Origin of the sequence: Microcoleus sp. B4-D4, assembly GCF_036705185.1 — a bacterium.
GTDB lineage: Bacteria > Cyanobacteriota > Cyanobacteriia > Cyanobacteriales > Microcoleaceae > Microcoleus.
On sequence record NZ_JAUBTX010000023.1, the window covers coordinates 22227 to 78157 of the forward strand.

The following is a 55931-nucleotide window of genomic DNA, read 5'->3' on the forward strand; positions in this document are numbered from 1 at the left end:
TCCGGCGACAACTCCGACTCCGGCGACAACTCCGACTCCGGCGACAACTCCGACTCCGGCGACAACTCCGACTCCGGCGACAACTCCGACTCCGGTGACGACTCCGACTCCGGTGACGACTCCGACTGCTTCGAGGATTCCGACTGCGCCGACTATTACGGCGCCTGATTCGATGGTGTCAATTAGTTCGATCGCCCCGACTCCTACTCCCGGGCTGTTGCCAATGCCTGGCCAGACGCAGATTTTTCCTTCGATGCTGCCGAGTCCGACACCCGTACCTCCTACACCTTTCGGGTTCTAGGGGCGCGAGGGCAGCTTAGTTATGAGTTTTGAGTTAATGTCAAACTCACCAACTCAAAACTCATAACTCATAACTGATCGCTCAGGCTATTTAAGGTCTTGCTCAGTCTCGGCCGAGTCGTTTTCATGCTCGGCGGGATCGTATTCTAGGGGAGATAATTGTTTGCTGTACCCCAAGAGCGATCGAAGTTTCATGCGCTGGATGTAAGGCCAGCCGCCATTGGCTTCAATATTCCTGATCAGTTTGTACATTGCTTGGCGGTTGTCGGGAAAAGACGCTTGAAACAAACCGTCCCGAATTTCCTGGTGCGAAGCTTCTAAAGCTCGCAGCAAAGCCAAAAGCAGTACGCTGTCTCCCTGACAACTTTCGGCTAAAGTCCGAATCGCCTGTGTCAACGATTGCAGTTGAGACTGCAACTTTTCTGACTCTAAATTTTTGCCGTTGTCCATACTGCTGCTTCCTTTGAAATCTACAAGGCGTTTTTCCGGGGCCACTGGTGTCAACCGACTAATCGAGCTAGTGGCGATCGGCATTCGGGGCTAGGAGCAACGTAACTTAAGTAGGTTGACCTAAGCAATATTAATTTGCAACTCAAGTCAGGAAAAGAGCACAACCCGTCGTACCATGTGTATTGGGCGACGATCCGAAAATTTTGAGAAATCCTAAGTCAAGGCTTAATTTCACCGCAGTAGCTAGCTCGACTGTTTGAGTCCAACTCGGTGATGGCTTTCGGATGGTTGCACGGGCAGGGCCTGCCCGTGAGCAATTGTATTTTGCTCGAAATAGGGCTTTTTCTTAATATAATCCGATGTTGGAGATTGAGGTTGGCAATGAAATATCGTGCTTTAATTGTTGCACTTTTAGCATTTTGCATGAGTGCGCTGGTTGCTTGTTCTTCGGCTCCTGATACAACGGTGGCGACTACCGAGTTACTCACCTACGACCAGATCAGAGGTACTGGATTGGCAAATAACTGCCCTAGTTTGGCAGAAACTTCTCGCGGATCTATCCCTATTGAAGCGGGCGCAACCTATAAACTGACTGGTATGTGTTTGCAGCCCACAACTTATTTTGTGAAGGAAGAACCAGCAAACAAACGCCAAGAGGCAGAATTTGTGCCTGGTAAAGTGCTGACTCGGTTCACGTCGAGCATTGACCAAGTTCAAGGTACGCTAGATGTTGGTAAGGATGGGACTCTGACTTTTACAGAAGAAGATGGCTTGGACTTTCAAGCAATTACGATTCTGTTACCGGGCGGAGAGCAAGTACCTTTCTTGTTCACTATTAAAGAACTGGTAGCCAGTTCCGAGCCTGGAGTGGTTGCTATCAATACTTCCACCGATTTGCGAGGAAATTTTAACGTTCCTTCTTACCGCAGCGGTACCTTTTTAGACCCTAAAGCTCGCGGGGTAGCCTCTGGTTACGACCATGCTGTAGCGCTTCCGGCTACTGACAACTCCAAACTCAAACGCTCTAATGTGAAGTTGGCTGACACCAACACAAAGGCGGGCAAAATTTCTCTCCAAGTTGCAAAAGTCAACAGCGCCACTGGCGAAATAGGCGGGATTTTTGAAAGCTTGCAGACTTCTGATACTGATTTGGGAGCTAGACCTGCTTTGGATGTGAAAATTCGCGGTTTATTTTACGCTCGCATCGAGCCTTCTGTTTCGTAAAATTGGCTTTTTGGATCGATCCTCTGCGAGGGCTTCGCCAACGAACTAGAGCAGTTTTTTGGCCTCAAGCTACTGCTCGCTCTTCATTAGCCAACAGTCTTTAGCAAGATCACTGAAGACTGTTGACTAATGAATAAATTTATGATTAAACTATAATTGAGTTGCAATTTATTAAGAGAAGATTTTTTATTATTTAAAGTATTGCTTTTAAACCGTTTTTAGCTTATAATGCGGTGTGAAAAAATCCCCGTTAAATTTGAATTCCTACCTTGGGATAATCAGTTCAAATCCCTGCGCCTTCCCAAAATTAAACTCGCGTGTTCGCTGTCACAACGATTAGGTGCTAGGATTACACCACCTATAAATATTTTTTGTTAAGCTAGATTGGAAACTAGATATAAAGCAACATCAGTCCTCTGCTCTACCAACCCTTATGCCGCCATGTCTACCACAGCCCCGAACGAGCTAAAAAACGAAAATTTTCAATTGTTGCGCGAGTACCAAGATTCTGGCTCGAATGAAGTCCGCAATCAGTTAGTTCAACTGAATATTGGACTGGTGAGAAAAGAAGTTTACCACTGGCTAAACCAGTGCGGTGAAAGCTACGACGATTTGCAGCAAGTCGGGTGTATAGGGTTGATTAGGGCGATCGAGCGATTCGATCTGTCGAGGGGACACGCTTTTAGTTCCTTTGCAATTCCCTACATTCGGGGCGAAATTCAACACTACTTGCGAGACAAAAGCCCTTCGGTGCGATTTCCCCGCCACTGGCAGTCCCTGGAACGCAAGTCTGTCGCAGCAATCAAGGATTTGCAGGTGCAGTTCAACCGCAAACCTACGGATGCAGAAGTAGCCGCAGTGCTTGAGGTTTCTGTTGAAGAATGGCGAGAAATTAAGTTAGCCCACCTCAACCGATCGCCTCTCAGTTTGGACGCGCCGATGCAGGATGAAGATGAGGGTGCGACAAGTCTGGGCGAATTGATGCCCGATAGCAAGTATCGGAGTTTTCAGTTGGCCCAAGAGGATCGAATTCGCGTACAGCAAGCTTTGGCGATGTTGGAACAACGGACTCGCGAGATATTGGAGTTTGTTTTTCTCTACGATTTGACTCAGAAGGAAACCGCCGAACGCTTGGGTATCAGTGCGGTAACAGTTTCTCGGCGAGTTAAGAAAGGACTCGATTTGCTCAAGGAAATTATGACGAAGCAGCTTTAGTCAGTAGTCAGTAGTCAGTAGTCAGTAGTCAGTAGTCAGTTGTCAGTTGTCAGTTGTCAGTAGTCAGTTGTCAGTAGTCAGTAGTCAGTTCTCAGTAGTCAGTTGTCAGTTCTCAGTTCTCAGTTCTCAGTTGTCATTAGTTATTGGTTATTAGTTATTGGTTATTAGTTATTGGTTATTAGTTATTGGTTATTGGTTATTAGTTATTGGTTATTAGTTATTGGTTACTTGCTACGAATTCCCAATTTTCAATTCTCAATTCCCAATAACAACTAACAACTAACAACTAACAACTAACAACTAACAGCTAACAGCTAACAGTCAACAGTCAACAGTCAACAGTCATTAGTAGCAAATGACTAATGACTAATGACTAATGACTAATTTTTAGATGCTTCCGACAAATTTATCGAGCCTTTCTACAGCTTTTTTAATTGTGTCTAAATCGGTGGCGTAAGATAAACGAATGTGGTCGTCTGCACCAAATGCAATCCCAGGAATAACTGCTACTTGTTGCTGTTCTAGGAAAGCGTCGGAAAATTCTAGAGAAGTCATTCCCGTTTTGCTGATGTTGACAAACATATAGAAAGCACCGTCTGGTTTGATGCAGCTAATTCCGGGGATGGCATCGAGCAATTCAAATATTACTTTACGCCGATCGGCAAAAGCTAGTCGCATTTTTTCGACAGACTCTTGGCTGCTTTCCAAAGCTGCGATCGCGCCGTACTGTGCAAAGGTACACACGTTTGAGGTACTGTGACCTTGAATGGTACTCGCGGCCTTGATTAGTTGGACCGGCCCGGCTAAATAGCCAATGCGCCAGCCTGTCATCGAGTAAGCTTTGGCAAAGCCGCTGCTAATCAGGGTGCGATCGAAGATTTCTTTGCCCAGGGAACCGATGCTGACGTGTTGAGCGCCGTCATATATAATTTTTTCGTAAATCTCGTCAGAAACGACTAAAATATCTCGATCGACTATCACCTCGGCCAGCGCTTGGATTTCGGCTCGGGTGTACACCATTCCTGTCGGGTTAGAAGGCGAATTGAGGACAAATAACTTGGTTTTGGGAGTAATCGCTTGGCTGAGTTGTTCCGGTGTAATTTTATATCCTGTAGAAGCATCAGTCCGTACAATTACTGGCTTGCCGCTGGCTAGTTTCACCATTTCTGGGTAGCTCAGCCAGTAGGGAGCCGGAATAATTACCTCATCTCCGGGCTCGATCAAAGCCATCATCAGATTGTAGAGGGAATGCTTGCCGCCGTTGGTGACAATGATATTTTCCGGTTGATAGTTGAGATTGTTGTCGGATTGGAGCTTGCGGGCGATCGCAGCTTTTAACTGCGGTTCCCCAGCCACAGGGCCGTACTTAGTCTTCCCCGCGTCTAAAGCTTGTTTTGCCGCTGCTTTAATGTGTTCGGGGGTATCAAAGTCTGGTTCTCCCGTACTCAAACTACAGACATCAATCCCTTCGGCCTTCATGGCTTTAGCCTTAGCTGCGATCGCCAAGGTTATAGAAGGAGAAACCTCACCCACTCGTGCTGCCAACTTAATCATTGGATTTTAGATATTAGATTTTTGACTTTAGATCATAGGGCGACAAATCGTGATATTCAACCCTGTTGTTAGGGAATTATGACATTTGTTTACATAGTACGCAAAGGATTAAGCAATTTAAAAATAAAAATTAAAGAAGCTCTTAGTTTTAATTTTTATTTTTAAATTTTTAAATTTTCACGTTATTATTGTACCATTTTTGATGCCTCGTTACCTTCAACCCGGATCTGCAAGCTTATGGATCTCAAATCTCTGATTCGCGACATTCCTGATTTCCCGAAGCCGGGAATTCTGTTTCGAGACATTACAACTTTGCTGTCCAACCCGCAAGGCCTCAGCTACACCATTGACAGCTTAGCCGAAAAATGCTCTGCAATGTCTGCTGACTATGTGGTGGGCATGGAATCGCGGGGCTTCATCTTTGGCGCGCCCTTGGCTTATAAAATGGGAATAGGCTTTATTCCTGTCCGCAAGCCGGGGAAACTGCCAGGAGAAGTTTATTCTGCTGAGTACGAGTTGGAGTATGGTGTCGATCGACTGGAGATGCACCGAAACGCGATGAAATCCGGCAGCCGGGTGCTGGTTGTGGACGATTTAATCGCCACTGGCGGAACGGCGGTAGCAACGGCTCAGTTGTTGCAGCAAGCAAGCTGCGAGCTTATCGGTTTTGCTTTTGTCATTGAATTGCAGGCTTTGGGTGGCAGGCAGAAATTGCCTGATGTGCCAATTGTTACCTTAGTTGAGTATTAGTCAGTTAACTGTTAACTGTTGACTGTTGACTGTTGACTGTTGACCAATAATATCCTTGACCTTTGCATCGGAATCATTCATCTCTCTCTTTTCTTTCTCTGCGATCTCTGCGATCTCTGCGGTTAAATCATTCCGATGCAACTGGAATTAATATCATTCACAAATCTAAAATCTAAAATCTAAAATCTAAAATCCTATGACTTCTATTAAATCTAATCGAAAGTTGCGAATGTTGAATTCTGTGTTGGGTAGCGAGACATTTACTTATGTAATCAAGCGACTGTTGCAGGCACTTTTAACCTTATTTTTAGCATCGGCTCTTTGTTTTGCAATTATTGAGTTGGCACCAGGAAATTACTTAGATACTTTGAGCCAAAATCCCAAGATTTCGCCGGAGACACTCAAGCAACTCGAACAGCAGTTCGGCTTGGATAAACCAGCGATTGTGCAGTATTGGCTGTGGTTGCAACAAATTGTAACGCGGGGGAATTTTGGCACGAGTTTTGTGTATCAGCGATCCGTAGCGTCGCTGCTGTGGGAACGGGTGCCGGCGACGCTGTTGATGGCGATCGCCTCTTTGATTGTAACTTGGGCGATCGCGCTTCCTTTGGGAATAGTCGCCGCCGTCAATCAAAACCGCACAGTCGATCGAGTTTTGCAAGTAGTCAGCTACACCGGCCAGGGATTTCCCAGCTTTATCACAGCCTTGCTGCTGCTATTTTTTGCTCAAAATACTTCCCCTCTTTTCCCCGTCGGAGGAATGACCAGCATCGACCATGCAGACTTACCTTGGTGGGGTCAAATCCTCGATTACTGCTGGCACTTAATTTTGCCAACAGTCGCCCTCAGCGTTACTGGTTTTGCAGGCTTACAAAGATTGATGCGCGGACAATTATTGGACGTACTGCGTCAAGATTACATCCGCACCGCAAAGGCCAAAGGTTTGCCCGACAATCGAGTAATTTACGTTCACGCTTTACGGAATGCGATTAATCCGTTAGTCACGCTATTGGGTTTTGAGTTTGCTAGTTTGTTAAGCGGTGCATTTATTGCTGAATTTTTCTTTAATTGGCCTGGTTTGGGAAAGCTGACTTTGGAATCTGTGACTAATCAAGATTTGTACTTAGTCATGGCAAGTTTGATGATGGGCGCGACCATGTTGATTGTGGGGAATTTGTTGGCGGATTTACTACTCAAAGCAGTTGACCCTAGAATTAAACTGGAAAATCTTAAATAGAAGACTTAATTCAGTAACAAAAAGTACACAATGGCGATTTGTAACAGTCAACAGTCAAAAGTTAACAGTCAACAGTCAACAGTATTCCCATTACCCATCTCGGAGTGTTTTATGTCAGAAAAACAACCAAACGAACCAATGAGTTTTAGCCGCTTTGCCGACTGGTGCAGGCATATTGACAGCCTTTCAGAAGGGGCAAGGCACACAGTTAAAGAGTTGTTAGAAATGGCTGGCACTGATGACCCTGAAGCAGCGGAGCAGATACTTTCAAGGATGACAACACTGTATCTCTACGGCCATTATGAAGATATTACCGACATCAGCCCCCTCGGCTCGCTCACCAATCTGACAACACTCGATCTCGGCTACAATCAAATTACCGACATCAGCGCCTTGCGATCGCTCACCAATCTGACAACACTCGATCTCAGTACCAATGAAATTACCGATGTCAGCGCCTTGCGATCGCTCACCAATCTGACAGAACTCAATCTCTACGAGAATAGAATTACCGATATCAGCGCCTTGCGATCGCTCACCAATCTGACACAACTGAATCTCGTGGATAATCAAATTACCGATCTGTGCGTGTCAGGCGAAGTCGCACAGAAATGTCTTACTCTCTCGACTAGACCAATTGATGCTCAAAAAGCCACAGAAGCCATCAAAGTTGTCTATGCCGCTATTGGCCTAGAAGAACCCTCCGTTATTATTTGCAGCAGTCCCCGCGACGTTTGTCCCCAAATCTTCAACAGGCTCAAACGCGAGCATTCACAAAACTGCTCAGACGAATACAGCAATAGATTGGGGGAAAATTTAAACCAGATATGGATATCCCCTATGGAAGAATTGGCAATTTCGTGCCTGTGGGACGATGAGATCTGTGACATCACGATCGAGCCCGAAGCAGACAGCACACTGAGTTCGTTAATGAACGAATTGGTTGACAGCTATGTGCGATCGGAACGAACGATATGGAAGGTTTTTTTCAAAGATTTGTTCTACCTTTATTACCCTCAAACCTCCACGACTTTGTTTAAAGAAATCTATTTAACCCAATTGTATATATCTTCAGGCGCCAATCTTTCCCAAAAGGCACAAGAAATACATCACTACCAAAAGCTGCTTTTCGAGCATTGCGGTTGGATATTTCCCTTTGAAAAGATTTGCGCGGTGTGCGATCGCCCCCGCCACCTGCGCTTTGACAGTCAAAACCGCCTGCACGCGGAAGGAGAACCTGCGATCGAGTTTGCGGATGGATGGAATTTTTACTATTATCACGGTGTCAGATTGCCTGAAGAATATGGCAAATTTCACCCAAATAAATGGGAAGCCCAATGGCTTTTAACAGAAGAGAATGCCGAACTTCGGCGAGTGTTAATTCAAGGAATTGGTTACGATCGCCTTTGTCAAGAATTAGAAGCAAAACAAATAGATAGTTGGCAGGAATATGCACTATTACAAATAGATAATGCCGATGTCGAGCCGATTTGTTTGTTAAAAATGACTTGTCCGAGTACGGGATTCATTCACGCTTTGAGAGTCCCACCTAACCTGAGATCAGCTAGGAAGGCAATTCGCTGGGTAAATTGGGATATCGATCCAAAGAAATTTTCCGTGCAGACTTGATCGAGTTGCGGCGATCGAGTTCTGCAAGTAGTCAGCTACAGGGGACAAGGATTTCCGATCTCGATCGCACCGTTGCTGCTGCTATCAAGCTAGGAATACTTCGCCTCTGTTTCCCGTCGGAGTAATGACTTGTATCGATCGCGCACACTTACCGAATGTGGGGTCAAATCCTCGATTACGGCTGGCACTTAATTTTGCCAACAGTCGCTTTGAGCCTTACTGGTTTTGCTTTCCGGCAAAGATTGAGGCGCCGACAATTGTGGGACGTGCTGCGTCAAGATTAGATCCGAACAGCACGGGAAAGCCGGTTTGCGGGACGATCGAGTAATTTACATTCATGCTTTGCGGAATGCTGTTAATCCGTTGGTTACGCTATTGGGTTTTGAGGCAAGCTAGTTTGTTGAGCGGTGGGTTTATTGCCGAATATTTCTTTAATTGGTCGGGTTTGGGAAAGCTGACGAGGCGAGGCCGTGACAAATTTTAATTTGTATTTAGTAATGGCGAGTTTGATGATGGGTGCTACCATGTTGATTGTTGGGAATTTGTGGGCGGATTTGCTGCTGAAAGCTGTCGATCCGAGGATTAAGCTGGAAGATTTAAGATAGTAGACTTAACTAAGTAATATGAGGTACGCAAGGGCGATTTGTAATAGTCAACAGTCAACAGTCAACAGTCAACATTATTCCCATTATCCATGCCCCATGCCCCATGCCCAATTACCCATCTCGGAGTGTTTTATGTCAAAAAAAAAACGAAACGAGTTAATGCGTTTTAGCAGCTTTGCCGGCTGGTGCAGGCATATTGACACTCTTTCAGAATCGGCAAGGCACACAGTTAAAGTGCTGTTAAAAAAGGCTGGCACTGATCACGTGCAAGCAGCCCAGCAGATACTTTCAAGCATGACAGAACTGGATCTCTGGGGCGCTCAAATTACCGACTTCAGCATCCTCGGCTCGCTTACCAATCTGACAAGACTGAATCTGTGTCAAAATGGACTTACCGATATCAGCTTCCTCGGCTCGCTCACCAATCTGACAACACTGAATCTTTACCGCAATGGAATTACCGATATCAGCTTCCTCGGCTCGCTCACCAATCTGACAAAACTGTATCTCTACGAAAATCAAATTACCGACTTCAGCATCCTCGGCTCGCTCACCAATCTGACAACACTGAATCTGGGCAACAATAGAATTACCGATATCAGCTTCCTCGGCTCGCTCACCAATCTGACAACACTCGATCTCAACAGCAATCAAATTACCGACATCAGCTTCCTCGGCTCGCTCACCAATCTGACCACACTGGATCTCGACAGCAATCAAATTACCGACATCAGCTTCCTCGGCTCGCTCACCAATCTGACAGAACTGATTCTCTACAACAATGAAATTACCGATATCAGCTTCCTCGGCTCGCTCACCAATCTGACAGAACTGATTCTCTACAACAATGAAATTACCGATATCAGCGCCTTGCGATCACTCACCAATCTGACAACACTGTATCTCGACAACAATCAAATTACTGCTCTGTGCGTGTTAGGCGAACTCGCAGAGCAACGTCTTACTCTCTCGACTAAGCCAATTGATGCTCAAAAAGCTACAGAAGCCATCAAAGTTGCCTATGCTGCTATTGGGCTAGAACAACCCGAAGTTATTATTTGCAGCAGTCCCCGCGACGCTTTTCTCCAAATCTTCAACCCCAAAGGCGACCATTCACCAAACTGGTCAAACGAAGGGCCTTGGAATAGATTGGGGAAAAAGCTAGACGGGAAATGGGTGCCCATGTCCCCATCGATTGTGAGAGAATTTACAAGTCCGGCGGTGTGGGGGTATGAGCTCGATTGCATGACGATCGATCCCGAAGCAGACAGCACACTGAGTTCGCTAATGTACGAAGTGCTTGACGAATATGAGCGATCGGAACGAATGATGGGGAATGTTTTTCCCGATCATTTGTTCGACCTCCCATCCCATGAAAACCCCACGACTTTGTTTAAAGAAATCTATTTGACTGAATGGTATATCTCTTCATTAGGCGTCAATATTTCCCAAAAGGCACAAGAAATACTTCGCTGCCAAAAGCTGCTTTTCGAGCATTGCGGTTTTATATTTCCCTTTGAAAAGATTTGCGCGGTGTGCGATCGCCCCCGCCATCTGCGCTTTGACAGTCAAAACCGCTTGCACGCTGAAGCAGAACCTGCGATCGAGTTTGCGGATGGATGGAATTTTTACTATTATCACGGCGTCAGATTGCCTGAAGAATACGGCAAAGTCCACCCAAATCAATGGCAATCACAATGGCTTTTAACAGAAGAGAATGCCGAACTTCGGCGAGTGTTAATTGAAGGAATTGGTTACGAGCGCATTTGTCAAGAGTTGTCAGCAGAACAAATAGATAGTTGGCAGGAATATGCACTATTAAAAATAGATAACGCCGATGTCGAGCCGATTTGTTTGTTAAAAATGACTTGTCCGAGTACGGGATTCATTCACGCTTTGAGAGTGCCGCCTAACCTGACATCAGCGAGGGAGGCAATTCGCTGGGTAAATTGGGATATTGATGCAGAGGAATTTTCCGTGCAGACTTGATCTAGTTGCGGCGGCAGTATATAATTAAATCAAATTTGATTAGCAGTCGCAATGTGTGCTTGCGTAAGTCCTGAGCAAGAAGGAAGAAAGAAGAAGCGAAAAAACTGCTTTTTTGCGTTTGCAGGCAAAACTCTTTGGTGTCAACTTAATGTGAAACCCCGATTGCGGTATGGGGTTTAAACCCTTGCAGGAAACCTTAACTCCTCTTCAGACGACTGTTCCACTTATTATGCCAATTCCGCATTTATAATTCACTTTATATTGAGCGATGGTTGTCGCCACTACACACAAAAAGCCCGCCTTCGGAGGCTTTAAGATTAAAGTTGCAAAATAATTTCTGACTGTACAGATCCAAAATTATAGAGTCAGCGTATATTACTAATGAACGCAGTACAAAATTTCATAGGTTCGCATCGCTAAAAAGTTGAGCTTGCCTGTTTGCAGTTGAGCTGCGATCGCGCGCCAGCTACACAGCCAACTATAAAATACGGCTAAGTGATCTGTATTTAGGAGTGAGTTTATTTGAATCTGGGGGCGGGTTTATATATCATTTTACCTGCGTGTAATACTTTTATGGCAGCCCACACAGCCGAAAATAAGAAAAACTATCCTAAAAGTGCGAATTTGTGATATGTTAAAATGAAAAAACCGCCGCTTTTAGGCAACGGAAGTATCAAAATTAGAGGGTGATTACAGCATGGCAGAAATAAGAGACACCGCACAAGCAAACTTGCTAGCCGGAACTCCAGAAGATGACCTAATTTTTGGTTTAATGGGAAATGACACCATTGCGGGAAACTCGGGAAATGACAGCATTTTTGGAGGAAAGCAAAGCGATTCCATTGAGGGAAATTCTGGCAATGATTCGATTTTTGGAGATTTAGATAACGATACTATTAACGGCGGTGAAGGTAGCGATTTTTTAGTTGGCGGAAAAGGTAGCGATTTCATCTCAGGAAACTCCGGCAATGATATTTTGTCGGGCGATCGCGGTACTGATATCCTAAGCGGCGGCGAGGGGGCAGACGTATTTGTTTTGAGGCGCTACGCTGATGCCGATCCTTTTCGTACCAGCGGCGGTGTAAGTTTGGGCGATGCTGACGCGATCGCAGATTTTGCACCGGGTACAGATTTAATCGGTTTGGGAGAAGGTGTCAGTTTTAGCGACTTGAATATTCTGGAAGCTGGAAACAATACTGTTATTCAAGACCGGGTGACTGGAGAATTTTTTGCGGTTCTCCAAGGTGTTAATCGAAACTCGATCGGCCCGGCAAATTTCACTAATAATATTAGCAGCATTGTTCCCACTCTCCCGCCTCCACCGCGGACAACCGCTTATGCTTTAACTTCTACTAATCGGATTGTGGGTTTTAGTCTTTCCAATCCGGGAAGTGTCATCTCAGATTTGCCCGTGACTGGATTGCCAGCGGGAGAAAGTTTGCTGGGAATTGATTATCGACCCGCTAACGGCGTACTTTACGGTGTAAGTTCTACCAATCGCTTGTATACTGTCAATCCCAGAACGGGAGAAGCAAGTCAAGTCGGTAGCGGGCAATTTCCTGTTAGTTTGACTCCGGGGGCTGCGGGTTTTGATTTCAATCCGACGGTGGATCGCATTCGGTTTCTCAATCAAGCCAGTCAAAACGCCCGCCTCAATCCGAATACGGCGGGAATTGTGGATTTTGACACGCAGGCGGGGGGACTTCAACTCGACGGGAATTTGGCTTATGCTGCGGGCGATCGCAATTTCGGAAGTTCTCCGGGGGTGGCTGGGGCTGCCTATACTAACAATTTGGCCGGGGTAACTTCGACAACTTTGTTTGCAATCGACAGCAATTTAGACGTTTTGGTGCGACAAGATCCGCCGAATAATGGAGTGTTGAATACGATCGGATCTTTGGGAGTTGATGCTACTAGCATTCTCGGCTTTGATATCAGAACTATCGGCGGCCGCGATGTCGCGGTGGCTGCGCTGCAAGTTGGGGGCGTTTCCGGTTTGTACAATATCAATTTGACAACCGGTCAAGCTTCCTTCGCGGGCCAAATTGCCGACGGAAGACAGATTAACGGTTTGGCTTTGCCTTTGCCTACAGCTTACGCTTTGACTGTCAGAAATGGCGCTGAAGCAATTGTCGGTTTTAACGAGGCGGCACCGCAGGCAATTCTGGGCGACGCAACAGTTACGGGTTTGCAGCCTGGAGAAAGTTTGCTGGGAATTGATTTTCGCCCCGCTAACGGCCAACTTTTCGGTGTGGGTTCTAGCAATCGCTTGTACGCCATCGATCCTGTGACTGGGGCTGCAAGTCAAGTCGGGACTGGGCAATTTCCTGTTGGTGTGACTCCGGGGGCTGCGGGTTTTGATTTCAATCCGACGGTGGATCGCATTCGGTTTGTCAATCAAGCTGGTCAAAATGCCCGCCTCAACCCGGATACGGGGGCAGTTGTGGATACTGACACGCTGACGGGGGGAATTCAACTCGACGGGAATTTGGCTTATGCTGCGGGCGATCGCAATTTTGGAAATTCTCCGGGGGTGGCGTCTGCTGCTTATGTGAATAACTTGCCGGGGGTAAATTCGACAACTTTGTTTGCCATCGACAGCAATTTAGACGTTTTGGTGCGGCAAGATCCGCCGAATAATGGAGTGTTGAATACGATCGGCTCTTTGGGAGTTGATGCTGGTACCGTCCTCGGCTTTGATGTCAGGAGTGTTGGCGGTAACGAAACGGCTTTGGCTGCGATCGAGGTTGGGGGAGTTTCGAGCCTGTACAATATTAATTTGACGACCGGTCAAGCTTCGATCGTCGGTCCAATTGGCGACGGCAGGGGATTTAAAGGTTTGGCGCTGACTTTGATTTAAATAGGGGAAGGAAGAAGGAAGAAGGAAGAAGGAAGAAGGAAAAAGGAAGAGAATTCCTGATTCCCAATTCCCGATTCCCGATTCCCAATTTGAGTTAATCTATTATTTTGACAACAAAGATAAGATGTTATCTCAAGTTTTTTACCTGCTACGTTCCCGCAGTGACGGCAAATATCTATCCGCCAATCCTAATCCTGATTCGGTAGTTAGTTACTTGTTAATGTTTCGCGAAGACTATGACGCTTTGAGCTATCTCAACACCCATGCTGCTGATGTTGCCGATCGATTCGGAGTAGAATCAATTTCTGGTTCTCAGGTAAAAAAGCTGCTGGAACGTTGGAGCTTTAAGGGTGTGGGGATTGTTCAAGACCCGCTGTTACCGAATATTGAGTTTTTATTGACAAATAATTGACAATTGACAACTTTTGCGCTTCGCCCGGTTTCTGGCAGAAATCGGGTTTTTTGATTGAGTTTTGGGGCACTCTTAGTTTGCCGGCGCACGGATGAGCAGGAACCGGGTTTCTTTGACACTGCGTAAGTCTTGGATCTGACAAAGCCCAAAACACCCTATTTAGTGCAATTCGTCCAATATATTAACGTTTAACTCTCAATCTGAATCCTATTGTATATTCATAGTCTGTTGATATATTCCGCGTCAGTACATAAATTATGGTTCCAAAATTAGAGCGATCGAGTGTCAGCGAAAAACGCAACCAGTCCGATTTTCCCGAAACAGTACCCACAGCAAATCCAATATTTTTCAGGACGTACAGCCGCCGTACCGAGACAGGGCGGGAGACTTGGGCCCAAGTGTGCGATCGAACCGTCAAGGGCTTAGAATCGCTAGGAAACCTCACTGCTGAAGAAACAGAGCTCCTACACCGGATGCAAAACCAGCTCAAAACCCTCGCTTCCGGGCGCTGGCTGTGGGTAGGCGGCAGCAAATGGATAGAACAACCCGAAAACTTTTCCGGCGCCTATAATTGTTCCTCAACCAATATTATCGACTGGCGCGCCTTTGGCTTGTTAATGGATTTGGCAATGATGGGCTGCGGCACCGGTGCAGTTTTGGAACCCAAATATATCAACCAATTGCCGCCAATCCGCAACCGCTTAACCGTGACAATGCAAGGCGAAATCGGCTCTACACCCGCCCAGTCGCGCCGCCAAGCAACCGAAGTAAAAATAGACAAAAAAACCGCCACTATCCATGTCGGAGATTCTCGCCAAGGTTGGGTGCAATCCTATCAAACTTTACTGGAATTATCCACAGATGAAAGATTTGCAGGCGAAGTTCAAGTTTACATCGATTTGAGCGACGTTCGCCCGGTAGGAGAACCTTTAAAAGGTTTTGGCGGAGTCGCAAATCCGGTGAAATTGCCCGACCTTTATCAGCGCTGCGCGGCAATTTTGAATAAAGCTCAAGGGCGGCAATTAAATTCAGTTGAATGCTGCGTATTGATTGATGAAGCAGCGGTCACAATTGTTGCTGGAAATATTAGGCGCAGCGCGGGAATTCGTCAGTTTTCTTTTGACGACGAACTGGGGGCAAATGCTAAAAATAACCTGTGGCAACAAGATGATAAAGGCAACTGGAGAATAGATCCAGAACGCGATGCTTTGAGAATGGCAAATCATACCCGCGTTTTCCATTCCAAGCCTACATTAGAAGAATGTATTGATGCTGTCAGAAAACAGTATTATTCTGGTGAAGGTGCAATTCAATGGGCTGGTGAAGCTGTAGCTAGAGCTAACGTCGATTTACTTTCAACACCGAGTCTTAAAAATCAGTTCTTGAAAGCTTACGACGAAGGAAAAGCTAAACAGTGGTTGCAGGAACGCTATCCTGACATGACTGCGGAAGAATTAGAGCATCGATCAGTTCGTTTGGGCTTAAACCCGTGTGGTAAGTAATTTTGCCTCACGTTAAAAACCTCGCAAATTCGGAGAAGACTGAGATGTTAATTCCGAGGTAAGTAAGGGAATTAAAAATCCTTTACCACCGTAGAGCGTACCGGGTGAACCTTCTTGATTGAAGAATATAATCCTGGCAAGAGTGCGGGGCATTTATAACTAAAGTAAATGAAAAAGTACGCCGAGCTACAGGTAAAATGGAATCTGTAGAACTAGAGGATAAAAAGCCTTTAGGATAACAAAACTGGAAATCATTGGATCTAACTTCCACTGTAATCTGGGGGAGGTTCACCTCAATCAAATCGATCCTTACAACTTCAAAGAACAAGAGGAAGCTTTCAGGGCAGCAGGTTTATCTGTAGCGGTACTTCTCAATCACAAATTTCTCGAACCTCGCTATCAATACAGCCGCGAATTAGACCCGATTGTCGGCGTATCTTTCACGGGATTGTTCGATTTCTTCGTTCATGCTTTTGGCGTTGAGTGGCTGCGCTGGTGGGTGGAAGGCCGCCCGCAAACTCCGCAAGGAATTGCTTTTAAACAGCGGGAAGAAGAGTATTTGACTGGTTGGCGGGAGATTGTCGATCGCGTAGTATGGGATTATTGCGATCGCCATTCCTTGAAACGCCCAAATCGCTGCACAACGGTTCAACCATCGGGGACAAAATCTCTGCTGACAGGTGCTTCTCCCGGCTGGCATCCACCGAAAGCCCAGCGTTTTATTCGCCGAATCACTTTCGGCAAAAACGACCCCGTAGCCCTCGCCTGCATAGACTACGGATACAACGTGATTCCGTCTCAATCTGACAAAGATGAAAACGGCAATTTGCTGAACAATCCCTTCGACGAACGCTGCACGGAATGGCTGGTAGAAATACCCGTTGCGGTAAGTTGGGCTGATTTACCCGGTGCCGATCAAATTGACATTAACAAATTCTCAGCGGCGGCACAAATGGACTTTTATATGCAGGTACAAAAGTTCTATGTTAGACATAACACTTCGGCCACCATTGAATTGCGGGAAAATGAAGTTGAAAGTTTGGGCACTCGGATTTACGAAGCCATTCGCGACGACGAAGGCTACATTTCCGCAGCGCTTTTAGCTCGGTTTGATGCTCTTGAAACTTTCCCACGTTTGCCATTTGAACCGATAAACAAGGAAACTTACACCAAAATGGTGGAAGAGAGTTTAGCGCGCCGCGAAATTGATGTTTTTCACGCGGCTTTGAGCCGTTATGACTTAGGTGAAATGATGGATTCGGGGCCGGCGGGCTGCGATTCAGATAAGTGTTTGATGCCGGAGACTAAGGCTATGTAATAGCCTTGAACGAAATCCCCCATTTGGGGGATTTTTTTTGATTATTTTCAGGAAATAGGCGGTTGAAACTGCCGCATAATCGAGGGGGTAGCTAAAAATGCTATCATTTGACAATCAGAGATTAAAGTTGTGCTGAATTAAAATGCAGAGGCTTTAGTGCAATGTCAGACCATCAAAATGAACCTAGAGAATACGATGCCGTTCTCGGCGGTCAAAGTTCAATTCCTGTCAATGCTGCGATACTCGGAGGCATCCCAGGCGTTAAAAGCCGCTTAGCTTCGCCCGCTGTCGAAGTTAGAATCACCGCACTCTCCGAAGCGCTGAAATATGGAGAAGCAGGCTTAGATTTGATAATTCAAGCATTGGGGGATGAGTCAATGCAGGTAAAAATAGCTGCCTATTCACTGCTGAAAGAGAGGGATGAGCCGAAGCTAAAAGAAGATTTACGTAACTATTCTTCTATATTTGAATTTGATGTCATCACAGTCGATTCGTCGGGAAAAGAAAACAGTCGCAGTAAGTCCTTTTCTCTGTTCTTCCCTGAAGACTTAGGTAACGGAATTGTACTCGAAATGGTTTACATTCCCGGCGGCACATTTATGATGGGTTCCCCCAAAAAGGAAGAAGGTAGACATCATAGCCAAAGTCCTCAGCATCAAGTCACAGTACCGGCTTTTTTGGCAGGCAAATACCCCATCACCCAAGCACAGTGGCAAGCAGTGATGGGAAATAACCCTTCCTATTTCAGAGGTGAAAAACGTCCTGTAGAAAATATATCGTGGGATGAAGTTGTCGAATTCTGTAACAAACTCTCGCAAAAAACCGGCAAAAGATATCGCCTCCTGAGTGAAGCAGAATGGGAATACGCCTGTCGTGCGGGAACAACAACCCCTTTTCATTTTGGGGAAACCATTACCCCGGAATTAGTTAACTACAACGGAAACTACCCCTACGCCAACGCCCCCACAGGACTTTACCGCGAAGAAACAACCGATGTCGGGAGTTTTCCCCCCAATGCGTTTGGGTTGTACGATATGCACGGCAATATTCCGCAGTGGTGCAGCGATAAAGGCCACGATAACTATAAGGGCGCACCAACTGATGGAAGTTCCTGGGAAACTGGCACGGATGATTGCCGAGTGCTGCGTGGCAGTTCCAGGTACAGCTCTGCGGTCGATTGCCGCAGTGCCGAGCGTAGTCACTCGTTTTCGGCGGGCCTCGGCGGCTGGGACATCGGTTTTCGCGTAGCTCTTGTTTTCGCGTAGTCTCCGGTTTTCGGTTCTGTGCTGTGAGTCTCCCGCGAGACCTCTTCTCTAGGCTTTTACCCTTTAGGAAATCGCTTCTACAGATACGAAGTCCACTCCTGGCGGACTAGGAGAAAAGATTGAAATTGTTCGATCGCACTTCCCTCAACCGTTCACATAATAATCCCGCGTTCCCTTCGCATTCATCGCTTCTCCGAGTCGATTTAACCCGTACACGTAAGCAGCAGTTCTCATGGAAACTGACAATTCCTGAGATATTTTCCAAATTGCCTCAGTTTCTTCGACCATTTTATGATTCAACCGCTGGTTGACTTCCTCCAGCGTCCAATAAAGCCCGCTGCGGTTTTGCACCCACTCAAAATAACTAACCGTTACACCTCCGGCATTGACTAAAATATCAGGAATTACCTGAATTCCCCTCGCTTCTAAAATCAAATCAGCAGCAGAATCAATCGGCCCGTTAGCTACTTCAAAAATAAACTTAGCCTTAACATCATTAACATTCGCTTCAGTGATTTGATTCTCCAAAGCTGCTGGAACCAGCACGTCTACATCTAACGCTAAAAGTTGCTCATTTGTCAAGATTTCGTGTTCGATAATATTGCAAACTGAACCTTCACAGTAAATAGCTTTGATACCTTTGTTAGAGTCTTTAAAGCCTCGAATACTGGGGATATCCAGCCCTTGTTTAGTATAAATTCCCCCTTGGGAATCGCTGACAGCAACAACTTTGTAACCTGCTTTCCACAGGAGTTCTGCTATTTCGGCACCTGCATTACCAAAACCTTGTACTGCTACAGTTGTATCTTGAGGATTTAGCTCAAATTTCGGTAAAATAGTTTGTGCTACAAAAAAAGCACCCATTGCTGTGGCCGTATCTCTGCCCAAACTGCCACCAATTGTCACGGGTTTACCTGTCACTACCGCTGGAGAAAGCTGCCGCTTAATAATATTGTACTGATCCATCATCCAACCCATAATCATGGGATTGGTGTAGACATCCGGTGCGGGAATATCGACATCGGGGCCGATGAAATCTGCGATCGCATCAATGTAACCCCGGCTCAGCCTTTCCAATTCAAATTTAGACAATTCTTTGGGATTGACAGTAATTCCGCCCTTGCCTCCTCCGAATGGTATGTTGAGAACCGCACATTTAAAAGTCATCCAAAATGCCAAGGATTGCACTTCATCAAGGGATACTCCCGGATGATAGCGCACTCCTCCTTTAGAGGGGCCTCTGGTGTTGTCGTAGCGCACTCGATAACCTTGGAAAATTCGCAGGGAACCGTCGTCCATCCGCACGGGAATCGATACAATTAAGCTGGATTTGGGATATTTGAGCCGTTCGATCGTATCCTCGGAAAGGGATACATATTTTAAGGCTCGTTCTAATCGGCGGCTGGCATCGGCAAATAATGAATCAGACATAAGAAGTTAGTTGACTGTTGTCAGTTGACTGTTGTCAGTTGTTAGTTGTCACTTGACAGTTGTTAGTTGTCAGTTGTCAGAGAGAAGAAGGCTTCTGCTGCTTAAGCTAATTTAATCACAATCCCGGTTGAATGCTGCCTCCTTTCTTCTGAAAAAAGTCAACAGTCAACAGTCAACTGCTTTGTCTCGATCGACAATATCGCAATCCCAAGCAGAGATTAAGCAAATACACTTAAAATAGAGAGATATATTTAAGCTCAAGGGGTAATTTGAGTTCGATCGCTCAAATCACAGCCAGTCACTAGGGGAAGTAAATTGTGACATAGATCGAGGCTCTAGCATATGTTCTAAACTCAATTATTATTATGGTTGGACTCCTAGCCGCGTTATCTGCATCGGCGGCGGGGGGTATGAGAATTGCCCTGCCCCTGCTGTTAATTGGTTTGTTGCGGATTGATAAACTTTGGTCGGAAATACCTCTATTATCGGGGGTTCCTCCCCAAGTGGCTATTACCATCTTGGTGAGTTGGTCGCTGTTAGAGTTATTTGCTTCTAAAACTTTTGCGGGACAGCGGATGCTGCAAGTTGTGCAGATTATTTTCAGTCCCATTGTAGGAGCAATTATGGGAATTGCGATCGCTCAGGTAAGTTCGATCAACGAAATTATTGCTCATCCCTGGATGCTGTGGATTATTGGTATTGTCGGAGGTTTGTTGGCTTTAGTGCTGCAACTGGTACAAGCAGGATGGCTTTACCGGCTGCGGGGTTTGCCGATTTGGGTAATTTTTTTGCAAGATATTCTGTGCATTTCTTTGGTTTTATTTGCCTTTGATGCCCCGCGACAGGGAGCGTTAGTTGCTATGCTGCTGCTGTGGCTGGCAATTCGCAGTTCTAAAGAGTGGTATCGCTGGTACAGAAGTCAGGGAATAGTGGCCGATGGGGAAAATCCCCGCCGCCACAAGCACGATCCAGATTAGTTTAAGGTAGATACAAAGACCGCCCTCTGGCGGTTCTCAGGGGCGGGGGCGGGTTTTAGGCGCAGGTTGTTTGTCTGCTGTTGGTGTTAACAATTGTCTGGAACCCCTTTGTATTTCTCGTTTCTTGCCGGGGTCATATCCCCCTAGGGAAGGGGGAGTAGAGAGCAAGCTAAGGGGGGATCGATACTTAAATACAAACCAGAGATATCAAGAATTTCAGATTGAAGTTAAGACCACTGATTGCTGGCTTAAGCCGTCCCTAAAGATCGATCGCACAACCGATTTTTTAAAGCAAGCCGATCGAGTGTAGCGGGCCTTGACCCGTAACTAACTCGATCACTAATGCTATAAAACCAATCATTGCTACACGACCGTTCCAGACTTCGGCCCCCGTCGTCAAACCCCACTCCCATTGCTCTTGAGGGTACATTTTGACTCTCTTGGAAGGGCGTACTACATCAGAGAATTTAACGCTGGGAGATTCGATCGACTCGATGACTAAATCGGCCAAGGCCTCAATAAACACCGGATGGGTATTCAGTGCCGGCACTCGGTAGAAATTTTCTATCCCCGATTCTTCTGCTAGTTCTCGATACTCCATGTCAATTTCTTGCAGAGTCTCGATGTGTTCCGAAACAAAACTAATCGGAACTACCAACAAATCTTCGACTCCACTTTCTGCCAATTCAGTAATCGCGTCTTCGGTGTAAGGCTTGAGCCATTCCACCGGGCCAACCCGACTTTGATAGGCGAGGGTGTGTTCGTTCGATCGGTTCAAATGTTCCATAATCAGACGAGTGCAATCTTCAATCTCGCGCTGATAGGGGTCTCCAGCCTCTTCTACGTAGCTGAGGGGGACACCGTGGGCGCTGAAAAAGATGTGAACTCGATCGGGATGTGGACTGTTGTCTAATTCTTGGGCGATCAGTTCCGACATCGCCTGAATGTAACCAGGTCGTTGATACCAAGAAGGAATAGCGGTGTATTCGATCTCGCTGAGGGCTGGATCTTTGCCCCACATTTCTTCTAACTGCCGGAAGCTAGAACCGCTGGTACTGATGGAAAATTGAGGATATAGCGGCAAGATTGCCAACTGTTCGATGCGATCGCGCTTAATTTTGGCGATCGCCTCTTCGGTAAAAGGATGCCAATAGCGCATCCCCACGTATACTCGGGCATCTTGTCCCTTTTCTTGCAAGAGTTCTTGCAGGGAAGCGGCTTGTTCTTCGGTAATCCGGCGCAAAGGAGAGCCGCCCCCGATTTGGCGGTAGTTTTCCTGGGATTTCTGAAATCGCAGGGTCGAAATCAACCAGGCGAGCGGTTTCTGCATCCACGGAAACGGAATGCGAATGATTTCCGGGTCAGCAAACAAGTTGAACAGGAAAGGACGGACATCCTCGATTTGATCTGGCCCGCCCAAGTTTAATAGCAATACTCCCACACGGCCCATAGCAGTTACAGCTCTCCCATCGTCTCAGTTCTGTTACTTATTTTAACAATATAGCCTCATGATATCTTAAGTCGATAACAAGCTATACATAATTTTGACTATGGCAACAATTTTTAGAGATTTAAGTTATCGGTATCAGTGGCTGTACGACGCGATCGCCCGTCTGGCTGCTTTGAGCGTAGGTGGCGAGGCTCGTTTTCGCCAGCTAGCCCTGCAAAATTTGACCCCTAGCGCGGAAACTAAAATTTTAGACCTTTGTTGCGGTAGCGGTCAAACTACGCAGTTTCTCGTGCAATATTCCCAGGATGTCACAGGACTTGACGCTTCGCCGCGATCGCTCGAACGGGCCAGAAAAAATGTACCGTCAGCCAAGTATGTAGAAGCTTTTGCCGAATCCATGCCATTTGGCGACGGTGAGTTTGACTTGGTGCACAGCAGCGTAGCGATGCACGAAATGCAGCCCCTACAGTTGAGGGAAATCTTTCAAGAAGTTTACCGCGTACTCAAGCCGGGGGGTGTATTCACTTTGGTAGATTTTCATCGGCCCACAAATCCAGTATTTTGGCCGGGGTTGGCTGTATTTTTGTGGTTGTTTGAGACTGAAACCGCTTGGGAGTTAATCGAAACTGACTTGAATAGTTTGTTGGCAGAAGTTGGATTTCAACCTAACAATTCCCAAGCAAATCAACAAGCTAAACTTTATGCTGGCGGCAGCATTCAAGTAATCCAAGTTGAAAAGTAGTTATTTATTATTGGTTATTTATTATTGGTTATTTATTATTGGTTATTTATTACTGGTTATTTATTATTGGTTATTTATTATTGGTTATTTATTATTGGTTATTTATTATTGGTCATTAGTAACGGACGTGCCTATCACGGTAAGAAACCGGGTTTCACGATTATTCGTAACAGCAACGATAAATATTGAAAGAAACCCGGTTTCTCTGGTCGTGAGTGCGCGAACAAGAAACCCGATTTCTAAGGGTTGTGGGTTGAGTGACGATAAATATTAAAAGAAACCCGGTTTCTCAAGTCGGCGCGCGTGCACATTACTCTACTTTTAAACCAATGACTAATGACTACTGACTACTGACTAATGACTAATGACTACTGACTACTGACTACTGACTACTGACTAAACAAACTTTTTGGCCTCAGCCAAAGCCGCCTCAAACTTGAGCAACACATCCTTTTCTGTGTGAATAACTTTTTCTTGTTGTAGCAGCGGGCGGCCAAAGCGAAAAATGCCGTCTTGTTCTACGTGGTCAACGGGAGGAAGCGTTTCGGGATGCGGCAAAAATTTTCGGCCGATGGTGTACGGCGTGTGGTAAGAAAAACTAAAATCGGGAAACTTATCGCTCTTGATTTCGAGATAGTAAAGCGAGTAATAATCTTTGGTTTCGCAGTACACGCATTCGCGGCATCTATTTACCAGTTTGCGATTCTGATTAAAAAACTCCCACTTGTCCCAATAGTAGTCATCTTTCATCATATCCTGGTGGTCGTCGCACAGTTCCAGATATAATTTGTCACCATCGGGAGGACGATAAAAGTAAAGCATGGCGTAGGGCATTTCAATCAGTAACTTAACTGCTTGATTTTTGCGGTGGTACCATTCCTGCTGGTGAGTTTCGTAGATTTTCTTAGATTCACTTCCTTGACTTTTGATCTGATTTTCTTTAGCCCACCGTGATGCCCAAACTGTCCAGTAAGCTAGCTGGAAGGTTGCAGAAATTTCCGCCGAACCTTGTTCTTTCCAGTCGGCAATTATTTTTTCCCAAGCTGAACTAAAAGCTATGCGGGATTGTTCGTTTTCTTCGGGGTCGTTTGTACTGACAGCAGCCGCTATTTGACCATTAGTTTTGCTCGGCGCTTTGGGTTCTTTGCGCCAGTTGTTAATGTCTTCTGGCGTGAGAGTTAAGATGAATCTTCTGTCGTGAACGGGATATTCTAAATGAATTCCAGATTTGAGGAAAGAGCGGTATTCTAAAATAGGAAGTTTGCCTTGTTCGATCCACTGCTGCCGTTCTGCTGCCGAACACTTGAGCATTGCTTCTAATTCTACCGGAGCGACGGCTAATTCACTTTTGAATGTCTCCAAAAATCTTTGTTGTTCGGCTGCGTTTATTTCTAGTACGGATACAATTCGGTTGACGATGTTATCTGTTTTGTCTTCGCAATTTTCGGGAAGTCCTAAGAAGTCGAGGAGTTTGGCTTTGAGTATGCGTCTGGAAGAGATTAGCTCGGCTAACATGAGAAGCTCCAGTAGAGTCTGAACTTGCAATCTTGAACTGGCAAGATTTGGGCAAGTCTATATATCTTAATAGATTCTCTTGAGTTGTCGGCAATTGAATTCAAATTCGATCGACTGTTACCGATATCCGCAGGAAGGCGCACTGCTGTCTGCATACCCGCAATACCTCGATTTCACCGGATTTTAGCCGAAAGGTCGATCGCCCCATCCACGATCGCCTAAGCAAAAATACCCAAAATAATGTCGCGCGGTCGATCGGGTGGCTAAACCGGCTAAAATCGATAATTGCGATCGCGCACAAACTCACACGCACAGCATTGTCTACCAAGATGCGTTTACCCTGGTTGCAACGTCAGTGATTGTTGACTGTTGACAGGATTTTACAATTGACTAATGATTTCTCTGCATCTGCGTGAATCGGCGTCAATCAATTGTCATCTGCAGTGATAAATTATCTTTTTTTTAAACCGCAGATGAGGGCTGATAAATACAGATTAACGCAGATTAATTGTATCAACAATTCCGGTGGCACTGTTGACTGTTGACTGTTGACTGTTGACTGTTAACTGTTGACTGTTAACTAATGACTAATGACTAATGACTAACGATCGCCCGCAGTGCCCATTTTTCACGGTTTGTTCTAAAATCTCAAATATACAAGCCGGTAGTGCCAAGATTGCGGTAAACTCAGCTTGGTTCAAAACAGCCTTCAATCTAAAATCTCAGATCTAAAATCTAAAATCAAGATGACTGTCCAACTAAGCGATATTGAAACTCAACTAGAAATCCTCGGTCAAGAGTCCAAAAGTGCGATCGCCACGGCGAATACCCTCGAACAACTCGAACAGTTGCGCGTCGGCTACCTTGGCAAAAAAGGCCAACTATCTCAGATTTTAGGCATGATGGGCAAACTGTCGCCAGACCAGCGGCCCAAAGTAGGCGCGATCGCCAATACGGTAAAAGAAGCCCTGCAAGCCGACTTAGAAGACAAACGCGCCGGCCTCCAAACTGCCCAAATCCAAGCCAAATTAGCCTCAGAAACCCTCGATGTCACCATGCCGGGGATTTTTCGCCCCCAAGGCCGCGTTCACCCCTTAAACGCCGTCATAGACCGCGCTCTCGATATTTTTGTCGGTCTCGGCTACACCGTCGCCAACGGCCCGGAAATGGAAACAGATTATTACAACTTTGAGGCGCTGAACACTCCGCCCGACCACCCGGCGCGGGATATGCAAGATACATTTTATCTGCCGGGAGGCGACTTGCTGCGGACTCAGACATCATCGGTGCAAATTCGCTACATGGAACAGCACAAACCGCCGATTCGGATTGTTTCTCCCGGCCGCGTTTACCGCCGCGATACTGTGGATGCTACTCACGCAGCAGTTTTTCACCAAATCGAACTTTTAGCGATCGATGAAGGTCTGACATTTACTGATTTAAAAGGCACAATTAAAGAGTTTTTGCGGCAAATGTTTGGACAAGATTTGCCGATTCGTTTCCGCACGAGTTACTTTCCGTTTACAGAACCTTCTGCTGAAGTTGATTTGCAGTGGAACGGCAAATGGCTGGAAGTTTTGGGCTGCGGCGCGGTCGATCCAAATGTTCTTAAAGGAGTCGGTTTAGATCCAGAAAAATATACTGGATTTGCGGCTGGTTTTGGCGTGGAGCGGTTCGCAATGGTACTTTATGAAATTGACGATATTCGCCGGGTTTATTCTAGCGATTTGCGCTTTTTGCGGCAATTTTAAATGATGAATTGCGATCGGTTTGAGGCTCTGTTTGGAGGTTTGGGTAAATGCAGAGTGATGCTGTTGGTTTCGGGGGATGAGAAAAGGGCGAAAAAACACGCTCTGATGTCTGAAGAGTTTCACCCGGATTGGATTGGTTTTTAGTTAGGACTTTAGTATTTGGGAAAAGAAGGACTCGCATTCCGAACGATCGAACCTTAAAAAGAATGACTAAAGTCCTCACTACGAACCTTTAATACTTTTGGTTTTTAGTGAGGACTTTAGGAATAAAAATTTAATAACTTAAACGATTGCTCGTTACCAGGCTCTGCCTGGTAATGCAGATCCGGAGGCTCTGCCTCCTTTGGTCTGGTAACTTACAGGAGATAGGACTGTAGGAGGTGTTTAAGTTATTAAGTTTTCGATCCTTAGTATTTGGGGCAAAAAGGACTAAAGTCCTGACTACGAACCAGTGTGACAGTGGTGGAGCGAGCCAACACTATATTATTGATTGTCTAGTTAAAAGCATCCTTGATGCTGTCAACAACGCGCTCGACAGCGTTCTTGGTGTTATCTACTGCTTCTTGAGTGCGAGCAGAATCTTCTTCGGCTCTTTTCTCAATTGTAGCTGCATCTTTTTTCGCTTTGCGCTCTACGAAACTACCATTATCCGATGCTCGATCGACTTTGGCGGCATTTGTCTTGGCGGCGTCCTTAACTTTTTCTTCTGTATCTTTGATGAAATTCTTGGTGCGTCCAGCATCTTTGCTGGCTTTGTCTTGCACGTTATCGCCAATATCTGCTGCTGCGATGGAGTTTATAGCAGGAGAGGCTAGGGCTGCGGTGTTCGAGAAATACGCACCCTGCCAAACAAATGCCATTGCTGATACGCAAAGCACGGTTGCAGCTAGATAGCGCCCGACAGTCGAAAGCCCTTTGGTAAAATAATTCAGTTTCATAGATTAAAAATTGAAGTTTGACATTCTATTTCTACCCTATCGCAGCGATCGACTGAACCATTCTCTAGATAGAGCTTATGCAACGACGCTCTATTTAAAAAGATCAGTCTTTTGATAGATTGAAACAAAAAACATCAGTCTATCAATTTTAGATTTTAGATTTTAGATTTTAGATTGGAAATTATTAGAATAGATTTCAAATGCCAGGTTTTGCGGGTTTCAACAGTCTATTTTAGATTTGTGATTTGTGATGGGCGATTGAACAGTTGACTTTATATCTACAGATTAGGGAATTTTCAGGAATGCTAGCGATTGGGACTTTTGGTGGCTAGATCGACTGAGGTGCGATCGACACTCACGCATTTAAGCTACTGTTAACTGTTGACTGTTGAGCCCCCCCCTTTTCCCTTTTCCCTCTCCGGTTCTAAGATAGCCAGCAATTGACAGGTGCAGCACCTTAATTTGTCTTGGCTTAATTCAGCAAAGATTAATTTTTTTGAATAAAATTTTAGTAAAAAGGATAAACAATGTTATGTAAAACATTTTTATGGAATACAAATCGATTTTTTTGCTATATTGACCTGCAATAAAGATAATGGTTTTGATGAGATGAGGAGTTGAACGGATGAAAAACTTGAATTGCTGGAACAAGCCCGCTGTATTGCTGGGCGCGATCGCACTTGTAGCCGGAAGTTTGCAGGCTCAGGCGATCGGTCATGCCGCCCCACCAATATCCACCACCAGTCAGGATGCTGAAAATATTTCCTTTGAAAACAGCGCCACCTTTCAAATAGCCCAAGGTGAAACCCTTTGCCGCAAAGTCACTCCCAAAGAAGGTTTGACCGTTCGTCAGAACCCAGACCCCAAATCCCCAAGAGTTGGCGGTGTAGCAATGAATACTCAGATAACACTGTTCCAAGGTGCCACTTCTGTTAAAGCCTCCGACGGTCGCCTCTGGATTCAAATTACCTCTCCGGTAAAAGGATACATTGCTACCGGATACCCCAACAACGAGGCTAATATAGCTTCCTGCACAATTAGTCAAAATCCTTCCCCAAGTCCAGCGCCAGCGCCCGCACCCGCACCAGCGCCCGCACCAGCGCCAGCGCCCTCACCAGCGCCGACACCAGCGCCCGCAGCGACACCAGCGCCCGCACCAGCACCAAGTCCAGCGCCAGCGCCAGCGCCAGCACCAGCGCCCGCACCAGTGCCAGCGCCCTCACCAGCGCCCTCACCAGCGCCGACACCAGCGCCCGCAGCGACACCAGCGCCCGCAGCGACACCAGCGCCCGCAGCGACACCAGCACCAGCACCGACACCAGCACCAGCAGCGACACCAGCACCCGCGCCTGCAACGGGCCCCGTCAGTCTGTGTCGCCAAGTAGAACCTCGGGTAGCGCCCAAGGGTCTGGCTATTCGCACAGAGCCTTCAAAGACTTCTGCGATTACAGGTGGCGTACCAGCTAACGGTCAAGTAACGCTTGTGCCGAATTACCAGTTAGTGAAAGACAAGAATGGAGAAAACCGCAACTGGGTTGAGATTTCAGGGCCTGTTCCGGGATTTATCTCGGCTGGAAATTTGATCATGTGCAAGTAAACTGAGAAGTTCGATCGGTTTGTAGTGAGGATTTGAGTCTTCTCAACCGCCTTTGAGCGAATAAGGACTCTTTGTCCTTACTACAAACCAATTTAATTAGGGGCAATTCATTCGATGCGATGTTGAAGGGCGATCGTACTTTTTGAGAAACCCTCAAACTTTTGGGGTGCAGTTTTCGGTAGCAGGGATAATCAGCAAAAAGCCGATCGATCTTTCTACTTACAGCGGCCGCTTGCCCAATTTTGGTGTCCGCGATTTGGCTGACACTTCGATTGTCGGCCAATCCAGACAATTTCCCACTTATTTTGCCTGAGCCTGAGTTCTATGCGGTGGCGCATTCCCGCCACAGAATCGTCAGCCAAGCCGACGACTGTATGGACAATTACGGCGGTTTCTCGCGTGGGATATTCAACCAAAATGCCATCGCTTTTTCTGCCTTCAGATTCTCGATCGAGAATAAAGAGTTTGGCTGCGATATCTTTGGGGTTGGAAACCGTAATTTTGCGATCGGTTATGAACCGTTTAGGATTAATTGTTTCGTAGCCAGAGCGAGTTGCAGGTTGCGAAAATGCTGCGGCGGGAATTTGGATGCAGGCGAACACAGCCAGGAAAAAGAGCGATCGAGCGAGAGTAGATTTGTTCATTAGATATCTCCAATAACTCTTGTAGCGCAGGTTAAAATCCTGCTTTTTACTAGAAAAAATGGGTTTAAAGCTTCCCCCTTGTCGGAAGAATGGAAAAATTAATTTCCCTCACCCGCAAACCTCTTCGCGGAAGGAAGAGGTAACTGTCAACAAGCAAGCTGTCAACTGTTGAAACTCATTGGCCGACTATATTAAATTATCTGCGTCCATCAGTGTTTATCCGCTTGAAATCTGCGGTTAACTCATCAATCAAATATTTATGCAGCTTTGTCTATAGAACCCATTTGACATCTTTGAGTTTTTGGATGACGAGAAATATAGAGAGAAACTGGTTTCTGAGATTTACGCAAGGGGCGAGAAACCGGGTATTCTTGGAGTTTTTGGTTGGGTGACGAGAAATATAGAGAGAAACTCGGTTTCTGAGATTTACGCAGAATAGATATCAAATGGGTTCTATAGGCACTTGCGATTCCCAATTCCCAATTCCCAATTCCCAATTACCAATTACCAATTACCGGACATACCTCATCTTTACGAGAAAGGCTATATCAACCATCAAAAAATAACTGCTGCTTTGGGAAAATCTCAAATCTCAACTTGATTTAAACTCCAATCGTAAGGCAAAAAAACGATCGCCCATTCATCGTTCACAGCCACCTCCGGCCCCAAATAACCGCCCGCATACTCAGCCACCGAACCCGCCACCTGCACAAAATCCTCCCCGTACCACTCAAAAATTTTGCTCAAATAAAGCGTCTTTTTCGCGGCATCGTACCGCACTTTATCGGGATTGCGAATAAAACTGCTGGTATCAGCCTCTAGTTGCGCCCGCACCGACTCGGGAAAATAAGCGCCGCGACGCAGCAGCGGACACCCGAGTGCAGCGCAAACTAAGGCAAAATGAATGCGCGGTTCCGCAAAGGAGGGCCGCAAAATTGCGTGTTCGATTTGATTGAGACTGTACTTTTTGCCGCCAATAATCGAGTTTGAACGGGTGAAGAAATCCAAAAAAGCTAGCCAATTCGGAATTCCTAAAATTTTGGGACGAATGGACGCGATCGGGTATACTTCGAGAACTTGAGAAATTGCGATCGCATTGTACGCATTCAGCCACAACGCCAGCCGCGCATCCGCATCCGTAACAGCAGCTAAATCTACATCTGCCAAAGTTGCCAGCCAAGCGCTCAAAACATCTGCCCCCTCAGCTTTCCAGCGCCGATAATTAACACGGCCCCCAGCATCAACGTAGTGTTGCAGCAAGTCGTCCCAAGTCGAAAAGTCGATCGAATTTATCATTCATTACCATCCACATTCTAAGGCGGATATTGCTTTAGGTTCGAGTTCTATTTGTACGCTTATTTTTTTTAAACAATGAGTAAACTAGGTATTCCGACGCAGCCCAAAAGTTAAATTTAAATACAGTACAGCTTATTTGATACTACCGTCAACCCAAGTCGCCCCTTTTAGCTTAGCATTATCCAAATTTGGCCCGGTCAAATCTGCCCCAATTAAATTAGCTTGTCGCAAAAAAGCCCCGCTGAAATTTGCCCAGGATAAATTAGCTTCTCTGAGATTTGCACCTCTCATATCAAATCCTCGCTTCATCGGAATAGTAAATTAACAGTCAACAGTCAACAGTCAACAGTTAACAGTCAACAGTCAACAGTCAACATCATTGCGATGCAACCGGAAACGATATCAAATCCGCCCCTTGCAAATCGGCATTTACTAAACTAGCTTGCGGCAGGGGAATGCTTCTCAAATCGCAGCCGCGACACTGGTTAGTTGACAGCAACTAATTTAGTTGCTGAAGATTACCTGCAATCGCCCCTGCGGCCAACCCGAAAAGCAGTCCAAATAAAACTGCTCCAAAAGTTACAGATTTCATGGTCTTTACCTTCTACAATTATAAAAGATTCTTAATTTAAACTTCAACGGGGCTCGGTTGATTGCGGCACAACACTAATCCCTGTTTTTGAGTCAAATTTGTATTTCCCCTTACCTCCCCTACCAAATATGACCAATAAAAGCCACTTTTTCGATAAACTGTTAGCGGCTGTTGAAAGCAATCAAAGTTTGCTTTATTTGGCCCTAGATCCCGACCCGGAAACCTTGCCGGCGCTGGTTTCGATGACTGGAGAAGAAACTCAAAGTTTTGTGACTGATTTGTTGGCAAGGTTCAAAAGTGCGATCGACCAAACAGCCGATTTAATTTGTGCCTGCAAACTCACCCTCGGTTTTTATCAATGTCTCGGCATCCCCGGCTGGGAACTGCTGCAACAAATTTTAACAATAATTCCCCGCCATATTCCCGTAATTTTAGATGCCAAACACAGCGATTTAAACACTAGCGGAGTGTTTGCCAAAACCGTATTTGAAGACTGGCAATTTGACGCTATTACTCTAAGTCCCTATGCCGGATTCGACGAAGTAGCACCATTTTTATTATATCCCGGAAAAACTGTTTTTGTCCTCTGTGCCACTGCCAACCCGTCAGCCGCCGCATTGCAAGAATACCCGACAGCAGACAACCCTTTGTACTTGCAATTAGTCCGACTCTCTCAAACTTGGGGAACTCCCGAAAAACTCGGTTTGGAAGTAGGAGTAATGCCCGATTTGTTGGCGCGCATCCGCCAAGCAGCTCCCGAACGGTTGATTTTAGTTGAAGGAGATATCGCCGAAGAAAATGACATTGCAGAAGAAAACGACCTCGCACAACTGCTGGCGGCCGGTTTAAGCAAGAATGGTGAGGATTTATTGCTGCCAATTCCCCCGAGTTTGTTCGCGAAAAAAGAGCCGCGCCGAGAAATTGAGAAATTGCGGGATAAAATTAACGAACAGAGGCTGCGGGCGATCGCAGGCAGTCCAACTTGCGAATTGTGGCTGCCCGACGTATGCTTTTTGCAACCCGAACCCAACCGCGATTTAATCTTGCAACTTTATGACATCGGCTGCCTAGTTTTTGGCGACCACGTACAAGCATCGGGCGCAGTCTTTCCCTATTACATCGACTTACGAAAAATCATCTCAATTCCGCAAATCTTTCACCAAATTGTCAGCGCCTATGCAGACATTCTCAAGGGTTTAAAATTCGATCGCATTGCCGGAATTCCCTACGGTTCTTTACCCACAGCAACGGGTTTAGCATTGCGGATGGAACGCCCGATGATTTTTCCGCGCAAAGAAGTGAAAACTTACGGTGCGGGTAAGTTAATTGAAGGGCATTTTCAGGCGGGAGAAACCATTGTCGTAGTCGATGATATTTTGATTAGCGGCAAAAGCGTGATGGAAGGTGCGGGCAAGTTAAAATCTGCGGGGTTAAATGTAGAAGATATTGTGGTTTTAATCGACCACGAACAGGGTGTAAAAGATAAATTGCAGGCCAACGGTTATCGCGCACATTCTGTGCTAGCGCTTTCAGAAATTGCTCAAATTTTGTATCAAGCAAATCGCATTAATACGGAGCAATTTAATATGTTGACTGCGGAAGGTTAAAGTATATAATTTATAATTACCAGGCCGATCCTGGTAATTGATATCTGGAGGCTGAGCCTCCAAAATTCTGTCTCGTTTGCTTTGTTTTAATGGAGGCAGAGCCTCCTGAAATGCGTTCCCAGGCAGAGCCTGGGAACGAGTAAATTAATCGTAGATTTTGATTTTTGGTTGTGTGGGGGCGGGTTTACGAGATTATTTATCTTAGGCATAGATGGTTGGTAAACCCGCCCCTCCGAGCCAATTAGATTAACCTTGCAAAACTTCAATTAAAGCATCGCCCATCGCCCGACAACCGACCTGTTTCATGCCTTCTGACATGATGTCGCCCGTGCGGTAATTTTTATCCAAAACTTTGATAACTGCTTGCTCGATTTTATTAGCAGCTTCTGGCTGATTTAACCCATAGCGCAACATCATTGCCGCGCTTAAAACTTGGGCGATGGGATTTGCTTTATCTTGTCCGGCGATGTCCGGCGCGGAACCGTGCACTGGTTCAAAAACTCCAGGCCCGCTTGCTCCTAAACTAGCAGAAGGTAGCATTCCAATACTACCAGTTAACATCGCCGCCGCGTCGGAAAGAATGTCGCCGAATAAGTTGCCGGTGACTATGGTATCGAACTGTTTTGGCCAGCGAATTAACTGCATTGCTGCGTTGTCAACGTAGAGGTGAGAAAGTTCGACATCGGGATATTCTTGGGAAAGGGAAATGATGCGATCGCGCCACAGTTGCGAAACATCCAAAACATTCGCTTTATCAACGGAACATAGCCTTTTTCCGCGCTTCCTGGCCGTCTCAAAAGCGACTCGCCCGATTCTGTCAATTTCCGAGTCGGTGTAAGCCATTGTATTTACACCCCGTTTTTCTCCGGTTTCTGTCTCAAAAATGCCTTTGGGTTTGCCGAAATAAATGCCGCCTGTAAGTTCGCGGACTACCATAATATCAACGCCTTCGACAACTTCTTTTTTTAAGGAAGAAGCATCGACTAATTGCGGTAAAATAGTTGCAGGACGCAAATTTGCAAACAATCCCAATCCGGCGCGCATTCCTAATAATCCTGTTTCCGGGCGCTGTTCGCGCGGCAAATTATCCCACTTGTAACCGCCGATGGCTGCTAGTAATACTGCATCGCTGTTGCGGCATTTTTCCATAGTTTCTTCGGGCAGCGGATTGCCTGTTTCGTCAATAGCAGCACCGCCTATTAATGCTGTTTGAAATTCAAAGCCGATGTCCAATTGTTTGCCGACAAGTTTCAGGACATCTACCGCTACAGCGATAATTTCCGGGCCGATGCCGTCTCCCGGCAAAAGAGTGATGCGGTAGTTTTGAGTCATATCAATTTTGGGGTTTTGATTGTAGATTCTTGAGGAATTATATTATATCTACTCGCACGATCGTCATAAAATTAGTTTGTAATGAGGGCTAAAGTGCTCGCATTGATGCGGACTAAAGTCCTGACTACAAACCGTTTTTATTATGGTAGTTGAGCGGATATAATATGGCGTACAGAAACTTAGGATTATATCAGCTTCTGTGCGCGATCGCACAAACGGGATTTTTGCCCCTGAAGACATTCTATACAGGTACTGACATCAACGAATACTTTCGCGCGCTGACTGGATTTCAACCCCGACAATTCCCAATAGAAACAATCCGCCAAATCCTCAACCGCGAAAATGTGCTGCTGAGGGCGGCGACGGGTTCGGGAAAAACGGAAAGTGCGATCGCCCTTTTTCTCTTCAGCCAATCTCTCAACCTCGATTCTCCCGAAAAACTCATCTATGTTGTGTCGATCAGAACCATCGCTAACAGTCTCCGCTGGTGCTAACAAGCGGCGGACTAGGCTGCACAAGTTGCTGTGTGGATACCGAAGGTGGACGCAGTACAGTGTTTTTGAGTATTTTTTGACTTTGTGAAGCTTCAGCAGAAGATTTAAATGTTGATTAAGCAGGTGGAGGATTCGGTGTGTATTTATGTTTTGGATGCGGGTTCGGTGAGGCGGACTATTACTTACAGTTCTGAGAAACATTGGGAGGAATGGGCAATAATTTTTTAGATAAAATTATGCACTCGGAGGTTTAGAAACCGGGTTTTTTGGGAAAATATTTGGTTTGGGCAGACTAATTAGGTGAAAAACCCGGTTTCTCTGCCCCCGGTTCTTGTTTCGCGGGATTAATTTGGAGAACCATAGATTAGTTCCTAGCTGTGGCGATGAATCTATTTTATCATAATTGTTGGCAATTCACTATTGCTCTAGTTAACTTTATTCATCACCATCTCTTTAATACCTTCCCACCTCAATATCAAGATTTATTAAATATCCGCAACCAGGTACTGACATAATGCAAGTTTTTATTTATACTTAAAAACGATTAAACCTTTTAAATTAAAGTAATAAAATGTCTGAACTTAGACAAAATCTAATTACCAGAGATTGGGTAATCATCGCCACCGAACGGGCAAAAAGACCGGACAAATTTGCTAACACAAAAAAAACGATTGTAGCAATGCCACCACACCGTGCCGATTGCCCGTTTTGCGTGGGAAATGAAGAAGACGGAACCTTAGAAACTTGCCGTTTGACAGATGAGCACACTGGCTGGAAAGTCAGAGCAATGGCTAACAAATATCCCGCCCTCTCCCCGACAGCAGAACGGCTCAGGATATCATCAGGAATTTACCGCACGATGTCGGGAATCGGCATTCACGAAGTAATTGTCGAACACCCGCGACATGATTTGACTACTGCTTTGTTGACCGTTGAAGAAGTTGCCAGCATACTTTTAGTATACCGCCAGCGCTATTTAGAAATTAGAAAATATCCTTATATTGAAACAATTGTGATCTTTAAAAATCACGGCCCAACTGCCGGAACTTCTCTCGAACATCCTCACTCGCAAATAGCAGCTACGCCCGTTGTGCCTAACCAATTTCGCAGGCGGATCGACGAAGCTATTAGATATTTTGACGACACTGGAGAATGTTTGTTTTGCCGGACTTTGGAAGATGAGTTAGCGGCGCGTGAAAGAGTAATTTTTGAAAGCAAAGATTTTGTCGCTTGTATCCCTTTTGCTGCACTTTCGCCCTTTCATATTTGGATTTTTCCGCGACGGCATTCGTCTTCGTTTGATGATATTACTGATGAGGAAATTATCGGTCTTGCTGATACTTTGAAAACTGTACTCGCTCAGCTTTATTACGGATTGAACGATCCAGATTATAATTATAGTATTCGATCGGTTCCCACTGCCGAACAAGGAACCAAATACTTTCATTGGTATATCGCAATTATTCCCAGAGTCACGAAGCAGGCTGGGTTTGAGTTGGGTAGCGGGATGTTTATCAATAGTGCTTTGCCGGAGGAAAGTGCCGAGTTTTTGCGATCGATTAAAATTCCTGACGACCTTAATTTACGACAAACCTAAAGTATAATAAATCACAAGGATTTTAAAAATGTCCGAGGTCAAGACAGCAGATGATTTGATGAGTTTTAATCATCTCTGGCATAAGTCACAGGATCGATCGCACATTTCAAGCAAATAAACCGAGATAAACGCAAATAATTTTCTGAAGAGTTGAGGATTTTTGCAATCTTGTCTAATGTACAATTGAAATGCAGTACAGCTTAGTTTGCGATCTAAAGCGATCGAGGTACAAGTGGACCCAACTCACAATAAACCTTCGACATACTGCCAGCAGTCATCGCTAAAAGTAGCTTTCAACAGATCTCTAATTTTACCGTCGATCGATAATCTCGCCTCCCCAGAGTCGCCACTCTCGCCGATTTCTCGACTGTCATCCGATAAATGTTCTTGAAGGTGGGCCAGAGTATTGGCGAAATTAGCTAGAAAATAATGTTCGTCTACCCACGCTGTGGGATCGGGGATTGCTGGACTTCCAAAAGCCCGATCGACTAAATCCTGTTTGGCAAAATCGTCAGTGTGGTTTTTCATGCTGAGTTCGATTGAGATAAAATTTGCAGCTTATCTCAATCTTAAGCTGAATTTTTAACGCTTGTGCGATCGCGATCGACCCACCGCAGTGATAAATTTGTGTAATTCGTGCGATCGCGATCGAGCTTGTTTAGTCGGTCGCGTGCTATCATACCACCTCACAGTTGGCGCTCACAAATTTTTACCTCCGGCAAAATAGACTTGGGCACCATTCCGCGAAATTTTTTTGGGGATTGTTGACAGCCTGCGCCATCCGAAAAATTACCGCAATAGAACACAAAACCTCAGCATCTTCCTCTTTGAAACCTGCAAACTTTTGCCACCCATAAACCGTCTGTTTTACCGCCATTTTCCAGGCTTCATCTCATGTCCTACCGAATCCCACAATCACAACATGAGTAGGATTTTCAGCCAACGGAAATATCACAAATAAATCCTTAAACAAGATCATTTTAACAGTCCAATTCATCGAGGTTTCCATCGCAGTATTGTTAACTTCGCCGTCTCCTTGTCCCGACTTTGCGATTGGGAGGCAAATTTTGACAAATATCTAAGCAATTCCGGGGTAAGAAATTCCGGCTGTACATTGTCAGCAACATCATATCCTGAATAGGTTTCGATATCGGTGCGATCGAATCCACAGTTAAAGCAGGTTCCAACTTGGGAGAAAAACCGCCCAACTGTACAGTTTTGCAGTTAGCTTCGAGAAGGTGGCGGGTCATATCTATTTGATATTTTAGGTGTCAGATGGTGGTAAGATTTGTGTGTAGCAAGTCTAAATAATTTGTGCAAAGTATTTTTTTTATGAACCGCAGAGAACGCAGAGGGCGCAGAGAAAGAGAATGCAGAGATGAGAAGATGTGAAAAAATGGTTGAGGTTTGTTATATGTGAGATATTTTACTGATTTTTTAACTTTTTGATAGCGTTGGCAGTTGATTTTTTTCAAGGCAGGTTTAGATGTATTTGGGTTGGGATTTCTATTTGGTCGGTGAAACTCTTTCCTACAAGCTAATAACTAATAATTTATGTTAACACCCTTACCCGATAAATCAGAAATTTCCCAAGGTTCTTCTCGCAACCTGTGGTTTTTTGCTGTTTTGATTTTAATTGTCCTCTTACTAAGTTTGATTGTACAATCATTTTTCAACAAACCACAACTTTTAACCGACCCCTTTCTGCAATTTCCCACAGCAAACTCGGTGCGAGTTGTGTGGTTTACCGAGTTTCTAGGTACTAGCAACACTGTTAGTTACGGAAAAAACTTAAATAAAACTGCTGCAGCAAATACTAGCAAGCTAAGCCGCACCAGAGAAGACAAAGACTCGCAAATTCCCGATGAAATGAAACCGGGAATAACTAACAACAATCCCATTGTGCGCGACATCTGGCGGCATGAAGCAGAAGTCCGCAATTTAACGCCCGATGTGCGGATTCCTTATCTAGTAACCAGCTACAAAAAAGACGGCACATCTGTCAGCAGCAAAGTTTTTACACTTTCTCCGACACCAGCAGCAGGAATACCGCTCAAAATCCTTCTCACTTCCGACCATCAATTGATGCCGATGACAGCAGCCAATCTCCAGAAAGTAACAGAAACAATTGATAAAGTTGACGCGGTTTTCATGGCTGGGGATTTAATTAATATAGCCGATCGCGCTTCCGAATGGTTCGACGACTACCGAGGGCGCGCCTTTTTCCCCGCTTTGCAAGGCCGCGCCTTCTCGGAACTCGACAAAAACGGCATCAAAACAGTGTACGGCGGCGGCGAACTGATCCAGCACGCGCCCTTATTTCCGGCAATTGGGAACCATGAAATCATGGGGAGGTTTTCAACTACCAGCACCCTGAACGACCAGTTTAAGGATGCTTTCCCCCGCGCTGCAGTCCAGAAAATATATCCATACCTCACTCAAAAATATGGGGTAAAAAATAAAGATGTTTTGTTAAAAAATAATAGTTTTAACAGCGATACCTACAACGAAATTTTTAGCTTACCAAGCGACCAAAATTATTATGCCGTGACTTTTGGGGACGTGCGGTTAGTGACTTTGTATGTTACAAATATCTGGCGGACTCCGAATTTAGATCCGGCGGCCAGAGGCAGATATCGGGAACGGGACGAAGATTTTGACCGTCCCGAAAAATGGGGATACGGACAGCATATTTTCGAGCCAATTGCCAAGGGCAGCGATCAATATATTTGGCTGGAACAAGAATTAAACAGTGTCCAATTTAAGCAGGCAAAATATAAAATTGTGATGTTTCACCACCCGCCACATTCTCTCGGCGACAATATTGTACCTGCTTATACTGACCCGGTACAAATAGTCGATCGCACTGAGGATGGCGAGATTAAGATGGTGCGTTACGAATATCCGAAACAGCAAGATTATCTTATTCGGGATGTGGTGCCGCTGCTAGAAACAGCGGGCGTGCAATTGGTATTGTACGGACACTCGCATTTGTGGAATCGGTTTGTGAGTTCGACTGGAATGCACTTTTTAGAGACTTCTAATGTGGGCAACACTTACGGTGCGTTTGCGGGGGAAAAGCGCCGATTTGTGCCGCCGGCATATCGCGAGGATTACAGCGCTATTGGAGACCCGAACGGATTGGAACCTGTGGTGCCGACTGTAGCGCCTTTGTTGGGGAAAACCGGGCTGCCGCTGCCGTATATTGAGAGCAACGATCTTACGGCTTTCAGTATTTTTGAAACTGGGAACGGTACGGTTAACAGCTATTATTTTGATACGCGGAAACCCACGTCAAATGTTGTAAAATTTGATGAGTTTAAGTTGAAAAAATCGTGAATTTGTGTGGTTGAACTTTGGGACTAATTTAGCTCGAAACGTGCATTCAGAAACCTGAACTTTTACGCAAATCCTTCGCCATCGCCCCAAATTAAATAAAAAACAGGAGCATCTCCTGCATGGTAAAAAACATTTTTTGTATTTATAGTGCGATAGGGGACGATCGCACTATCATTAAATGCAAAACTCAGATGTTCCTAAAAAACCGGGTTTTTTGGGTCAGAATGCGTCCGTAACTATCCCATTAAACCTTGTCTTTTGCAGGCGGAACTAAACCCGTTTTATTCAAACCGGCATCAATATCCCTGAGCAATTTTAAATCATCTTCGGGTAAAGAATTAACAGGCGAGTATTTTTCTAGAAACGAGAATGCTTGCCGAAATTCGCGGGGGCGGGAGTCGATCGCGCGATCGAAGTGACAAGGTACAATCCTCTCAAAATCCCAACTCGCAACTCGATCGGCCCAATCGAGAGTTTCCCTCGGCGCGCGGTTGAGAATCAAAGCCTGCAAAACCGGCGCAACCAACAACCGCCCTCCACCCCGCAAAGCCTCGAACGATCGCGCCCAACCAGTTTTCCACTGGAACGGATACAACCCAAAATAAGCTTTCCTAGAGCGTTCTGGCGCTTTGATAGCTCTGTCAAACACCCCCGACCAGGGCGGCACTTCCAGCACGCTGGGGCGAAAATACATGGCAAATAAGGCGATTCTATGCCATCCTTTGCGCCGATTTTCCTCGGTGTCTGCCACCACATCCGATGCGGTGTCTTTGGCGTGAAACAGCAGCGGGTAGGAGTCGAGTTGGAGAATCGCGGGCGGGTTTTCGGGAATGGAAACGACGGAATCTGTTAGCATCAGCGTGCGCGACTGCCTGTGAAATAAGGCAACTTCAGCGAAGTGGCCCAAACCGAGGTCGATCGGGCCTAGGATTGCCCAGTCAAATTCACCTGCGAGGGGCGTGTTGCTGCTGTCACGGGGCAGTACAGAGGTGCGTTTTGCCGGCAAACCCAGCCAACTCAGGGGCAAATTTATGGGGAAACTCCACTGCTGCGGGGCGACAAACACCTGCGCTGCGGGAAAACACCTCGCAAACGGGCCGACAAACACTTTGTGCTCGATGCCGGAACCGGTTGTCAGCAAAATATACTTAACTTCGCCGTGCTCTGCTACTAACTCGTTTAGCAAGCGGATGCACTCGCGAGTCGGTGCGACGGGGGCGTAGACTAGAAGGCCTTGGGATTCTAGTTTAATAACTGTCATCCGCACCGGCACAATCACGTAGAAAATGCCTTGCAGTTGGTCAAAAGTCCAGATTTTGTCTTTGACTATTTCTTTGCGGATGGTGCGCCGCTTGCCGTAGGGATATATTGGGACGATCGGCCAAAATGGCCAGGAATAGTCCCGATTGTCTGTCTGTGTTGGTGTTGGTGTGCCTTCTCCCTCTGCCACTGGTGCGACTCCTTGCCGATTTTTTGGTACTTGCGCGCGATCGAACTTTTGTTAATCTTATTTCAATGTTGCGACGCGGATTCGATGAGTTGAAAAGGGGTTACGGGCGATCGGGCTTTTGAAAGTTTCAGTTTTGACTGCCGGCATCAGCAGCATTGAATTTAAAAAATCGGAAAATACCCTAAAATCATCTGCGTCAATCAGTATTAATCTACCAGAAATCTGCGGTTTATGTATCGAGCCCGTGACTTATGCAACTCAAGTCTACTTTGCCGTCCCAATCTCCGCCTCCGGCCCATTCACAGCGAGAATATCCAACCGCCCTTTAATCAAAGTATCTCCATCTTAAACCTCGATCTGAATCCTATCTTCCATTGTCAGCACAACAGGAAATTCAAAAAACTCCGTTAATCTCATCAACGGTGAAAGTGATAAAAACTTAACCAATTCTTCCTAAACCTTCCCCACTTCTAGATAGCGCCAAAAGTCATTGCTGATTTGCAAGAGTTGCTGCTGTTCAAAATCCGTCAGCGGTTCCAGAAATAAAGACTCAGCAAAAGAACCTGCTGTTTGTCTTTCCAGTTTGAGAAGGCGGCGAACGTCATTTAGGGAAAGTTGGCTTGCTTCTAAATTTTGGGTCATAGCTTTTGTGCGATCGGCTGTTCCTGTCAAGTATATTGCAAACTTGGTATAATTTTATCTTAAAATGGGGATAAATTGATGATGTTTAAGCAACCATTAAAACCCATTGGTATCAGAATTATTCATCTCTCTCTTCCTCTGCGCTCTCTGCGCTCTCTGCGGTTAAATCATTCCGAAAAAACCGCAAACGATCTCAATCCCCAAACAGACAATTACTTGTGATACAATCATACCAGATATTACCCAGAACCAGCCATGCAGCTAGAAGAATATTTTAACTTCCTAAGACCTGACGACATTCGGCTCAAAGGTTCCCGAATCGGCATCGAAACCATTCTTTACGAATACCTGTTTCGCGCCCGAACTCCCGAAGAAATCGCTAACATTTATACATCCCTCACCCTCGAACAAGTTTATGCAACAATTTTGTACTACCTGCACAACAAAGAAGCAGTCGGTAAGTACATAACCGAATGGCTGGAATGGGGCGAAAAAATGCGAGAAGAACAGCGCCGCAATCCTCGTCCAGTGTATGAAAAAATCCGCAAACTGAGAGCAGCAAGAGATGCAATGAGAAAAGCTGATGGCAATCCAGTATCTGTTTGATGAAAATGTCGATCCTGCATATGTTAACCAAATTCGCAGGCGCAATCCCGATCTGGTTGTTCTCGCAGTGGCAGAACTAACAGCACCTTCCAAAGGGACTCTCGACCCAGAAATTCTCATTTGGTGCGAAATCCACAATTTCATTCTCGTTACCAACAATCGCCGCTCTATGCCCGTTCATTTAACAGATCATCTAGAGCAAAATCGCCATATCCCAGGAATATTTATCCTGAATTCCAAGCTGAGTATCGGTCAAAATATTGAGGAACTGATTTTGATTTATCAAGGATCGTTTGATGATGAGTACCAAGATAAAATTGAGCATTTACCGCTACCATAATTCTCACACATCCCCAACATTGACAAAATTGCCCCTGTCTTAAGGAAAATAAACATACTTTTGCCCCAACTTATGCAAACAATAGTTACAAAGAGTAACTGAAGAAAAAACTAACAGCGATGTCACAAGATACGATCGAATCAATTCTGCATGAAAAACGCCTATTCCCGCCCACGGCTGAATTCTCCCAAAAAGCACAGGTCAAAAGCTTAGAAGAGTACCGTGCCCTCTACGACAAAGCCGCTGCTGACCCCCAAGCATTTTGGGCCGAACTGGCTACGCAAGAATTAGACTGGTTCCAAAAGTGGGATACCGTACTCGACTGGCAGCCACCTGTTGCTAAATGGTTTGTCAATGGCAAAATTAACATTTCTTACAATTGTCTCGATCGCCATTTAACCACTTGGCGCAAAAACAAAGCCGCCCTCATCTGGGAAGGCGAACCCGGTGACTCCCGCACGCTGACTTACGCGCAACTCCACCGCGAAGTCTGCCAAATGGCGAATGTCATCAAAGAATTGGGAGTGCAAAAGGGCGATCGCGTCGGCATTTATATGCCCATGATTCCCGAAGCTGCGATCGCCATGCTAGCCTGTGCCAGAATCGGTGCAGTACACAGCGTAGTTTTTGGCGGATTTAGCGCTGAAGCATTGCGCGATCGCCTCAAGGACGGCGAAGCAAAACTCGTCATCACCGCCGACGGCGGCTTCCGCAAAGATACCGCCGTCGGCCTCAAAGCACAAGTCGATAAAGCATTAGCAAATAACGCCGTACCAAGCGTTACCAACGTTCTCGTAGTTCAGCGTACCAAACAACAAATTGAGATGGAACCGGGGCGCGATATTTGGTGGCACGAACTGCAAAAAAACGCCTCAGCAAATTGTCCCGCCGAACCAATGGATAGCGAAGATATGCTATTCGTACTCTACACCAGCGGCAGCACAGGCAAACCGAAAGGAGTCGTCCACACAATCGGTGGCTACAACCTTTATACCCACATGACAACCAAGTGGATCTTCGACTTGCAAGATACCGATGTTTATTGGTGTACTGCCGATGTCGGCTGGATTACAGGCCACAGTTACATCCTCTACGGGCCGCTTTCCAACGGGGCAACAACTTTAATGTATGAAGGTGCGCCCCGCGCGTCGAATCCCGGCTGTTTTTGGGACGTAATTGAAAAATATGGTGTCACTGTTTTCTACACCGCACCAACAGCAATTCGCACCTTTATGAAAATGGGTGAAGACTTGCCCAAGGCCCGGGATTTGTCATCTTTACGATTGTTAGGAACAGTCGGCGAACCGATCAATCCAGAAGCTTGGATGTGGTATCAGCGCGTAATTGGTAACTCAAATTGTCCAATCGTCGATACTTGGTGGCAAACAGAAACTGGCGGAATTATGATTGCCGCTTTGCCCGGTGCAATTCCTACAAAACCCGGTTCTGCCACCCTTCCTTTCCCCGGAATTGTTGCCGATGTCGTCGATCGAGATGGCGAATCAGTAACTAATCAAAGCGGCGGTTATTTAGTTGTCAAACATCCTTGGCCGGGAATGATGCGTACACTTTACAACGATGCCGATCGCTTCCGCCGCACTTATTGGGAATATTTGCACCCGAAAGATGGCCAATTCGTATACTTTGCGGGGGACGGCGCGCACAAGGATAAAGACGGTTATTTCTGGGTAATGGGCCGCGTTGACGATGTAATTAATGTCGCCGGACACCGACTCGGTACGATGGAAGTTGAATCGGCTTTGGTATCGCATCCAGCGGTGGCGGAAGCTGCGGTTGTTGGCAAACCGGATGAGATTAAAGGTGAGGAAATTGTCGCTTTTGTGACGCTGGATGACTCGCAGCAACCGAGTCCAGAATTGGAGAAGGAATTGAAGCAGCACGTTGTTAAGGAGATTGGGGCGATCGCCCGTCCCGGCGAAATTCGATTTACCGATGCTTTGCCGAAAACGCGCAGCGGTAAAATTATGCGCCGGTTGCTGCGTTCTTTAGCCGCCGGAGAAGAGGTTTCTGGGGATACTTCGACTTTGGAAGATCGGACTGTTTTGGATAAGTTGCGGGCTGATTCGTAGGGCTGTGCAACCGCAGATAAACGCGGATGAACGCAGATAAGATTTACATCTGTGTTCATCTGCGGTTTAATTGTTAATTCGCTTATTTACCTCGCCACAAATGAACGGCATCGCTGTTAATTTCCGACCTTACTTGCAGCCAATCCTCCAGCAAGTAGTCATCATCGACTGCTTCTGAATGCTGTTCGTCTTTGAGAATTGCTAAGACGTGAACTCCAGACGGATAGTTGACATGACGGATTTCTGGGTCATATCCTAAGTGTTGAATTTTTGCTAAAACATTATCAACTGAACCGGCAACAGTCAGATCGACGGCCAGAATAATTTGACCGAATTTAGCACCCGGTTTTACACATTCGAGAATAGCCATTACTCTTTCTCCCTATGCTATCTTAGATTTTTTTACTGTAGCAATGAATTATTTAGCTCATCTATTCTTATCAGACGGTACGCCAGCATCGCTGATTGGCAACCTCTTAGGCGATTTTGTCAAGGGTTCGGCAGTCAATCTTTATTCCGAGGAAATTAGAAACGGCATCGATTTGCACCGGAAAGTCGATCGCTACACGGACTCTCATGCAGTAGTGCGATCGAGTACAAGCCTGGTTTGCGCCCAGAGACGCAGGTTTGCTGGAGTTTTGATAGACGTATTTTACGACCACTTTTTAGCTAAAAATTGGCTGAAGTATTCAGAAGTTCCACTCTGCGATTTTGCCCGCCTAGCCTACAAAGTCCTGCAAGACAACCGCGATATATTGCCAGAATCACTTCAGCGGATTATGCCGCAAATAATCGCCCGCGACTTGCTCGGTTCTTATCAGGAAATTAGCGGAATAGATATTGCTCTCCATCGAATGTCGGCAAGAATCAAGCGGACAAATAACTTAGCAGGTGGAGTGGAAGATTTGACAGTTAATTATCAGCAGCTTGAATCAGATTTTACGGCTTTTTTCCCAGACTTAATAAGTTACGCAGCAACTTGCAAAAATCAATATCAAAAATACCAACACTAATCAGTAGGGTGTTTTTGGGTGCACTTGACTGCGATCGGTTCTCACTAATTGCTTTGGGCAGCAAACTCATGTACAATTTAGCCTAAATATGCGAATCTAATCTCAAGTCCAACAAGGTTCAAAATATGGCAACCAGAATTCAGAACCTGCAAGTAACTCAAGTAGTTGATGGCGACAGCATCAAAATTTCTCTCAACGGCACAACCGAGTCTCTGCGGCTGATTTGCGTCGATACAGAAGAAAGTTACTCCAACAGTTCAAAACCTGTTACAGCAGCCGGCAAAGCAGCTTCGGAAATGGCGAAAAAATACTTCACTACAGCAGATGGTAAATTTGCTCAAATTGACATAGAATTTGATACAGACGATCCGGTTAAACTTGCTCTAGAAAAACATCGCGACAACTACGGCCGTCTCCTCTGTTACGTACATAAAGATGGAGAAAATTACAACCTCAAACTGATTCAACAAGGCTGGAGTCCCTACTTTGTCAAATACGGGCGCTCCCGATTGTATCACCGACCAATGACTGAAGCAGAATCGGCTGCAAAAGCTTACAATCTGATGATTTGGAATCCGATTACCAATGCCCAAATTCCCTGTCGCAACTATACTATTTTACTGCCTTGGTGGTCGATGCGCGGCTCGATTGTTGAAGATTTCCGCTTGTGTGAAGCAACTACAGAAGCGCTTTCTGTGAGGTTGCACTACCAGAAAATTTTAGCAGCTTCTGAGACAGCTAAACCTATTACTATTTTCTGCGATTTACTGTCTGGAATTAATCAATGGATCGGCGGTCATGCTAGAATTTATGCGGGTTCATCGTATCACAGATTAGATTTGTGGATACCTGATGCTAAAACTGATGAAAAGGCTCCTTTGAAGCGGCTAATCGAGAAGCGTTATGCGGGTATGGGACGGGGATATGTCTATATCAGCGGTAAGATAGAACAATACAAAGGTAAGCCTCAAATAGTTTTAAACAATCTCAAACAATTTTCTGATTTCCCTCCATAAAATTTACTTTTACATGAATTGAATAAAAAAAACGGACAAATAGCAGGGCTGCATCTATCCGAAAGAATTTGTAGTGCGAGGTTCCCCGGTTGCTTGCTATACAATCCCCGCCAGCGGTTTTTTTCGCAAGTCGTAAAAAAATGCTTTTTGCCAAGCCAGAGATGCTTCCAAGCGAACCGGATAGCTGCGATTCACGCATTGTTTTGATTTCAGTAGCATTGCGGTTAAAAATTCCAAATTAGTCTGTTTTTTTTATGAAACTAAATCAATTTATACTATAATACTATCATTGCCAATCTGTAGCTACCAAGAGCTGCGCCATCAATCCCAACTCCAGAGAGGTCAAAGCCATGTGTCAATTACTGGGAATGAACTGCAATGTTCCAACCGATATTTGCTTCTCTTTTGAGGGTTTTTCTGCAAGAGGTGGCAGAACTGACGTTCATCAAGACGGTTGGGGAATTGCTTTTTTTGAAGGTTTGGGGTGTCGCCTTTTTATAGACTCTAAACCTGCTATTGATTCTCCGGTTGCTGAATTAGTGCGCCGCTATCCCATTCATTCAACTAACGTGATTGCTCATATTCGCAAAGCTACTCAAGGCGAAATTTCTCTGGAAAATTGCCATCCTTTTAGTAGGGAACTTTGGGGACGCTATTGGGTGTTTGCTCATAACGGTAATCTGGAAAATTTTCATCCTGAAAGTGCGGGATTTTATCAAGCTGTAGGCAAAACTGACAGCGAAAAAGCATTTTGTTTGATATTAGAAAAGTTGCGAGAAAGTTTCCCTCAAAACAAGCCTGCTTTGACGGAAATCTACGATGTTCTGAACGAAATTACTAAAACTTTGGCAGCGCACGGAATTTTTAACTATTTACTTTCTGATGGAGAACATTTATTTACACACTGTTCTACTAATCTGCATTATATTGTGCGACAAGCACCTTTTGCTAGGGCGCACTCGATCGATGAAGATGTAACTGTGGATTTCCGGGAATTGACACAGGAGGGCGATCGCGTGGCGGTTATTGCTACTTTTCCGCTGACTGATGATGAAGTTTGGACGCAAATTCAACCGGGACAATTGCTGGTATTTCAGGATGGTTTACCTGTGATATCCGGTTCGTAGTGCGGACTTTAACCCGCAAAAAATAACTGACTAAAGTCCGCACGGGCGATCGATACAAAGCATCCCTCGACAGTCAATTGTTCCAGTGGTTTCAATCGCTTTCATAGTGTGCCTTTGTGTTTCTGTGAAATGTCGTTACTGGTTCCCAGATAGAGCCTGGTTACTAGATGCGATCGCCGATCGTAATCTTAACAATTGCCGTATTATTGATGATTAACTACTCATAAACAGTCATATTTTCAAACAAAATAGGTTCAATTCGTTTCAATACTTCCTTAACTAAATCTTCTGGACATTCACCAATCAAACTTGCCTGCCTTGCGCGATAATCTAGAGAACGTAGTTGATCTGTCATAATTACACCTGTCACCGCTTCACCTTCAGGAATGGGAACATAAAACGGATTTTTGCGTTGTGTGGTGCTAATGGGACAGACAAAAACAAACCCCATTTTTCGGTTAAATTTAGTTTGACTGACAACCAGTGCAGGTCGAGTACCCATTTGTTCGTGTCCTGCTTGAGGATCGAAATTGAGGCGAATGAAATGACCTCGTTCGGGGATGTAGTTTACCAAACTTCTTCTCCTTCTGGTTTTCCCCAAGAGATTTCTTCGCTGGGTTCTATTTCGCCTGCTAATAGTTCATCTAAGGTGTATTTTGAAATTTTATGATTTACAGGCTCTATGACCATTTTTCCATTTTCTATACTGCAAATTACGGAATCATCTGCTTTCAGGTTGAACAATTTTACAATATAGTCTGGTATTGGCAAAGCTAAGGAATTACCAAAGTTGCTGATGTGTATTTTTGCTGTCATAAATTTGCGATTTTAACCATCGGGTTTATCTATTATAACAGCTAGATATAAATCGCCTACCAGATTTAGTGTTGTAAATATTTTGAGGGCGATCGCCTTCGGGCAATATCATGACTGCAGGTAGTGTCTAAAAAGTCAAAAAATTGGTTTCAACCGCCGGGTGGGCTATGCAAATACGGCTGCTACGGCTTTCGGCAATGCGGCACAAAATATGCAACTGGATACAAATAATCTTCGCCAGATTCATCAATAACTCGGATATATTGATGTTTCGCAGCGCGAATATCCGGTATCACCTGATAGATTTTTCGCAATTCCAAGGATACTGGATAATCTTGATTGTTAATGCAAACTACAAAATTAGTTTCTAAGTTAAACTTCAACATATTTGCACAAAGTCCTCGGTTCAGGAATAAACGAACCTGCTTGTCGCAACTCTTCCAAGTGCAAGACTATTGCTTCTTTAATTTGCTGTTCTACCTCTTCGAGAGTTGTACCTGTTGCCGCACATCCCGGTAAATCTAGAACGTAAGCAGAATAATTGCTGTTGGCTTTTTTAATCGCAATTGCATAACGCATACTTTCGCGCTGCCGATTTGCGGCTGCGTCTGTCAGCAAAATTGACCCTTCCGCTGTCAATTCCCATCTGTCGCGCGGCGAACCTGTTTCGATATATCGTTTAACAAAGCCATCAGCAGCCAGTTTTTTTAAGACCACCATCATGTCAGGTTCTCGCGGTACATCTCGACGAGAAAGTGCATTGGCGAGTTCGTACCAACTCCACTTTCCTTGACCTTTAGCTACTAATTCCAGCAGCACTAATTCTAGCTGGGTTAATTGAGTTAGGTTTTTCATTAAAAGTCCTCTACGCTTGGATGAAATAAAATACCGAATCCTTCTTTTAATTTATAATCTTCAAGAGTAGCTGTGTGAGCATTGTTCCAAAGTTCATAAGCATCGTCGGGGTTTGTTGGCTGTCCTGTTGGATAGCCTAGTTTTTTATATCTCAGATACTCGCGCAACTCGTGAGTATAGAAGCGTAAATCAACAGGCTCAGCGACAAGGGTTTGGGTAGCGATACTTCTCAACCTTTCTACCATTTTTAGCTCAGCTTCACCAACTGGATTAAATCTGCGAACATGAGCTTCAACTAAGGCAACACCTCGATCTGTAATTTTAACATTTTGATAAGATAAGTTGAGAATTTTTCCGCCCGCTTTTGATGGATTGAAAGGTCTGCCACTTATTGCACCTTTTTTTGTCATAATTATTCTGCTTCGGGAAATTTTTGCTCGTATTGGGCTAAAATTTCTCGAACTGTTTCGGCCGCGATGTCTGATAGGTCTGATTTAGAATAGATAGTCACCAAAACGATCGAATCGCTAGTTTTGAGGTAATAAATAGCACGGTAGCCAGCACTTTTGCCTTTTTGAATGTCGCTGTTTTTAATTCTGACTTTGAAAATTTCGTACTCCATTCCCGGAATGCGATCGCCCGGAAGTTCCCCCGCTTGAAGTTGTTCGATTACAGGCTGAATATCTTTGCGAATGTTGCGATAGCGTTTGCCTAAAGTTCGCAAGTCTCATTGAAATCGAGGGGTGAGTTCAATTGCGATCGGTTGCGGATCGATTGTCATCGATGCCATTCCACAGTTGAGACAAAGGGAGAGTTTGTCCGGTAATTGCCTCATGGAAGCCTTGCTGAATCCCTTCGACGACTGTTTCAGTGGGGTCATCATCGGGATCGATATCAGTGTTTTGACGAATTTTTTGTTGCAGTTCTTTGAAGCGTCCTTTATAGATATCTTCCCATTTATCGGACTGCAAGAATTTGATAAAGGCTAAAACTTCTTGTTGCTGGTCTGGCGATAAGACCTTCACATTTTCCAAAATGGCTTGTTCGACGGTCATAATTATCCCTTTTTTTTGATTGTTATTCTACAATCTAGTAACAATATTATATCAAACGGGTGGCTTGACAGCAATTCAGGGGTGACTTCAATTAAATTAGCTTGGGATACTCAGTTAGTTTATCCATTGTACTATTTCCTATACTTACGCAGCAAAACTATTAACCAGTCTAACTGTAGGTCTGTCTGCACTTGTGGGCGATCGCAAATAACTTCCAGGTAGCGTGGTAACTGCTACAATGTTTCCCAACAAATCGAAGAACTCAAGGCCATAACCTGTTTCTAGTCCCTCGACGAGTGCTATTGATTTACCAGTCCTCGCAGTTCCTTAATGTCGATGTGGATTCCTTGACGTTTCAGATATTGGCTCAAGTTAATCTGGATGAATAAATCTTTGAGTTCTTCAGCAATCTCTGCCGGGGGATTGCCAGATAACGCAGTTGCAATTAGACGTTCTGCCATTCGTAATTCGCCACATTCAATCGCTAAAGATGCTGCGCTGCGGTGAAGCACAGAACGAGTGGGCTCAGCATCAAGGGCGTTAGCGATTAAGGCTGCAGCCTGAGTTTCTTGTTCAAAGGCTTGGCGCGTCAATTGTGCAGCCAACTCCAACGCACCTCTTAAGCTGGCGACTGCCGCTGCTTCGGCTAAATCCATTGCTTGTTTGTGGAGCGATTCAATCTGGCTCATTGGAGTACGGTTCCTTCAGGATTTTGCTTGGCACTAATAATAGAAATCGGTCGGCTGAACTCTACTACAATGATATACGCTGGCAAGCCTTGTGCGTCTGAGGCGCGGGTTTGTTCAGTTTTCAGCTTGACTCTAGTATTGATTTGACTTTGATTGCCTTTGCGAATTCCAGAAACCTCTAGCCGAGCCATTCGCTCAAATGGCAGTGTGGTAGCTGAATTTTGACTTCCTAACCAATAGTCAAATCCAGTTCCTTTGCGAGAGCGTTCAATGACTGTGAGATTTGTTAATTGCAAAATTAACAGGAATGCGATTCCATAAGCAGCCTGCTCGGTAGTATATTCTTGGTCATTCCAACATCGTCGGGTTTGCTCGGTGACTGGCTGCCAATCTAACTTGAATTTGGCAGAAAATTCTCCCTCAACTTTAAGTGTTACTCCTGGTTGGTGAGCTTCATCGGTTAGACAAATCGCACCTGCTTCTGCGATCGCGGCTCCAAAGGCAGGTGTAATCGCAGGGAGTCCCTGGCTAAGGCTTTGTAAGTTTAAGATTTGAATCTGGCTCAAAGCGACGTTGCTCTATGGAAAGTAGATATTCAATTTTACTCTCAGTTGCGACAATTTGAGTAGATCGCCACTATTTTTAGACGATCGCCTTCCTCGACTTGGGGTCATCATCGCGATTGTACTATTTCCTCTACTTACGCAGCAAAACTATTAACCAGTCTAACTGTAGGTCTGTCTGCACTTGTGGGCGATCGCAAATAACTTCCAGGTAGCGTCGCAACTGCTACAGTGTTTCCCAACAAATTGAAGAACTCAATGCTATAACCTGTTTCTAGTCCTTCAACGTGATGCTGTTCAACAACTGTACCGATATCGCCAGCATCAAGTCCTTCTTCTGGAAAGTTGCATAGCAAAATGACATTTGAATAAAGTTGATAATTCATATTTTACTCTAAGTACGCTCGTCGCATCAATCGCGTTTTCCCGGTATAATTTCAGTTTCGCCGTCACAGGAAAGTTCACTACAGTTATTATTTGATACGCTTTTTCATATTTATTGAGTAGTCTAGACCTCCTATTACGCAAGTTAGTCCTATCAATATAAAAAAAATACCATCTATATAGCGTATGCCTCTTCTATCTTCTTCAATCATTAGATTTTGTTCTGCCTCTCGATTATTTAAGAAAAACGCTTTTATTCGCTTTACTATCGATTGCTTACGCCATTTATTTGACATTCTGCCAACAGATTCGTAAAAAGGCATAAGAATAATTTCACCTTTTTGAGTTAGTAGACGAATTTGCTGACCATCGTCAATAAATTCGATTTTTTGTATTTCATTGGTTTGCCATGTTTTTGTGGAAATCTTGCCCAGCCAGTCCACTCTTGTTAGCTCGCATATTCCTTGTTCAGACTCCGCTCGTTGACATATCAACTTACTCATCTGTGCCGTTGCAACAGATACTGTACCTATTAGGAAAAAAGGTAGACTAATAGCTAGCCCAATAAGCCAGGGATGTTTTTTAAAGGTGATGTTCATATAAATGATATCTCACCTTTCGCGTTACAGGACTGCCATGCGCTCTCACTACAAGTTTTTGACTCTTTGCCAGTCGATCGATTGTACCTGAAATTTATCAATTGCTCCATAACAGACCTTATAAAGGTAAATATGCAATACGATTAACCCAGTCTTCTGCTTCAGATGTTTGCCATATCTTGATTAGATGGTTGATTGCTTCGCCTATTGGGAAACTTTGTAACACAATAATCACTCCCGAACTGGTTTGAGTCGCTGCAAATTCAGCAAAGTATCTTGGCATAGTTCTTTTGTCGTGAGAAACGAGAACTCTACCGTCTTGGGCTACAAAATTTAAGACTTCCAAATCAGTCAAACCAGTTAAATTTGATAGGTTTGATGTTTGAAAATCAAGAGTTGGTTCGCGTCTCACAATACCCATTACAATCGCTTGGTTCAAATCAGCATCTGCTTGAAAGCGAATTTTCATAACTAGCTGGTGCGATCGGTGTATAGTTTTTGATAAAGTAATGAATTACTTTCCCTTGCTTGCTGTCTCAAGGTTTCAAATAGTTGTTCTCCCTCGAATAAATAAGCATCAATAGCTGTGCGGTTAGCAAGATAAAAAGAAATCCCACCATAAACTTCTTCTAGTGTTAGCACAGGGAATGATTGAACGATACTTTCAGGGGATTGTCCCGCCAGGAAAGCATAGACAATTGAATCTAAAGAAACGCGCTTCCCCAGGATGCGGTAGCAACCATCTTGTTCTTCAACGTACTGTTTTGCTGTTAATATTGCTGCACTCATAGTTTACCTACTTTCATGCTCATTACTCGTTCCCAAACAGAGCCAATTGGTGACAACTTAAGACTGAAACCCACAATAAATGTCGCTTTTAGGCAAAGTCTAGATCCCCCTAAATCCCCCTTAAGAAGGGGGACTTTGAAAGAACGCTCTTGTCCCCTTCTAGATCCCCCTAAATCCCCCTTAAGAAGGGGAGTAGGGGTTGACTTTGAGAAGATTTCTTGTCCCCCCCTTATTAAGGGGGGTTAGGGGGGATCTAGACTTCGACACAAACAAGAAAGACCCTTGCTACATCAGTAGAATTCTATCGCAGAACCCTAGCTACCCCCAATTCGGGCCACATCGCGAGCGTTTTCTTCAAACGCAGCCGTCAGCGCATCATCACCGCTTAAACCCGATGCGATCGCCCTTTCAATAGCCTGCAACACCCGCTTGTAATCGCGCGGCATCACCTTCACAAACACCGGCACCATCTCATCCCAATTTGCCAAAACCTTCGACGCTTTCGCACTTCCAGTCAAATCAACATGAGTTTGAAGCATCAGCCGCAAATCAGCAATCTCCTCAACATCCTCCAATTTTTCCAAATCCACCATCGACATATTGCAGCGAGTAGCAAAATCCCCCGCCTCATCCAAAATATAAGCAACACCGCCACTCATACCCGCTGCAAAATTGCGCCCGGTTTCACCCAAAACTACAACCTTGCCGCCAGTCATGTACTCGCAACCGTGATCGCCCACACCTTCAACTACTGCATTCACGCCGGAGTTACGCACCCCAAAACGTTCGCCCGCCATCCCCCGGATGAAAACGTCACCAGCGGTGGCTCCGTAAAGCACCACGTTGCCGACAATCACATTTTCCTCTGCGACAAAGGTAGAAGCCGGCGACGGATACAAGATGATTTTGCCGCCGCTGAGGCCCTTGCCCAAATAGTCGTTGGCCTCGCCTTCGAGCTCTAGGGTGACTCCCTTGGGTACAAATGCGCCAAAGCTTTGTCCCGCGCTACCTTGGAAGTGCAGGTGTACCGTGTCATCGGGTAAACCTTCCCAGTGGCGTTTGGTGATTTCGTTGCCGAGAATTGTGCCGACAACGCGGTTGATGTTGGTAATCGGCAGTTTGGCGTGCACTTTTTCGCCGTTTTCGATCGCACCTTTGCACAAATCCAACAACACAGTCATATCCATCGACTTTTCCAACCCGTGATCCTGCGCCATCTGACAGTAGCGCCCGACATCCGCCCCAACATCCGGCTGGTAAAGGATTTTCGAGAAATCCAAACCCTTGGCCTTCCAATGCGCCACCGCTTGCTGAGGTTCCAAAACGTCGGTACGCCCCACCATTTCATTCAGCGTGCGGAAACCCAACTGCGCCATAATTTCCCGGACTTCCTGCGCGACGAAGGTCATAAAGTTTACCGTGTGATCCGGATCGCCGGTAAAGTTTTTCCGCAGCAGCGGATCTTGGGTTGCAACACCCACCGGGCAAGTGTTCAGGTGACATACGCGCATCATGATGCAGCCCAATGTCACCAGCGGCGCGGTAGCAAATCCGAATTCCTCCGCACCAAGCAAGGCAGCAATTGCTACATCGCGACCGGTTTTCATTTGTCCGTCGGTTTCGACAACAATCCGGCTGCGGAGATTATTGAGTACCAAAGTCTGGTGAGTTTCGGCCAATCCCAACTCCCAAGGTAATCCCGCGTGTTTGATCGAAGTCTGCGGCGAAGCGCCCGTACCGCCGTCGTAGCCGGAGATGAGCACGACATCGGCGTGGGCCTTCGCAACCCCAGCGGCGATCGTCCCGACTCCCACTTCCGACACCAATTTGACGCTAATCCGCGCTTCCCGGTTGGAATTTTTCAAGTCGTGGATCAATTCGGCCAAATCTTCGATCGAATAAATGTCGTGGTGAGGAGGAGGCGAAATCAAACCCACACCAGGAGTCGAATTCCGTACTTTCGCAATCCACGGGTATACTTTTTTACCAGGCAACTGTCCGCCTTCTCCGGGTTTTGCCCCTTGCGCCATCTTGATTTGCAGTTCCCGCGCTTGGGAAAGGTACAAGCTGGTAACGCCGAAACGCCCGGAAGCAACTTGTTTGATCGCGCTGTTTTTCGAGTCGCCGCGATCGTTTGTCCAAGTATATCTTTCCGGATCTTCGCCACCTTCACCGGTGTTCGATTTACCACCAATGCGGTTCATCGCTACAGCCAAAGATTCGTGGGCTTCTTGGGAAATCGAACCGTAACTCATCGCCCCAGTTTTGAAGCGTTTGAGAATAGA

At 45.4% G+C, this 55931-nt stretch carries 57 protein-coding genes and 6 pseudogenes (1 of these 63 only partly in view); 31 read left to right on the plus strand and 32 right to left on the minus strand.

The features are described 5' to 3' along the window. Positions 1-301 (plus strand): annotated as a pseudogene (locus QUB13_RS17495) (calcium-binding protein); the annotation flags it as partial. 86 nt (positions 302-387) lie between these two features. Here QUB13_RS17495 and QUB13_RS17500 read toward each other — a convergent pair. Beyond that, a complete protein-coding gene (locus tag QUB13_RS17500) occupies positions 388-834 on the minus strand; it encodes a hypothetical protein (protein ID WP_333091956.1) in 447 nt (148 codons plus the stop codon). A gap of 297 nt (positions 835-1131) precedes the next feature. On the opposite strand from QUB13_RS17500, the gene QUB13_RS17505 reads away from it, so the two are divergent. Further along, a complete protein-coding gene (locus QUB13_RS17505; RefSeq protein WP_333091958.1) occupies positions 1132-1974 on the plus strand; it encodes a photosystem II manganese-stabilizing polypeptide in 843 nt (280 codons plus the stop codon). Between the two features lie 441 nt (positions 1975-2415). Next, positions 2416-3189, plus strand: coding sequence for an RNA polymerase sigma factor SigF (locus QUB13_RS17510; protein ID WP_333091959.1), 774 nt, complete (start codon positions 2416-2418; stop codon positions 3187-3189). A gap of 387 nt (positions 3190-3576) precedes the next feature. Here QUB13_RS17510 and QUB13_RS17515 read toward each other — a convergent pair whose 3' ends face one another. Beyond that, a complete protein-coding gene (locus QUB13_RS17515; protein WP_333382879.1) occupies positions 3577-4743 on the minus strand; it encodes a pyridoxal phosphate-dependent aminotransferase in 1167 nt (388 codons plus the stop codon). 237 nt (positions 4744-4980) lie between these two features. Between QUB13_RS17515 and QUB13_RS17520 the strand changes: the two genes are divergently transcribed. From QUB13_RS17520 to QUB13_RS17570, 12 genes and pseudogenes are all read left to right on the plus strand, one after another. Next, positions 4981-5493, plus strand: a complete 513-nt coding sequence (locus QUB13_RS17520) for an adenine phosphoribosyltransferase (protein ID WP_333382882.1) — start codon at positions 4981-4983, stop codon at positions 5491-5493. 196 nt (positions 5494-5689) lie between these two features. Then, positions 5690-6730, plus strand: a complete 1041-nt coding sequence (locus QUB13_RS17525) for an ABC transporter permease (protein ID WP_333382884.1) — start codon at positions 5690-5692, stop codon at positions 6728-6730. Positions 6731-7003: 273 nt separating this feature from the next. Then, positions 7004-7303: pseudogene (locus QUB13_RS30505) on the plus strand (leucine-rich repeat domain-containing protein); the annotation flags it as partial. Between the two features lie 546 nt (positions 7304-7849). Then, a pseudogene (locus QUB13_RS30510) lies at positions 7850-8359 on the plus strand (DUF6745 domain-containing protein); the annotation flags it as partial. A 12-nt stretch (positions 8360-8371) separates the two neighbouring features. Further along, a pseudogene (locus tag QUB13_RS17535) lies at positions 8372-8964 on the plus strand (ABC transporter permease); the annotation flags it as partial. A gap of 294 nt (positions 8965-9258) precedes the next feature. Continuing rightward, positions 9259-9882, plus strand: a pseudogene (locus tag QUB13_RS17540) (leucine-rich repeat domain-containing protein); the annotation flags it as partial. 495 nt (positions 9883-10377) lie between these two features. Beyond that, positions 10378-10953, plus strand: a pseudogene (locus QUB13_RS17545) (DUF6745 domain-containing protein); the annotation flags it as partial. A 697-nt stretch (positions 10954-11650) separates the two neighbouring features. Beyond that, positions 11651-13813, plus strand: a complete 2163-nt coding sequence (locus QUB13_RS17550; protein WP_333382888.1) for a DUF4394 domain-containing protein — start codon at positions 11651-11653, stop codon at positions 13811-13813. A 124-nt stretch (positions 13814-13937) separates the two neighbouring features. After that, entirely contained in the window at positions 13938-14225 is a 288-nt protein-coding gene (locus QUB13_RS17555) for a hypothetical protein (protein ID WP_333382890.1), read from the plus strand. Between the two features lie 257 nt (positions 14226-14482). Beyond that, positions 14483-15727, plus strand: coding sequence for a ribonucleoside-triphosphate reductase, adenosylcobalamin-dependent (gene nrdJ, locus QUB13_RS17560; RefSeq protein WP_333382892.1), 1245 nt, complete (start codon positions 14483-14485; stop codon positions 15725-15727). A 301-nt stretch (positions 15728-16028) separates the two neighbouring features. Then, on the plus strand, positions 16029-17045 hold the full coding sequence (gene nrdJ, locus QUB13_RS17565; protein WP_442922178.1) for a ribonucleoside-triphosphate reductase, adenosylcobalamin-dependent: 1017 nt from the start codon (positions 16029-16031) through the stop codon (positions 17043-17045). Between the two features lie 161 nt (positions 17046-17206). After that, positions 17207-18310: a formylglycine-generating enzyme family protein gene (locus QUB13_RS17570; RefSeq protein ID WP_333382894.1), complete on the plus strand. Its 1104-nt coding sequence runs from the start codon at positions 17207-17209 to the stop codon at positions 18308-18310. A 144-nt stretch (positions 18311-18454) separates the two neighbouring features. On the opposite strand, the gene QUB13_RS17575 is transcribed toward QUB13_RS17570, so the two are convergent. After that, positions 18455-19741 (minus strand): Glu/Leu/Phe/Val family dehydrogenase, encoded by a 1287-nt coding sequence (locus QUB13_RS17575; RefSeq protein ID WP_333382896.1) that lies wholly within the window; start codon positions 19739-19741, stop codon positions 18455-18457. Positions 19742-20106: 365 nt separating this feature from the next. Here QUB13_RS17575 and QUB13_RS17580 point away from each other — a divergent pair, with 365 nt between their 5' ends. Continuing rightward, entirely contained in the window at positions 20107-20718 is a 612-nt protein-coding gene (locus QUB13_RS17580; protein WP_333382898.1) for a DUF4126 domain-containing protein, read from the plus strand. Positions 20719-21004: 286 nt separating this feature from the next. Here the strand turns inward: QUB13_RS17580 and hemH are convergent, their stop codons facing one another. Then, a complete protein-coding gene (gene hemH, locus QUB13_RS17585) occupies positions 21005-22168 on the minus strand; it encodes a ferrochelatase (RefSeq protein ID WP_333091974.1) in 1164 nt (387 codons plus the stop codon). A gap of 100 nt (positions 22169-22268) precedes the next feature. Between hemH and QUB13_RS17590 the strand changes: the two genes are divergently transcribed. Further along, positions 22269-22910: a class I SAM-dependent methyltransferase gene (locus QUB13_RS17590; RefSeq protein WP_333382901.1), complete on the plus strand. Its 642-nt coding sequence runs from the start codon at positions 22269-22271 to the stop codon at positions 22908-22910. Between the two features lie 396 nt (positions 22911-23306). Here the strand turns inward: QUB13_RS17590 and QUB13_RS17595 are convergent, their stop codons facing one another. After that, a complete protein-coding gene (locus tag QUB13_RS17595) occupies positions 23307-24425 on the minus strand; it encodes a hypothetical protein (RefSeq protein ID WP_333382903.1) in 1119 nt (372 codons plus the stop codon). A gap of 100 nt (positions 24426-24525) precedes the next feature. Then, positions 24526-24753: a hypothetical protein gene (locus QUB13_RS17600; RefSeq protein ID WP_333382906.1), complete on the minus strand. Its 228-nt coding sequence runs from the start codon at positions 24751-24753 to the stop codon at positions 24526-24528. 418 nt (positions 24754-25171) lie between these two features. Between QUB13_RS17600 and pheS the strand changes: the two genes are divergently transcribed. Together pheS and QUB13_RS17610 are read left to right on the plus strand one after the other, a co-directional pair. Further along, on the plus strand, positions 25172-26176 hold the full coding sequence (gene pheS / locus QUB13_RS17605) for a phenylalanine--tRNA ligase subunit alpha (protein ID WP_333382908.1): 1005 nt from the start codon (positions 25172-25174) through the stop codon (positions 26174-26176). Beyond that, entirely contained in the window at positions 26177-26320 is a 144-nt protein-coding gene (locus tag QUB13_RS17610; protein ID WP_333382910.1) for a hypothetical protein, read from the plus strand. A 350-nt stretch (positions 26321-26670) separates the two neighbouring features. Here the strand turns inward: QUB13_RS17610 and QUB13_RS17615 are convergent, their stop codons facing one another. Continuing rightward, a complete protein-coding gene (locus QUB13_RS17615) occupies positions 26671-27114 on the minus strand; it encodes a hypothetical protein (RefSeq protein ID WP_333382912.1) in 444 nt (147 codons plus the stop codon). 625 nt (positions 27115-27739) lie between these two features. On the opposite strand from QUB13_RS17615, the gene QUB13_RS17620 reads away from it, so the two are divergent. Continuing rightward, positions 27740-28711: an SH3 domain-containing protein gene (locus QUB13_RS17620; protein WP_333382914.1), complete on the plus strand. Its 972-nt coding sequence runs from the start codon at positions 27740-27742 to the stop codon at positions 28709-28711. A gap of 215 nt (positions 28712-28926) precedes the next feature. Here the strand turns inward: QUB13_RS17620 and QUB13_RS17625 are convergent, their stop codons facing one another. The 4 genes from QUB13_RS17625 to QUB13_RS17640 all read right to left on the minus strand — a co-directional run bounded on the left by QUB13_RS17625 (position 28927) and on the right by QUB13_RS17640 (position 31150). Beyond that, on the minus strand, positions 28927-29355 hold the full coding sequence (locus tag QUB13_RS17625) for a hypothetical protein (protein ID WP_333382916.1): 429 nt from the start codon (positions 29353-29355) through the stop codon (positions 28927-28929). Between the two features lie 585 nt (positions 29356-29940). Continuing rightward, positions 29941-30651: a DUF547 domain-containing protein gene (locus QUB13_RS17630; protein ID WP_333382918.1), complete on the minus strand. Its 711-nt coding sequence runs from the start codon at positions 30649-30651 to the stop codon at positions 29941-29943. A 132-nt stretch (positions 30652-30783) separates the two neighbouring features. Continuing rightward, positions 30784-30942: a pentapeptide repeat-containing protein gene (locus QUB13_RS17635; protein WP_333382920.1), complete on the minus strand. Its 159-nt coding sequence runs from the start codon at positions 30940-30942 to the stop codon at positions 30784-30786. An 85-nt stretch (positions 30943-31027) separates the two neighbouring features. After that, positions 31028-31150 (minus strand): pentapeptide repeat-containing protein, encoded by a 123-nt coding sequence (locus QUB13_RS17640; protein WP_333382923.1) that lies wholly within the window; start codon positions 31148-31150, stop codon positions 31028-31030. A gap of 221 nt (positions 31151-31371) precedes the next feature. Here QUB13_RS17640 and QUB13_RS17645 point away from each other — a divergent pair, with 221 nt between their 5' ends. Continuing rightward, a complete protein-coding gene (locus QUB13_RS17645; protein WP_333382925.1) occupies positions 31372-32850 on the plus strand; it encodes a bifunctional orotidine-5'-phosphate decarboxylase/orotate phosphoribosyltransferase in 1479 nt (492 codons plus the stop codon). A 246-nt stretch (positions 32851-33096) separates the two neighbouring features. Here QUB13_RS17645 and leuB read toward each other — a convergent pair whose 3' ends face one another. After that, entirely contained in the window at positions 33097-34182 is a 1086-nt protein-coding gene (gene leuB, locus QUB13_RS17650; RefSeq protein ID WP_333382927.1) for a 3-isopropylmalate dehydrogenase, read from the minus strand. Positions 34183-34346: 164 nt separating this feature from the next. Here leuB and QUB13_RS17655 point away from each other — a divergent pair, with 164 nt between their 5' ends. The 3 genes from QUB13_RS17655 to galT all read left to right on the plus strand — a co-directional run bounded on the left by QUB13_RS17655 (position 34347) and on the right by galT (position 36273). After that, positions 34347-34676 carry a DEAD/DEAH box helicase gene (locus QUB13_RS17655; protein WP_333382930.1) on the plus strand — a complete coding sequence of 110 codons (330 nt, stop codon included), beginning with the start codon at positions 34347-34349 and terminating at the stop codon, positions 34674-34676. 108 nt (positions 34677-34784) lie between these two features. Then, positions 34785-34904 carry a CRISPR-associated endonuclease Cas2 gene (locus QUB13_RS17660; protein ID WP_228049975.1) on the plus strand — a complete coding sequence of 40 codons (120 nt, stop codon included), beginning with the start codon at positions 34785-34787 and terminating at the stop codon, positions 34902-34904. 343 nt (positions 34905-35247) lie between these two features. Then, complete coding sequence (gene galT, locus QUB13_RS17665; RefSeq protein ID WP_333382932.1) at positions 35248-36273, plus strand: galactose-1-phosphate uridylyltransferase; 1026 nt, start codon at positions 35248-35250, stop codon at positions 36271-36273. 243 nt (positions 36274-36516) lie between these two features. Here the strand turns inward: galT and QUB13_RS17670 are convergent, their stop codons facing one another. Together QUB13_RS17670 and QUB13_RS17675 are read right to left on the minus strand one after the other, a co-directional pair. After that, positions 36517-36801, minus strand: a complete 285-nt coding sequence (locus QUB13_RS17670; protein WP_333382934.1) for a hypothetical protein — start codon at positions 36799-36801, stop codon at positions 36517-36519. 491 nt (positions 36802-37292) lie between these two features. Next, on the minus strand, positions 37293-37523 hold the full coding sequence (locus tag QUB13_RS17675; RefSeq protein WP_333382936.1) for a hypothetical protein: 231 nt from the start codon (positions 37521-37523) through the stop codon (positions 37293-37295). A gap of 304 nt (positions 37524-37827) precedes the next feature. On the opposite strand from QUB13_RS17675, the gene QUB13_RS17680 reads away from it, so the two are divergent. Then, complete coding sequence (locus QUB13_RS17680) at positions 37828-39612, plus strand: metallophosphoesterase family protein (protein WP_333382938.1); 1785 nt, start codon at positions 37828-37830, stop codon at positions 39610-39612. Between the two features lie 244 nt (positions 39613-39856). Here the strand turns inward: QUB13_RS17680 and QUB13_RS17685 are convergent, their stop codons facing one another. Both QUB13_RS17685 and QUB13_RS17690 read right to left on the minus strand, forming a co-directional pair. Further along, the gene (locus QUB13_RS17685) at positions 39857-41062 is read right to left on the minus strand and encodes a DUF4336 domain-containing protein (RefSeq protein WP_333382940.1); all 1206 of its coding nucleotides are present in this window, start codon (positions 41060-41062) and stop codon (positions 39857-39859) included. A gap of 453 nt (positions 41063-41515) precedes the next feature. Next, positions 41516-41704, minus strand: a complete 189-nt coding sequence (locus QUB13_RS17690; protein WP_333382942.1) for a hypothetical protein — start codon at positions 41702-41704, stop codon at positions 41516-41518. Positions 41705-41959: 255 nt separating this feature from the next. Between QUB13_RS17690 and QUB13_RS17695 the strand changes: the two genes are divergently transcribed. From QUB13_RS17695 to acs, 3 genes are all read left to right on the plus strand, one after another. Next, positions 41960-42310 (plus strand): DUF433 domain-containing protein, encoded by a 351-nt coding sequence (locus QUB13_RS17695; protein ID WP_333090351.1) that lies wholly within the window; start codon positions 41960-41962, stop codon positions 42308-42310. Beyond that, entirely contained in the window at positions 42288-42650 is a 363-nt protein-coding gene (locus QUB13_RS17700) for a DUF5615 family PIN-like protein (protein ID WP_194067524.1), read from the plus strand. The genes QUB13_RS17695 and QUB13_RS17700 overlap by 23 nt, the downstream gene beginning before the upstream one ends. Positions 42651-42769: 119 nt before the next feature. Further along, complete coding sequence (acs, locus tag QUB13_RS17705) at positions 42770-44740, plus strand: acetate--CoA ligase (RefSeq protein WP_333382945.1); 1971 nt, start codon at positions 42770-42772, stop codon at positions 44738-44740. 82 nt (positions 44741-44822) lie between these two features. On the opposite strand, the gene QUB13_RS17710 is transcribed toward acs, so the two are convergent. After that, positions 44823-45110, minus strand: coding sequence for a hypothetical protein (locus QUB13_RS17710; protein WP_333382947.1), 288 nt, complete (start codon positions 45108-45110; stop codon positions 44823-44825). 43 nt (positions 45111-45153) lie between these two features. On the opposite strand from QUB13_RS17710, the gene QUB13_RS17715 reads away from it, so the two are divergent. Both QUB13_RS17715 and QUB13_RS17720 read left to right on the plus strand, forming a co-directional pair. Continuing rightward, positions 45154-45753, plus strand: coding sequence for an acyl carrier protein phosphodiesterase (locus QUB13_RS17715; protein WP_333382949.1), 600 nt, complete (start codon positions 45154-45156; stop codon positions 45751-45753). 125 nt (positions 45754-45878) lie between these two features. Beyond that, a complete protein-coding gene (locus QUB13_RS17720; RefSeq protein ID WP_333382951.1) occupies positions 45879-46769 on the plus strand; it encodes a thermonuclease family protein in 891 nt (296 codons plus the stop codon). A 96-nt stretch (positions 46770-46865) separates the two neighbouring features. Here QUB13_RS17720 and QUB13_RS17725 read toward each other — a convergent pair whose 3' ends face one another. Beyond that, positions 46866-46988 carry a hypothetical protein gene (locus QUB13_RS17725; protein ID WP_333382953.1) on the minus strand — a complete coding sequence of 41 codons (123 nt, stop codon included), beginning with the start codon at positions 46986-46988 and terminating at the stop codon, positions 46866-46868. 131 nt (positions 46989-47119) lie between these two features. Here QUB13_RS17725 and QUB13_RS17730 point away from each other — a divergent pair, with 131 nt between their 5' ends. Further along, the gene (locus QUB13_RS17730; protein ID WP_333382955.1) at positions 47120-47896 is read left to right on the plus strand and encodes a class II glutamine amidotransferase; all 777 of its coding nucleotides are present in this window, start codon (positions 47120-47122) and stop codon (positions 47894-47896) included. Positions 47897-48113: 217 nt separating this feature from the next. Here the strand turns inward: QUB13_RS17730 and QUB13_RS17735 are convergent, their stop codons facing one another. From QUB13_RS17735 to gltB, 14 genes are all read right to left on the minus strand, one after another. After that, complete coding sequence (locus QUB13_RS17735; RefSeq protein WP_333382957.1) at positions 48114-48470, minus strand: type II toxin-antitoxin system PemK/MazF family toxin; 357 nt, start codon at positions 48468-48470, stop codon at positions 48114-48116. Beyond that, the gene (locus QUB13_RS17740) at positions 48464-48712 is read right to left on the minus strand and encodes an AbrB/MazE/SpoVT family DNA-binding domain-containing protein (RefSeq protein ID WP_333382959.1); all 249 of its coding nucleotides are present in this window, start codon (positions 48710-48712) and stop codon (positions 48464-48466) included. The genes QUB13_RS17735 and QUB13_RS17740 overlap by 7 nt, the downstream gene beginning before the upstream one ends. A gap of 182 nt (positions 48713-48894) precedes the next feature. Continuing rightward, a complete protein-coding gene (locus QUB13_RS17745; protein ID WP_194067517.1) occupies positions 48895-49098 on the minus strand; it encodes a hypothetical protein in 204 nt (67 codons plus the stop codon). Continuing rightward, positions 49085-49567, minus strand: a complete 483-nt coding sequence (locus QUB13_RS17750; RefSeq protein WP_333090360.1) for a type II toxin-antitoxin system HicB family antitoxin — start codon at positions 49565-49567, stop codon at positions 49085-49087. Before QUB13_RS17750 ends, QUB13_RS17745 begins: the two co-directional genes overlap by 14 nt. Further along, complete coding sequence (locus QUB13_RS17755) at positions 49567-49977, minus strand: hypothetical protein (protein WP_333382961.1); 411 nt, start codon at positions 49975-49977, stop codon at positions 49567-49569. Before QUB13_RS17755 ends, QUB13_RS17750 begins: the two co-directional genes overlap by 1 nt. 2 nt (positions 49978-49979) lie before the next feature. Continuing rightward, positions 49980-50291 (minus strand): type II toxin-antitoxin system RelE/ParE family toxin, encoded by a 312-nt coding sequence (locus tag QUB13_RS17760; protein WP_333382963.1) that lies wholly within the window; start codon positions 50289-50291, stop codon positions 49980-49982. Positions 50292-50316: 25 nt separating this feature from the next. Further along, on the minus strand, positions 50317-50622 hold the full coding sequence (locus QUB13_RS17765; protein ID WP_333382965.1) for a hypothetical protein: 306 nt from the start codon (positions 50620-50622) through the stop codon (positions 50317-50319). A 299-nt stretch (positions 50623-50921) separates the two neighbouring features. After that, positions 50922-51311 carry a hypothetical protein gene (locus QUB13_RS17770; RefSeq protein ID WP_333382967.1) on the minus strand — a complete coding sequence of 130 codons (390 nt, stop codon included), beginning with the start codon at positions 51309-51311 and terminating at the stop codon, positions 50922-50924. Then, positions 51308-51877, minus strand: coding sequence for a hypothetical protein (locus QUB13_RS17775; RefSeq protein ID WP_333382969.1), 570 nt, complete (start codon positions 51875-51877; stop codon positions 51308-51310). Before QUB13_RS17775 ends, QUB13_RS17770 begins: the two co-directional genes overlap by 4 nt. A gap of 134 nt (positions 51878-52011) precedes the next feature. Further along, on the minus strand, positions 52012-52260 hold the full coding sequence (locus QUB13_RS17780) for a DUF4926 domain-containing protein (RefSeq protein ID WP_333382971.1): 249 nt from the start codon (positions 52258-52260) through the stop codon (positions 52012-52014). An 87-nt stretch (positions 52261-52347) separates the two neighbouring features. Beyond that, positions 52348-52857, minus strand: a complete 510-nt coding sequence (locus tag QUB13_RS17785; RefSeq protein WP_333382973.1) for a hypothetical protein — start codon at positions 52855-52857, stop codon at positions 52348-52350. Between the two features lie 118 nt (positions 52858-52975). Further along, a complete protein-coding gene (locus QUB13_RS17790) occupies positions 52976-53326 on the minus strand; it encodes a DUF5615 family PIN-like protein (RefSeq protein ID WP_106150362.1) in 351 nt (116 codons plus the stop codon). Between the two features lie 2 nt (positions 53327-53328). After that, a complete protein-coding gene (locus tag QUB13_RS17795; protein WP_333382977.1) occupies positions 53329-53646 on the minus strand; it encodes a DUF433 domain-containing protein in 318 nt (105 codons plus the stop codon). A gap of 314 nt (positions 53647-53960) precedes the next feature. Further along, positions 53961-55931, minus strand: the 3' end of a protein-coding gene (gltB, locus tag QUB13_RS17800) for a glutamate synthase large subunit (protein WP_333382979.1). Its footprint extends 2616 nt past the window's final position; only the last 1971 of its 4587 coding nucleotides appear in the window; its start codon lies beyond the right edge, outside the window — the gene reads right to left on this strand; it ends in the stop codon at positions 53961-53963.

What these genes read in the sequence shown, in the direction of transcription:
- QUB13_RS17630 (WP_333382918.1), bottom strand. Translation starts at nt 30,651, where the DNA reads ATGATAAATTCGATCGACTTTTCGACTTGGGACGACTTGCTGCAACAC.
- QUB13_RS17720 (WP_333382951.1), top strand. Translation starts at nt 45,879, where the DNA reads ATGGCAACCAGAATTCAGAACCTGCAAGTAACTCAAGTAGTTGATGGC.
- QUB13_RS17590 (WP_333382901.1), top strand. Translation starts at nt 22,269, where the DNA reads ATGGCAACAATTTTTAGAGATTTAAGTTATCGGTATCAGTGGCTGTAC.
- QUB13_RS17620 (WP_333382914.1), top strand. Translation starts at nt 27,740, where the DNA reads ATGAAAAACTTGAATTGCTGGAACAAGCCCGCTGTATTGCTGGGCGCG.
- QUB13_RS17660 (WP_228049975.1), top strand. Translation starts at nt 34,785, where the DNA reads ATGTTGATTAAGCAGGTGGAGGATTCGGTGTGTATTTATGTTTTGGAT.
- QUB13_RS17570 (WP_333382894.1), top strand. Translation starts at nt 17,207, where the DNA reads ATGTCAGACCATCAAAATGAACCTAGAGAATACGATGCCGTTCTCGGC.
- QUB13_RS17730 (WP_333382955.1), top strand. Translation starts at nt 47,120, where the DNA reads ATGTGTCAATTACTGGGAATGAACTGCAATGTTCCAACCGATATTTGC.
- pheS (WP_333382908.1), top strand. Translation starts at nt 25,172, where the DNA reads ATGACTGTCCAACTAAGCGATATTGAAACTCAACTAGAAATCCTCGGT.
- QUB13_RS17610 (WP_333382910.1), top strand. Translation starts at nt 26,177, where the DNA reads ATGATGAATTGCGATCGGTTTGAGGCTCTGTTTGGAGGTTTGGGTAAA.
- QUB13_RS17515 (WP_333382879.1), bottom strand. Translation starts at nt 4,743, where the DNA reads ATGATTAAGTTGGCAGCACGAGTGGGTGAGGTTTCTCCTTCTATAACC.
- hemH (WP_333091974.1), bottom strand. Translation starts at nt 22,168, where the DNA reads ATGGGCCGTGTGGGAGTATTGCTATTAAACTTGGGCGGGCCAGATCAA.
- QUB13_RS17695 (WP_333090351.1), top strand. Translation starts at nt 41,960, where the DNA reads ATGCAGCTAGAAGAATATTTTAACTTCCTAAGACCTGACGACATTCGG.
- QUB13_RS17550 (WP_333382888.1), top strand. Translation starts at nt 11,651, where the DNA reads ATGGCAGAAATAAGAGACACCGCACAAGCAAACTTGCTAGCCGGAACT.
- QUB13_RS17500 (WP_333091956.1), bottom strand. Translation starts at nt 834, where the DNA reads ATGCCGATCGCCACTAGCTCGATTAGTCGGTTGACACCAGTGGCCCCG.
- QUB13_RS17725 (WP_333382953.1), bottom strand. Translation starts at nt 46,988, where the DNA reads ATGCTACTGAAATCAAAACAATGCGTGAATCGCAGCTATCCGGTTCGC.
- acs (WP_333382945.1), top strand. Translation starts at nt 42,770, where the DNA reads ATGTCACAAGATACGATCGAATCAATTCTGCATGAAAAACGCCTATTC.
- QUB13_RS17790 (WP_106150362.1), bottom strand. Translation starts at nt 53,326, where the DNA reads ATGAAAATTCGCTTTCAAGCAGATGCTGATTTGAACCAAGCGATTGTA.
- QUB13_RS17615 (WP_333382912.1), bottom strand. Translation starts at nt 27,114, where the DNA reads ATGAAACTGAATTATTTTACCAAAGGGCTTTCGACTGTCGGGCGCTAT.
- QUB13_RS17510 (WP_333091959.1), top strand. Translation starts at nt 2,416, where the DNA reads ATGTCTACCACAGCCCCGAACGAGCTAAAAAACGAAAATTTTCAATTG.
- QUB13_RS17710 (WP_333382947.1), bottom strand. Translation starts at nt 45,110, where the DNA reads ATGGCTATTCTCGAATGTGTAAAACCGGGTGCTAAATTCGGTCAAATT.
- QUB13_RS17690 (WP_333382942.1), bottom strand. Translation starts at nt 41,704, where the DNA reads ATGACCCAAAATTTAGAAGCAAGCCAACTTTCCCTAAATGACGTTCGC.
- QUB13_RS17715 (WP_333382949.1), top strand. Translation starts at nt 45,154, where the DNA reads ATGAATTATTTAGCTCATCTATTCTTATCAGACGGTACGCCAGCATCG.
- QUB13_RS17755 (WP_333382961.1), bottom strand. Translation starts at nt 49,977, where the DNA reads ATGACAAAAAAAGGTGCAATAAGTGGCAGACCTTTCAATCCATCAAAA.
- QUB13_RS17655 (WP_333382930.1), top strand. Translation starts at nt 34,347, where the DNA reads ATGGCGTACAGAAACTTAGGATTATATCAGCTTCTGTGCGCGATCGCA.
- QUB13_RS17645 (WP_333382925.1), top strand. Translation starts at nt 31,372, where the DNA reads ATGACCAATAAAAGCCACTTTTTCGATAAACTGTTAGCGGCTGTTGAA.
- QUB13_RS17750 (WP_333090360.1), bottom strand. Translation starts at nt 49,567, where the DNA reads ATGAAAAACCTAACTCAATTAACCCAGCTAGAATTAGTGCTGCTGGAA.
- nrdJ (WP_333382892.1), top strand. Translation starts at nt 14,483, where the DNA reads ATGGTTCCAAAATTAGAGCGATCGAGTGTCAGCGAAAAACGCAACCAG.
- QUB13_RS17785 (WP_333382973.1), bottom strand. Translation starts at nt 52,857, where the DNA reads ATGAACATCACCTTTAAAAAACATCCCTGGCTTATTGGGCTAGCTATT.
- QUB13_RS17670 (WP_333382934.1), bottom strand. Translation starts at nt 36,801, where the DNA reads ATGAAAAACCACACTGACGATTTTGCCAAACAGGATTTAGTCGATCGG.
- QUB13_RS17675 (WP_333382936.1), bottom strand. Translation starts at nt 37,523, where the DNA reads ATGACCCGCCACCTTCTCGAAGCTAACTGCAAAACTGTACAGTTGGGC.
- QUB13_RS17740 (WP_333382959.1), bottom strand. Translation starts at nt 48,712, where the DNA reads ATGACAGCAAAAATACACATCAGCAACTTTGGTAATTCCTTAGCTTTG.
- QUB13_RS17770 (WP_333382967.1), bottom strand. Translation starts at nt 51,311, where the DNA reads ATGAGCCAGATTGAATCGCTCCACAAACAAGCAATGGATTTAGCCGAA.
- QUB13_RS17525 (WP_333382884.1), top strand. Translation starts at nt 5,690, where the DNA reads ATGACTTCTATTAAATCTAATCGAAAGTTGCGAATGTTGAATTCTGTG.
- QUB13_RS17580 (WP_333382898.1), top strand. Translation starts at nt 20,107, where the DNA reads ATGGTTGGACTCCTAGCCGCGTTATCTGCATCGGCGGCGGGGGGTATG.
- QUB13_RS17680 (WP_333382938.1), top strand. Translation starts at nt 37,828, where the DNA reads ATGTTAACACCCTTACCCGATAAATCAGAAATTTCCCAAGGTTCTTCT.
- QUB13_RS17575 (WP_333382896.1), bottom strand. Translation starts at nt 19,741, where the DNA reads ATGTCTGATTCATTATTTGCCGATGCCAGCCGCCGATTAGAACGAGCC.
- QUB13_RS17520 (WP_333382882.1), top strand. Translation starts at nt 4,981, where the DNA reads ATGGATCTCAAATCTCTGATTCGCGACATTCCTGATTTCCCGAAGCCG.
- QUB13_RS17595 (WP_333382903.1), bottom strand. Translation starts at nt 24,425, where the DNA reads ATGTTAGCCGAGCTAATCTCTTCCAGACGCATACTCAAAGCCAAACTC.
- QUB13_RS17635 (WP_333382920.1), bottom strand. Translation starts at nt 30,942, where the DNA reads ATGAGAGGTGCAAATCTCAGAGAAGCTAATTTATCCTGGGCAAATTTC.
- QUB13_RS17780 (WP_333382971.1), bottom strand. Translation starts at nt 52,260, where the DNA reads ATGAATTATCAACTTTATTCAAATGTCATTTTGCTATGCAACTTTCCA.
- QUB13_RS17505 (WP_333091958.1), top strand. Translation starts at nt 1,132, where the DNA reads ATGAAATATCGTGCTTTAATTGTTGCACTTTTAGCATTTTGCATGAGT.
- QUB13_RS17795 (WP_333382977.1), bottom strand. Translation starts at nt 53,646, where the DNA reads ATGAGTGCAGCAATATTAACAGCAAAACAGTACGTTGAAGAACAAGAT.
- leuB (WP_333382927.1), bottom strand. Translation starts at nt 34,182, where the DNA reads ATGACTCAAAACTACCGCATCACTCTTTTGCCGGGAGACGGCATCGGC.
- QUB13_RS17745 (WP_194067517.1), bottom strand. Translation starts at nt 49,098, where the DNA reads ATGTTGAAGTTTAACTTAGAAACTAATTTTGTAGTTTGCATTAACAAT.
- galT (WP_333382932.1), top strand. Translation starts at nt 35,248, where the DNA reads ATGTCTGAACTTAGACAAAATCTAATTACCAGAGATTGGGTAATCATC.
- QUB13_RS17700 (WP_194067524.1), top strand. Translation starts at nt 42,288, where the DNA reads ATGGCAATCCAGTATCTGTTTGATGAAAATGTCGATCCTGCATATGTT.
- QUB13_RS17765 (WP_333382965.1), bottom strand. Translation starts at nt 50,622, where the DNA reads ATGACCGTCGAACAAGCCATTTTGGAAAATGTGAAGGTCTTATCGCCA.
- QUB13_RS17555 (WP_333382890.1), top strand. Translation starts at nt 13,938, where the DNA reads ATGTTATCTCAAGTTTTTTACCTGCTACGTTCCCGCAGTGACGGCAAA.
- QUB13_RS17625 (WP_333382916.1), bottom strand. Translation starts at nt 29,355, where the DNA reads ATGAACAAATCTACTCTCGCTCGATCGCTCTTTTTCCTGGCTGTGTTC.